The 43236-nt window shown below is 42.6% G+C and carries 35 protein-coding genes (1 of these 35 running past the window's edge); 22 read left to right on the forward strand and 13 right to left on the reverse strand.

What is annotated here, in order from left to right:
- The 3 genes in view from guaA to GSY63_RS16315 are tightly spaced (each overlapping or abutting the next) and all read left to right on the forward strand, a layout consistent with a single transcriptional unit that may run on beyond the window.
- On the forward strand, positions 1 to 1377 hold the 3' portion of the coding sequence (guaA, locus tag GSY63_RS16305) for a glutamine-hydrolyzing GMP synthase (RefSeq protein WP_166586865.1). 153 nt of this gene lie to the left of the window's left edge; the window shows 1377 of its 1530 coding nt (coding positions 154–1530); the start codon falls outside the window, past its left edge; it ends in the stop codon at positions 1375 to 1377.
- Positions 1364 to 2614, forward strand: coding sequence for an ABC transporter substrate-binding protein (locus tag GSY63_RS16310; protein ID WP_208094562.1), 1251 nt, complete (start codon positions 1364 to 1366; stop codon positions 2612 to 2614). Before guaA ends, GSY63_RS16310 begins: the two co-directional genes overlap by 14 nt.
- Complete coding sequence (locus GSY63_RS16315) at positions 2611 to 3831, forward strand: RsmB/NOP family class I SAM-dependent RNA methyltransferase (protein ID WP_166586867.1); 1221 nt, start codon at positions 2611 to 2613, stop codon at positions 3829 to 3831. The genes GSY63_RS16310 and GSY63_RS16315 overlap by 4 nt, the downstream gene beginning before the upstream one ends.
- A 3-nt stretch (positions 3832 to 3834) precedes the next feature.
- Here GSY63_RS16315 and GSY63_RS16320 read toward each other — a convergent pair whose 3' ends face one another.
- The 3 genes from GSY63_RS16320 to GSY63_RS16330 all read right to left on the reverse strand — a co-directional run bounded on the left by GSY63_RS16320 (position 3835) and on the right by GSY63_RS16330 (position 6031).
- Complete coding sequence (locus tag GSY63_RS16320) at positions 3835 to 4845, reverse strand: WD40/YVTN/BNR-like repeat-containing protein (protein ID WP_166586868.1); 1011 nt, start codon at positions 4843 to 4845, stop codon at positions 3835 to 3837.
- A gap of 69 nt (positions 4846 to 4914) precedes the next feature.
- Entirely contained in the window at positions 4915 to 5712 is a 798-nt protein-coding gene (locus GSY63_RS16325) for a TIGR00266 family protein (RefSeq protein ID WP_166586869.1), read from the reverse strand.
- Between the two features lie 100 nt (positions 5713 to 5812).
- Positions 5813 to 6031, reverse strand: a complete 219-nt coding sequence (locus GSY63_RS16330; protein WP_166586870.1) for a hypothetical protein — start codon at positions 6029 to 6031, stop codon at positions 5813 to 5815.
- A gap of 126 nt (positions 6032 to 6157) precedes the next feature.
- Here GSY63_RS16330 and GSY63_RS16335 point away from each other — a divergent pair, with 126 nt between their 5' ends.
- The 3 genes from GSY63_RS16335 (at position 6158) to GSY63_RS16345 (ending at position 8430) form a co-directional block, all read left to right on the forward strand.
- The gene (locus GSY63_RS16335) at positions 6158 to 6556 is read left to right on the forward strand and encodes a hypothetical protein (protein WP_166586871.1); all 399 of its coding nucleotides are present in this window, start codon (positions 6158 to 6160) and stop codon (positions 6554 to 6556) included.
- 153 nt (positions 6557 to 6709) lie between these two features.
- The gene (locus GSY63_RS16340) at positions 6710 to 8026 is read left to right on the forward strand and encodes a gluconate:H+ symporter (protein ID WP_166586872.1); all 1317 of its coding nucleotides are present in this window, start codon (positions 6710 to 6712) and stop codon (positions 8024 to 8026) included.
- Between the two features lie 35 nt (positions 8027 to 8061).
- Entirely contained in the window at positions 8062 to 8430 is a 369-nt protein-coding gene (locus GSY63_RS16345) for a hypothetical protein (protein ID WP_166586873.1), read from the forward strand.
- Positions 8431 to 8767: 337 nt separating this feature from the next.
- Here the strand turns inward: GSY63_RS16345 and GSY63_RS16350 are convergent, their stop codons facing one another.
- Both GSY63_RS16350 and GSY63_RS16355 read right to left on the reverse strand, forming a co-directional pair.
- Positions 8768 to 10528, reverse strand: a complete 1761-nt coding sequence (locus tag GSY63_RS16350; protein ID WP_166586874.1) for an ABC transporter ATP-binding protein — start codon at positions 10526 to 10528, stop codon at positions 8768 to 8770.
- Positions 10529 to 10546: 18 nt separating this feature from the next.
- On the reverse strand, positions 10547 to 12298 hold the full coding sequence (locus tag GSY63_RS16355) for an ABC transporter ATP-binding protein (protein WP_166586875.1): 1752 nt from the start codon (positions 12296 to 12298) through the stop codon (positions 10547 to 10549).
- Positions 12299 to 12589: 291 nt separating this feature from the next.
- Here GSY63_RS16355 and GSY63_RS16360 point away from each other — a divergent pair, with 291 nt between their 5' ends.
- Complete coding sequence (locus GSY63_RS16360; RefSeq protein WP_166586876.1) at positions 12590 to 13840, forward strand: DUF2130 domain-containing protein; 1251 nt, start codon at positions 12590 to 12592, stop codon at positions 13838 to 13840.
- Between the two features lie 203 nt (positions 13841 to 14043).
- On the opposite strand, the gene GSY63_RS16365 is transcribed toward GSY63_RS16360, so the two are convergent.
- The 5 genes from GSY63_RS16365 to GSY63_RS16385 form a co-directional block, all read right to left on the reverse strand.
- Complete coding sequence (locus GSY63_RS16365) at positions 14044 to 15471, reverse strand: SusD/RagB family nutrient-binding outer membrane lipoprotein (protein WP_166586877.1); 1428 nt, start codon at positions 15469 to 15471, stop codon at positions 14044 to 14046.
- Between the two features lie 13 nt (positions 15472 to 15484).
- The gene (locus GSY63_RS16370; protein WP_166586878.1) at positions 15485 to 18745 is read right to left on the reverse strand and encodes a SusC/RagA family TonB-linked outer membrane protein; all 3261 of its coding nucleotides are present in this window, start codon (positions 18743 to 18745) and stop codon (positions 15485 to 15487) included.
- A gap of 742 nt (positions 18746 to 19487) precedes the next feature.
- Positions 19488 to 20507, reverse strand: a complete 1020-nt coding sequence (locus GSY63_RS16375) for an MlaD family protein (RefSeq protein WP_166586879.1) — start codon at positions 20505 to 20507, stop codon at positions 19488 to 19490.
- Positions 20508 to 21281, reverse strand: coding sequence for an ABC transporter ATP-binding protein (locus GSY63_RS16380; RefSeq protein WP_166586880.1), 774 nt, complete (start codon positions 21279 to 21281; stop codon positions 20508 to 20510). It lies immediately after the preceding gene.
- 1 nt (position 21282) lies between these two features.
- Complete coding sequence (locus GSY63_RS16385; protein WP_166586881.1) at positions 21283 to 22095, reverse strand: MlaE family ABC transporter permease; 813 nt, start codon at positions 22093 to 22095, stop codon at positions 21283 to 21285.
- Positions 22096 to 22315: 220 nt separating this feature from the next.
- Here GSY63_RS16385 and GSY63_RS16390 point away from each other — a divergent pair, with 220 nt between their 5' ends.
- From GSY63_RS16390 to GSY63_RS16415, 6 genes are all read left to right on the forward strand, one after another.
- Positions 22316 to 23191, forward strand: coding sequence for an AraC family transcriptional regulator (locus GSY63_RS16390; protein WP_166586882.1), 876 nt, complete (start codon positions 22316 to 22318; stop codon positions 23189 to 23191).
- A 162-nt stretch (positions 23192 to 23353) separates the two neighbouring features.
- Positions 23354 to 25186, forward strand: a complete 1833-nt coding sequence (locus GSY63_RS16395) for a sodium:solute symporter family protein (protein ID WP_166586883.1) — start codon at positions 23354 to 23356, stop codon at positions 25184 to 25186.
- Between the two features lie 7 nt (positions 25187 to 25193).
- A complete protein-coding gene (locus GSY63_RS16400; RefSeq protein ID WP_166586937.1) occupies positions 25194 to 26366 on the forward strand; it encodes a glycoside hydrolase family 130 protein in 1173 nt (390 codons plus the stop codon).
- Positions 26367 to 26384: 18 nt separating this feature from the next.
- A complete protein-coding gene (locus tag GSY63_RS16405; protein WP_166586884.1) occupies positions 26385 to 27599 on the forward strand; it encodes an AGE family epimerase/isomerase in 1215 nt (404 codons plus the stop codon).
- 19 nt (positions 27600 to 27618) lie between these two features.
- Positions 27619 to 28884 carry a glycoside hydrolase family 27 protein gene (locus GSY63_RS16410; RefSeq protein ID WP_166586885.1) on the forward strand — a complete coding sequence of 422 codons (1266 nt, stop codon included), beginning with the start codon at positions 27619 to 27621 and terminating at the stop codon, positions 28882 to 28884.
- A 90-nt stretch (positions 28885 to 28974) separates the two neighbouring features.
- On the forward strand, positions 28975 to 30090 hold the full coding sequence (locus tag GSY63_RS16415) for a glycoside hydrolase family 26 protein (RefSeq protein ID WP_166586886.1): 1116 nt from the start codon (positions 28975 to 28977) through the stop codon (positions 30088 to 30090).
- 35 nt (positions 30091 to 30125) lie between these two features.
- Here GSY63_RS16415 and GSY63_RS16420 read toward each other — a convergent pair whose 3' ends face one another.
- From GSY63_RS16420 to GSY63_RS16430, 3 genes are read right to left on the reverse strand one after another with little or no spacing between them, the layout of a single operon-like run.
- Positions 30126 to 31211, reverse strand: coding sequence for a DegT/DnrJ/EryC1/StrS family aminotransferase (locus GSY63_RS16420; protein WP_166586887.1), 1086 nt, complete (start codon positions 31209 to 31211; stop codon positions 30126 to 30128).
- Entirely contained in the window at positions 31211 to 31582 is a 372-nt protein-coding gene (locus GSY63_RS16425) for a sugar 3,4-ketoisomerase (protein WP_166586888.1), read from the reverse strand. Before GSY63_RS16425 ends, GSY63_RS16420 begins: the two co-directional genes overlap by 1 nt.
- 15 nt (positions 31583 to 31597) lie before the next feature.
- On the reverse strand, positions 31598 to 32434 hold the full coding sequence (locus GSY63_RS16430; protein WP_166586889.1) for a beta-1,6-N-acetylglucosaminyltransferase: 837 nt from the start codon (positions 32432 to 32434) through the stop codon (positions 31598 to 31600).
- Between the two features lie 274 nt (positions 32435 to 32708).
- Between GSY63_RS16430 and GSY63_RS16435 the strand changes: the two genes are divergently transcribed.
- From GSY63_RS16435 to GSY63_RS16475, 9 genes are all read left to right on the forward strand, one after another.
- A complete protein-coding gene (locus GSY63_RS16435) occupies positions 32709 to 33284 on the forward strand; it encodes a carboxymuconolactone decarboxylase family protein (RefSeq protein WP_166586890.1) in 576 nt (191 codons plus the stop codon).
- 13 nt (positions 33285 to 33297) lie between these two features.
- Positions 33298 to 34527, forward strand: coding sequence for a DUF3179 domain-containing (seleno)protein (locus GSY63_RS16440; protein WP_166586891.1), 1230 nt, complete (start codon positions 33298 to 33300; stop codon positions 34525 to 34527).
- Positions 34528 to 34603: 76 nt separating this feature from the next.
- Positions 34604 to 36172, forward strand: a complete 1569-nt coding sequence (locus GSY63_RS16445) for a glycoside hydrolase family 28 protein (RefSeq protein ID WP_166586892.1) — start codon at positions 34604 to 34606, stop codon at positions 36170 to 36172.
- Positions 36173 to 36238: 66 nt separating this feature from the next.
- Complete coding sequence (locus GSY63_RS16450; RefSeq protein WP_166586893.1) at positions 36239 to 36514, forward strand: hypothetical protein; 276 nt, start codon at positions 36239 to 36241, stop codon at positions 36512 to 36514.
- Positions 36515 to 36642: 128 nt separating this feature from the next.
- Complete coding sequence (locus tag GSY63_RS16455; RefSeq protein WP_166586894.1) at positions 36643 to 37656, forward strand: acyltransferase family protein; 1014 nt, start codon at positions 36643 to 36645, stop codon at positions 37654 to 37656.
- 346 nt (positions 37657 to 38002) lie between these two features.
- Entirely contained in the window at positions 38003 to 41170 is a 3168-nt protein-coding gene (locus GSY63_RS16460; RefSeq protein ID WP_166586895.1) for an NHL repeat-containing protein, read from the forward strand.
- Between the two features lie 66 nt (positions 41171 to 41236).
- On the forward strand, positions 41237 to 41764 hold the full coding sequence (locus tag GSY63_RS16465) for an adenine phosphoribosyltransferase (protein WP_166586896.1): 528 nt from the start codon (positions 41237 to 41239) through the stop codon (positions 41762 to 41764).
- 429 nt (positions 41765 to 42193) lie between these two features.
- Positions 42194 to 42367 (forward strand): hypothetical protein, encoded by a 174-nt coding sequence (locus GSY63_RS16470; protein ID WP_166586897.1) that lies wholly within the window; start codon positions 42194 to 42196, stop codon positions 42365 to 42367.
- Positions 42368 to 42413: 46 nt separating this feature from the next.
- Positions 42414 to 42992, forward strand: coding sequence for a cupin domain-containing protein (locus tag GSY63_RS16475; RefSeq protein ID WP_166586898.1), 579 nt, complete (start codon positions 42414 to 42416; stop codon positions 42990 to 42992).
- Positions 42993 to 43236 lie beyond the last annotated feature (244 nt).

Raw genomic sequence — 43236 nt, forward strand, 5'->3', positions numbered from 1 at the left:
AGTCCATATTCAGTTCGTCAGGAAGATGCTCCGCATTTCGAATTCGCCAAGCACCACACCAATCTGCCTATTTTAGGCGTTTGTTACGGTGCGCAATACGTTGCCCATTTCAACGGTGGCGAAGTAATGGCATCAAACACCCGCGAGTACGGCCGCGCTAATTTGCATTACATCAACCAAAGTAATCCTTTGTTTAAAGATGTACCGGGTAATTCGCAGGTATGGATGTCGCATGCGGACACCATTAAACGCATTGCCGGTAACTTCGAGATCATTGCCAGTACAGATAATGTTGAGGTTGCTGCTTACCAGATCAAGGGTACGCAAACTTACGGTATTCAGTTCCACCCCGAGGTTACCCATAGTATTGATGGCAAGCAGCTGCTGCAAAACTTCCTGGTAGATATTTGCGGTTGCGCACAGGATTGGACACCGGATTCTTTCGTGGAAACCACCATTGCAGCTTTGAAAGAAAAGCTTGGTGATGATAAAGTAGTATTAGGATTATCGGGCGGGGTAGATTCGTCGGTTGCGGCTGTGTTGTTACACCACGCAATCGGTAAAAACCTGCACTGTATTTTTGTTGATAACGGCCTGCTGCGTAAAGACGAATTTGAGTCGGTACTCGAATCGTACAAACACATGGGCTTAAATATAAAAGGTGTTGACGCTAAGCAACGTTTCTACGATGCGCTGAACGGTTTATCAGATCCGGAGAAAAAACGTAAAGCCATTGGCCGTGTGTTTATCGAGGTATTTGATGATGAGGCACACCAGGTACAAGATGTAAAATGGTTAGGGCAGGGTACTATCTATCCCGACGTAATCGAGTCGGTATCTGTTAAAGGACCTTCAGCAACCATCAAATCGCACCATAACGTAGGCGGTTTGCCAGACTTCATGAAGCTGAAAGTGGTTGAGCCGCTAAACACTTTGTTTAAAGACGAAGTACGTAAAGTAGGTAAAGCTTTAGGCATCGATGATAATATTTTAGGGCGCCACCCTTTCCCGGGTCCGGGTTTGGCTATCAGGATTTTAGGTGAAATTACTCCAGAGAAGGTTGATATTTTACAACAAGCCGATGCAATTTATATCAACAATTTACGCTCGGCCGGTGTTTATGACAAAGTTTGGCAGGCAGGCGCAATTTACTTGCCTGTGCAGTCGGTAGGGGTAATGGGCGATGAGCGTACTTATGAAAACGTAGTATGCCTGCGCGCAGTAGAATCATTAGACGGTATGACAGCCGACTGGTGCCACTTACCTTACGACCTGCTTGCGAAAATTTCAAACGAAATCATCAATAACGTAAAAGGCATCAACCGGGTAGTATATGACATTAGTTCGAAACCACCGGCTACCATTGAGTGGGAATAAATATAAGTTACTGATATTATCGGTTGTGTTTTGGGCGGCGGCATGTTCGCCTAAAACGCAGCCAATAGTAAATAAGCCACAGCCCTCAGTAACGCCGCCAGCGGCAAAACCTGCCGAAAAACCGGTTGCCACAACACCAGTAAAAGCTGCTAAACCAGCCCCTCAAAAGGTTTCTGGCATCGCTATGCTGTTACCGTTCAATTTGGATAATCTTAATCAGGGCGGTAAGTACAGCAAGGCAGATTTGCAAAAGGCCAACATGGCTGTTGAATACTATCAAGGCTTTAAGCTTGCGCTTGATTCATTAACGTCCAACGGATACAATTATCGTCTGCAGTTGCTTGATTCTAAGGATCAGCCTGCGGAAGCGCGTAACCTGTCACTCAATCCCAAACTGTATAATAACGATCTGATTGTTGGGCCTATTTTCCCGGATGGCATCAAAGCGTTCAATAGCACAAATACCGGCATCACTAAAAAGCCTGTACTATCGCCATTGTCGCCGGCATCACCAAGTGGTTTCCACAGTCCATTGCTGATTACCGCTATTCCACCATTGGATTATCATGCCAAACGTGCTGCGCAATATGTTTACGAGCGCTTAAAGGCAAAAAAGGTATTTGTGTTAAAATCGGGTTTTTCGGTTGACAATAACTACCTCACGCCGTTTAAACAGCAATTGGATAGTTTGAGCAAGCAACATGTGAAGCTAATTCCGCTAACTGTGGTTAGGGGTGATTTGAAGCCTTTGCTACCACAGCTTTCTAAAACAGAAGATAACGTTTTTGTGCTACCATCAACCAACCAGGCATTTCTACAAGTAACCTTGCGTGCATTAGATACGCTGGCTAAAGCTTACCCGGTAGTATTAATTGGCCACCCAAGCTGGGAGAAGCTAACCTTTTTACGGGCAGATGCGTTACAAAGGTTAAAAACGGTGATCACGTCGTCAGACCATGTGAATTACAAATCGGGCAGTATGATTGGGTTTATCAAGGCCTATCGTAAAGCTTATCATTTAGAGCCTAGCGAATTTTCGATCAAAGGATTTGATGAAGGATTCTACTTTGGCGAGCTTCTGGCGCAATCTGAAACCGGAACTTTAAAGCCCGAAACACTTGATTTTGAGGGTTTGCATAACAAGTTTCACTTTGTTAAAAAACCAACAACAGGCTGGGTAAACACCCATGTTTATATATTGAAATACACTAACTTTGAGTTAAAAGCGATAGAATGAAGGCACTGAATCAGCTCAAAACATTTCAACGAATTTTAGCTGAATATCCGGCTGATGTGCCATTAAGTAAGTTTCTACCCGGTTTTTTCAGGCAGAACAAACAGATGGGTTCTACTGATAGAAAAGTTGCCAGCAGGCTTATTTACAATTACTTTCGATTAGGGAGGGCGCTTGCAGATCAACTGCCGGAAGACCGTTTGATGGTTGCCGAGTTTTTATGTAATAACCAGCTTAACTCATTCATTCAGCACTTTAAACCCGACTGGGCTGCCTGCATTGGTTTTTCGCTCGACGAAAAACTGAACATTGTTAAAGCCACCTACCCGGATTTTAAATTGGAAGAAGTTTACCCCTGGACGGATAAGCTTTCGGCGGGTATAGACAAACAAGCCTTTCTTAAATCATTCTTCATTCAGCCCGATCTGTTTATCCGTATACGGAAAGGCTTTGAGCAGCAGGTAAAAACCGAACTAAAAAATGCTGAGGTAGCGTTTAAGGACGAAGGCAATGGCTGCCTGGCCTTACCTAATGGTACCCGGCTCGAAAATATATTCCCCAAGCAACATTTGTTTGAGGTGCAGGATAGATCGTCGCAACAAACGGCTCAATTCTTTCAGCCCGAGAAATGGGGGCATTGGTGGGATGCCTGTGCTGCATCGGGCGGAAAATCTTTATTGTTATACGAGATAGAACCTACTGTTAAACTGGTGGTTTCAGACATTCGCGAAACCATATTGGCCAACCTCGATGAGCGTTTTGAGCAGGCAGGTATCCGCAAGTATCAGAAAAAACTGGTAGACCTTACCGGTAACGTGGATCCCGAAATGCACGATTATGAGTTTGACGGGATCATCCTCGACGCACCTTGCAGTGGCTCGGGCACCTGGGGCCGAACGCCGGAGATGATCAGCCAGTTTGAAACCTACCGGATGGAATTTTTTCAGAAGCTACAGAAAAGCATTACGCCCAACGTAACCAAGTACCTTAAAGAAGGTAAGCCACTAATCTACATTACCTGCTCAGCTTTTAAAACCGAAAACGAGGAAGTAGTTGACTACCTGGTAAAAAACCTGAATTTAACGCTGGAAAAACAAGAGGTTATTAGAGGCTATACCCACAAGGCCGATACCATGTTTGCTGCCCGTTTAATTCAAAATCCACGCCCGGTAATCCAGGAAGAACCAATCCCCTGGGATCCGAACGTGGAACTGAGGTAGGGGTTATTTTATATTGAAGTGGATAACCTTATTGCCACTTATACCGTATCCGGAAGTGCCATTACCGAGGAAACTAACCGCCTGCACATTTCCGAAATCTTTAATATCAGAAGAGCCAGTCCAGGTATCGCCGCCATCTGAAGTTGCATACATAGCAGCATAAGAATAACCAAAATCTCCTCCCGAATAATTACCCACGCCCAACGCCAGGCCCTTTTTAGCATTTACAAAATATATGGAGAACATGTTGGTGGGTGCATTATTAAGCATAGTCCAGGTTGTTCCATTATCGGTAGATTTGATGATCTTCCTCTGCCCCGCTACATAAATACTGCCATTTGTAGGTACTACCGCATAATAACCCTGATCAAACTGCGTACTGATCACTTGCCAGGTATTACCACCATCAGTTGTTTGGGCTATCTTATCAAACAGGGCAACGGCAAAACCATTTTTAGCATCGGCAAAGCGTACCTGCGTCAGTAAACCGCCAATATCGCCTAAATCATACTCGCTCCAGCTATCGCCGCCGTTGGTTGTTTTTAAAATTCGTGTACCGTTTGTACAGTAACCGGTAGATGGGTTTACAAACCATACAGAGGTAACCTCCAAAGGCTTAGATGGAGTGTAAACTTTAGTCCAGCTTTTGCCGCCATTAGTAGTGCGCAATATGAATCCGCCCGGAGGCACACAACCCGTACCCGAGCACGAGTTTTGTCCACCAACCGCAAAGCCGGTGCTGCTGCTGGTAAAAAACAGTCCAGAGATGGAGTAATTAACATTGGAGGTTAAGTTATCCCAGCTCTGACCGCCGTTAGTAGTTTTGTAGATTCCGCCGCCAATGCCGCCAACAAAGCCCGTTTCATTATCGATAAAGTACACTGATCTTAAGTTTTCGGGGAGCGTAGCCGGCAGCACGGTATAAGCGTCTGTGAGATTAATAACGGCATCTTTGCCACATGACGAAAATGTGCAGATAGCCAAAAGAGTTAATAATTTTAGATATGGTTTCATGGTTTAATTGCCTGGTTATTAGGTAATACGAAGCAATTAAACCATGTGATACATCTATATCTAAAAAAATTAATACCCGTCGCCGTCGAGCAGATTGCCGAGGCCGCCTAATATGCTGCCTTCTTCGCGGCGAGGGCCGGTGGCGTAACCTAATATCCGACTAGCCAATCTGCTAACCGGAAGTGTTTGGATCCATACTTTACCCGGGCCACGTAGCGTAGCAAAGAAAAAGCCTTCGCCGCCAAACAGTTTGTTGCGGATGCCACCTATAAATTGGATGTCGAAATCGACACCTAAAGTGTACCCTACCAAACAGCCGGTATCAATCTTAATAATCTCGCCCGGTTGCAAGGTGCGTTCAAAAACGTGACCGCCAGCGTGCATAAACGCCATACCATCACCCTCTAAGCGTTCCATAATAAAGCCTTCGCCACCAAATAAACCGGTTCCGAGCTTACGTTGAAATTCGATGTTGATGGATACGCCTTTAGCCGCGGCTAAAAAAGCATCTTTCTGGCAGACTACGGCGTTGCCCAATTGCGCCAGATCTAACGGAATGATTTTACCCGGGTAAGGCGAAGCAAAGCTTACACGCTTTTTACCTGCACCAACGTTGGTAAAGGCCGTCATAAACAGACTTTCGCCCACTAAAAGGCGTTTGCCAGCGCTAAATAGCTTACCCATTAAACCACCGCCGCCTTGTTGTGCGCTGCCATCGCCAAAAATAGTTTGCATCTGTATACCTTCGTCCATCATCATAAAAGCGCCAGATTCTGCTACGGCAGTTTCATTTGGGTCGAGCTCTATTTCTACATATTGCATTTCTTCGCCAAAAATGCGATAGTCTATTTCGTGGTTCCTTAACATAAAAACGTTTTTATATTTTAACTCACAATGTTGGCTGAAGTTACAAAAAGCGGTAAAAATTTATTGGGCGAGCTCCGCAGCAGATTTAGGAGTTATCCGGCTATTTCTTTAGCTCCTGAACCAGCCTTTTGAGTTCGTGATTGAGAATCTTTTCAATCTCCAGCTGTTTTTGGGACAGTTCTGCCTGGAGTTTTCTCAGTGTTTCTAAAACGGGCAGGTGGCTATCTTCCGCGGCTTTGCGGCGTAATGCGGCTTCCTGACTTCTTATTTTAGCGACCAGCCGCGCTTCTTGCATTCGACAATGGAACAGAGACTGCATAATAAATCGTTTTTTGACCGGCAAACAATAGTATTAAAACGTAAGGTTGTTGAATTATGTTTTTTTCTTCAAAAGAAATTTTGAGATCGGATATTCGCGCCGACGCTATTTTATTATTTTCACCCCATGAAAAAGCCACTGCTTATTATTACCGCCACCATTATATTATTTGCAACAGCATGTTTAAATGGCCTTAAAACGGAGCAAATACTAGGCCGTTGGAAGTATATTAAAGTAGGTGTGCCAAACAGTAGCCCGCCAGATACGGTAACTACCGCCGAGTTGGAAGAGAACAAGCCTTTCATCGATTTTAAATCAGATGGCAATTTCAGTATTACCTGGGGTGGCAAGATATTATCGCACGGAACCTACAAGCTATCAGGCAAAAATATCAATGTGCACGAGGTTCTTCCCGAAGGCCAAAGCCGCGACTTCCCTTTCTTTGTTTCTGAGATAACAGACAAGCAAATCACTTTCGAAACCACAGTACAAGGGGGCTCGAGGGTAACAGCGGTGAGAGAATAGCTCGCAAATAAGGTTAATATCCAGTATTTATTGGTTAACAAACCATACATAACTGTTACGATCGGCGGTTAAGTAATTAGCGGGATTTTACTACTTTAGCCACAGCGCTGTACCAATAACCGCGCGTATACCATTTAACCTGTAATTTAATCAATGGCTTTACTGACCATCCTGCTGTGCATTATCCTGCTTGTGCTTTTAGTGAGCTGGGCTAAAGTTACCCCTTTTTTGGCTTTATTAATTGTATCGGTTATTACAGGCTTGCTGCTGGGCATCCCACTGGATAAAGTGAGTGCTTCGGTGCAAAAGGGTATGGGCGATACCATGGGGTCGCTATTGATTATTATTTGCCTCGGCGCTATGCTTGGTAAGTTAATCGCCAGTAGTGGGGCCGCACAGAAGATTGCCACTGTATTAGTGAAGACTGGTGGCGAGAAGAACATTCAGTGGGCATTAGTGCTGGCGGGTTTTGTGGTGGGCATTCCGCTGTTTTATGGCATTGGCTTTGTTTTGGTAGTGCCGCTTATATTTTCTATCGCTTATAAATATAAGATCAACGCAGTTTATATTGGCTTACCTATGCTGGCGGCTTTGTCGGTTACACATGGCTTTTTGCCGCCGCATCCTTCGCCAACGGCGCTGGTAAAACAGTTTCATGCCGATATGGGGATGACGCTTATTTACGGACTTATTATCGGTATCCCTACTATTATCCTGGCCGGTCCGCTGTATGCAAGAACTTTAAAGGGCATTAAGTCTGAGCCATTGGAAACCTTCCGTGCGCCAGAAATGGATGCTGCTGATATGCCTAATACCTTCAACAGTTTTTTTACAGCACTGTTGCCCGTTATTATGTTGATGCTGGCTGCGCTTTACCCTCGTCTTAATGTTCAGGATGCATCAGTGAATAGAGCAGTGGCTTTTGTAAGCGATCCGGCAATTGTAATGCTTATAGCATTAATATTCGGCACGTTTACGCTTGGAATCGGTCAGGGTAAAAAAATGACTGCTTTAAGTAATATTTATGTAGATGCGCTAAAAGATATTGCGGTTATTCTGCTGATCATTGCGGCCTCGGGTGCTTTTAAACAAGTGTTGATAGACAGCGGCGTGAGCACACAAATTGCCGACCAGATCCAAACACTTAATATTCCGCCCTTGGTGATGGGATGGCTTATTGCAGCTATTATCCGCATCAGCTTAGGCTCGAGTACGGTCGCGGGGCTAACAGCCGCCGCCATTGTAGCACCTATGATTGGCCAATACCACGTAAACCCCAACCTCATGGTATTGTCCATAGGAGCAGGCAGTCTGGTGCTTTCTCACGTAAACGACTCAGGCTTCTGGCTTTTTAAAGAATACTTCAACCTCAGTATCAAAGACACCCTACGCTCGTGGACTATGATGGAAACGTTGGTGGCTGTGATTGGGTTAGTTGGGGTGATGGTGTTAAATGTGGTTGTGAAGTAGGTGATTTTGAATCTCGGATGTTAGATATAAATAACATGAATAAGGCGCTAACGTTAACCTTTTTATTTCTCTTTTCTTTCGTCCAAGCTCAGAACTATTACTATTCGTCAACTCCTGAACGAAACCGGGTTATACGTCTGATTACTTCTTTGCCTGAAATTGTTGATGAAAAGAAAAGTTTCGAACAGCATCATATTCGTATGGCGGCTTATATTGATCATGTACCGACTAAGAATCAAAAATATTACTATGTTACAATTGCCGAAGATCAACACGATCGATTAATGCCTCATCAAACTTTTTTGGTGAATCCGAAAACTAATGAGATTAATTACTGGGATATATTAAATGACAAAATTGTCCCTTTGAAAATATGGCGTAAGCATCATTATAAAGATCAATGAATGTCTTATTTGTTAGCGCACAGTATTGTGTCGCATGTTTAGCTTAGTGTAATTTGCAACAGCCTAAATAATTATTTATCAAGCTCGTCTTATTTTGCCCGAAACTATTACTCTGGACGCTTCCTGTATCGTAAATGTGTTCCCAACTATTAAAACGTCTTCAAAGTAAGATGGTTCAATAAAGCTGACGCTAATTATAAATTTTCCTCGTTGATTGCCCCAATCAAAAGAGTCTATTCTTCCCGACATACATTTACCGCTTATACAAAAAAGAATAACCCTGCCCAGCCAGTCCTCATCGTCATTTAAAAATATTTCGCCTATCATATTCAGCCTACTAACTTGCCCTCTTCCCCTGCAACAACATGTCCATCGCATGATCCAACGACCCTGCAGGTATCACTTCGCCTGAGTTGACAAAGAAGATCTCGTCAGCATTTTCGATAGTATTTAAACGGTGTGCTATAATTACACGTGTGGTGGTAGCCGGTAGGTTATTTAATATGTCGCTTAGTAGCTTTTCTGTAATGGTGTCAATGTTTGCTGTAGCTTCATCAAGAATCAACAGTTGAGGGTTGCGCAATACGGCGCGCATAAAGGCAATCAACTGCTTTTGGCCCAGGCTGATGCTATCGCCTCCGGAAGATACTGGTGTTTCCAGACCGTTTTCAAAAATGGCCAATAAACTGCCCAGGTTGGCATCGAGGATTACTTTTTCCAATTGATCGTTGGTGTAATCTTTATACTGCTCGTTACCGTAAAGGATATTGTCTTTCACAGTACCAGTAAACAGAAAAGGCTCTTGTAAAATAAAGCCGATCTTTTGGCTGCGCTCTTCGGGCGTATAAGTGCGGATGTCTTTGCCATCTAACAATACAATCCCTTTCGATGGGTCATATAACCTTGCAATCAACGACGCCGTAGTCGTTTTGCCGCCACCGGTTGGGCCAACCAATGCATACGTTTTACCTTGCTCCAGTTTAAAGCTAATGTTGTGCAGTATCTCGCGGCTCTCGTCATACCCGAAGTGTACATTTCTGAATTCTAACAGCGCGGCCGATGGTTCAGTGATGCCGGTTGCCAGCAAAGGCAAATCTGTTTCGAGGGAAAGAATCTGCGAGATTCTATCCCAGCCTGCCATAGCGGTCTGGAAATTGGTCCACAAGGCGGCTAGTTGTCTCAGTGGGTTATAAAAGTTGTTGGCATAAGACAAGTAACTCACCAATAAACCGATAGAGAATTGGCCTATGCTGATCAGATAGATACCAAAGGTCAACACAATCAGTTGTGCAATGCTTGCAAACAGGCCGTAAATAGGCACAAAAACGTTGTTGGCTAAACCTGCGCTAATGGCGGTTTTGTAATTCTGGGTATTCGCTATATCAAAACGCTTCCGGAAATAATCGCGACGGTTAAAGGCTATGATCACCTTAAAATTGTTAAGGCTTTCCTGTATCTCGGCACTCATGCCACCAACGCTTTTAAGGTTGAGGGCGTTGGTTCTTTTTATCCAGGGGGATAATACCAAGGTCAGAAATAAGATCACAATAGCCGGCACCAACGTTGCCGCACCGAGCTCGAGTTTAATTACCATTAAAAATACACCCGCGCCAATCATAATAGAGATGTTGCCGATAAACTGCATTAATGATTGTGAGAAAAATTGGTTGAGCTTATCAGTATCGTTATTCACGCGCGATATCAGGTCGCCGGCTTTGTTTTGGTTAAAGAAGCCGACCGGCAATTGCTGCAGTTTATTAAAGATCGAGTTTCGTAGGGTAAACAACATACGCTGCCCAACGCCACCCATTAGTTTGGTTTGCGAAAAGCTGGTTCCCAACGCCACCAGGTACATACAAAACAGGATGATGGCGTTATGGATAACCCCGCTGTAATCTTTCTTGGTTACATACTCATCAATAGTATGGCCAATAACCAAGGGCCCCAATAAGTTTAGGGTTGAGTTAATTAGTATGGCGAACACCGCGATAATCAGCGTCCGTTTTTCGTGAGCTATGAGTTGAAGCAGTTTTTTGAGCCCGGCAAAAGTTGATGTTTTTTGCTGCTCTTTGCTTATTTTGTTAAGATCGTAATTCATGATTGTAAGAGCAGTAAATTAGTGGGTAATACCTTGTTCGTAATTGCTGGTACTTTGCTGCGAGTTAAAGATCTGCACATAATCGGGACTTGTTTTCATCAGGTCGTCGTGCAAACCGCTGGCTACGATTTCACCCTGCATCAACAGAATAATTTGATTGTAATGTTCAACAGAGGCTATTTTCTGAGTAACTGATATCAGCGTTAAACCCGGGTAGTTTTTCTGAATATTAGTGAGGATTTTTTTCTCGGTGTTGTTATCAACACGGGCCGTAAAATCGTCTAATAACAAAATCTTTGGGTTAACCGCCAAAGCCCTTGCCAGCATAATACGTTGCTTTTGCCCACCCGAAAGACTCGATCCGCGTTCAGAAACAACGGTATTCAGACCATCAGGAAGGCCATTTATAAAATCCTTTAGTTCAGCTGTCTCAATTGCTTTCTCTAATGATTCGTCGGTTACGGTGTCACTAAAGGCGATGTTTTCCCTGATACTCATATTAAAGATGATGCTATCCTGAAACACAAACCCAACCTGGCTATGGAAAGATTCGCTATCGTAAGCCGCAATCGGCTTGCCATCAAATAAAATGGTGCCCTCCGTTGGATTAAGTAATCCTGTGAGCAAATAGAGCAACTGTGTTTTACCTGCAGCAGTTGGGCCGATGATGGCAATTTTTGAACCCGCGGTCACAGAAAATGAAACATCTTTTAGGGCAGGCTTTTGTCCGTAGGTTACAGATACATGGCTAACCGCGACATCGCCGCGTAACGTTTCTTTAAGGTCCCCGGTTGCCGCCAAATCTGCTGCGGTCAAAACAACATTGATCCGTTGAAATGACGCCGTAGCCTGGGCTATCAGGTTGCTCATAAAGCCTATAACAAAAATAGGGAAGATGATGAGCGACAAGTAACTGTTAAACGCTGCGAAACTACCCAAGGTCATGTTGCCGGTAATCACAAAATGCCCGCCCATTACCAAAATAGTTAGGGCCGCCATGTTGGCTGTAAAGGTTACAATAGGTATTAGCCCTGCAAAGAAGCCTAAGATTCTTAGCCCGTAATCTTTGGCCTGGGTATTGGCCTCGATAAATTTGCTGTACTCCAGTTGCTGCGAGTTAACTACGCGAATGAGCGCCGAACCCAGAATGCTTTCGTTAATTACCTTATTCAGCTGGTCGATAACGCCACGGCTTTTTATAAACAACGCACGCACATTTTTCAGCACATAAAAAAACGTGCCGCCAATAATGGGGATAATGGCAATTACTGCAAGGCCGAGTTTCCAGTTGATGGTTAACAGTAATATGCTACCACCTATAATAATAAAGAGTGATGATACGATCGAAACTAATGCCTGCGAAACAAACAGCTTAATAGAATCTACATCGGCGGTTAAATTGGTAAGCAGTTTGGAGGGGTTAGCCTGCTCAATAAATGCATGGCTTTGGCGCGATATCTTGTCAGAAAGCCGCCTGCGCAGATCGCGCGCTACGCGTTCTGAGGCATAGGTTTGTATAATGGTTTGCAGGTAGCCGAAAATGAAGATAAGCAACACTGCTATCCCGAACTTTTTAATGATGTCGGCAAATACAAAATGTTGTTTACCATAATCGTCAATACCACTGGCTATTATCTTGGGCAACCAAAGGTTGATGCCGTTGCTTAACAAGGCAAATAGCAAAAGCATAGCTACCAGCCCCATATAGGGTTTCAGCAGACTGAACACACCGGGTGGTTTGCTTTTGGGTTTAGGGGTATTGGTTTGCATTGTGCTTAGTTTAATTACCTATTTGATGTATTAAAGTAGACGATTAGGCTGGTAAAAGATTTTACGCTTTTCAAAAATAAGATATGAAGCGGTATCGGTAGTAATTATTTTATTGAAAATGAGGATATACTTATTCACTATTCACAAAGTGGAGATACGGCAGGCGGCTAAACCCAGGCAATCCTTTACGTTCACAAAGGTGTCATCAATTGTAACTTTGCTAAAAATATTAACAAAACAACTATCTTTAACCTGTTATATCAGTCTCCCCAAAGTTTATAGTTTTTAATCATGGCAACAGAAGTTAAGTGTCCGAGTTGTGGTCATCCCTTCCCGATTGAGGAAGTGATAGCCGAGGAATATAAGAAAGACCTTCAAGTAAAAATGAAGGAATATACGAGACAAAAGGAAGAAGATTACCGTAAAAAAGAGTTGGAGTTTAACCAACGCCAACAGGAGCAGCAACTGAAATTCGATCAGCGTTTAACCGAAGAAAAGAAACAGTTGCAATTGATGTTGGAAGAAAATCTGCGCCGCACTATTGCTGCCGACTTCGAAAACCAACTGCAATTGTTGCAGACCAACGCAAAGGATACCGAAGAGAAGCTAAAAGCAAGCCGCCAAAAAGAACTTGAGTTTTTGCAGAAAGAGCAAGCCTTAAAACATAAGGAAGAAGAAATGCAATTGGAACTACAGCGCAAGTTGCAGGAACAACGTGAAGGCCTTGCCGAGCAGATCCGTAAACAGGAAGCGGATAAACATGCCCTTAAAGATACCGAGGCTCAGTTGCGTATGAAGGAGTTGGAGATGCAATTAGAAGCTCAAAAGAAGCTGGCCGAAGAAATGAAACGCAAAGCCGAACAAGGCTCAATGCAACTACAGGGCGAGGCACAGGAGTTGGTATTGGAGGAGCTTTTACGCAGTCATTTTCCATTCGATATGATAGGGGAGGTGGGCAAAGGTGTTCGGGGAGCCGACTGTATCCAAACCGTGCGCAACCAATTTGGGCAAGAGTGCGGCCGCATTATATACGAAAGCAAGCGCACTAAAGAATTTGGCGGCGACTGGATAGAAAAACTTAAAAAAGATATGCGCAACACCGGCGCAGATGTAGCCGTAATTGTAACCCAGTGTTATCCAAAAGATATGGACTGTTTTGGCGAAAAAGACGGTGTATGGATCTGCTCTTTCGACGAAGTGAAACCGGTAGCCTATATTCTGCGCGATGGTGTTATCAAAGCATCAGCACTAATGAAGTCGCAGGAGAACAAAGGTGATAAGATGCATCTGCTTTACGATTTCCTTACCAGTAATGAGTTTTCGGAACAATGGAAAGCGATTCGCGAGGGCTTTATGAGCATGCGTATGTCTATCCTCAAAGAACGCGAAGCCATGGAAAAATTGTGGAAGAGCCGTGAAAAACAGTTAGAAAAAGTACTATTAAGTGCGGCCCACATCAAAGGTTCTATAGAAGGCATTGCCGGGAGCGACAATATCCAACTCAGCCTTACAGATGATGAGGATGTGATGATGATAGATTGATAACGGTTTTACGAAGCAGGCTTTACATAGTACGTTTTTGATATTTATAAACAAAGCCCCTTGCATTTAAATGCAAGGGGCTTTGTTTATGGGGAATTAAAAATATGATGGAATTCGGCATCAACAAAAAATGGGCTGCCCGAACCGGGCAACCCATTACTGTTAACTATTAACTGATATAAAGAACGAAATGATTTGGTCGGTTAAAACTTATCAAAGAAAAGTTTGGTCGAAACCAAGTTTCCTCCGATTGCTGTACCCGCCGCCTTCACATTAGGGCCGTTAACATTTCCTTCCTGTACCGCGTAAGTAATACGTACCGGGAAAACAGATAATGCTGTGCTCGGTGCAACCAAAGCAGGGTAATCTAATCTGCGTTGTTCAATCCAGGCATCCCATCCACGGTTGTATAATGCAATCCATTTTTGTGTGCCGATTTTTTGTTTGTAAGTACCTGCTGCGGTAGCATAGGCAATGGCTGGTTGCGCCAGGTAAGTTGCAGCCTGGGCAGCTGTACCACCCCATTTTTCTACTGATGCTGTAACACCATTATTGTAGTGACCAGCTGCAGTACCGCCAACATTATAACCTCTTTCTACAGCTTCAGCTAAAGTAAACTCGGTTTCAGCATAATCAAGTAACACACCTGGGAAATCAGGCGCTGTGATAGCCACAGCTGGTTTTGAGAATGTAGCGTAGTTAGAGCTTGCGCCTGGAGCACCACCACTATAACCGCCTGCAGCATCTGTAGTGAAGTACAGAGATATACGTGGATCTGCGTTAGCTTTTAAATTGTTGATCAAAGTTGTACAAGCCACAAAGTCTTTACGACCGCTTTGTACCAGGTCAACCCAAATTGGGTTGGTATTTGGCGGCGCGCTCAAGTAACCAAATGTTGCGTTGTCATCGTTTGATGTGAATACACCTGTTGCAACTGCAGATTCAACAGCAGCTTTAGCAGTAGTATTGTCAGCATCAGATAGGGTAATACCCATTTTAAGTTTAAGCGTAGCCGCGAACTTTTTCCATGAAGCAGCATCGCCACCGTAGATGATATCAGCAGCACCTAAGCTACCGCTACCAGAACCTAAAGCAGTGATATCTGCATCAAGGCGGGTTAACAAGCTTTTGTAGGTTGTAAGTGCGTCATCATAAACTGGGAACAAGTTATCAGGGTTTAAGGCCTGAGTATATGGTACGTTACCAAAGGTGGTTAATAAATAGTAGTATGAGTATACTTCTAATATATCAATCTGTGCATTGTTAACTTTTAAAGTTGTTGCATCAGTACCTTCTTTAGCACCTAATGTTTTAGCTTGCTCAAGGTTTTCCAATACGTCACGGTAAAACGCGTTCCACATACCGTCAGGGATAGTTCTTGACGAAATGTTGTAGTTAGACTCATCAGTATAAGTCGTTTCCTGCCATTGTTGCTCAACTAACCTGAAGATATTCAAGTTAACGTTAGACGAGGTCACGGTGTTAACAAGCACTCTTTCCGCGTTAGTGTACTCTGCCGCGGCTGGTACCGTGGTAGGGTTCTTAGGGTTTGTGTTAATGCTCGTAAGGTCTTTTGTGCACGCCGACGTTAGTAAGATAGCTGGCAGTGCTGCATATATAAATTTTTTCATACCTCTAATTTTCTTAGAATTTAACTCTTAAATTAAGTAAAAATGTTCTGGCCGTAGGGATAGAACCACTTTGGTAGCCTTGCAAGTTACCTGCTGATAAAGTTTCTTCAGGATCTGCATAAGGCAGGTTTTTGTGGATGATCCACAGGTTGTGGCCGTTTAATGAAACGTCTACGCCTTTAACAGGGCCCCATTTGCTGATCCAGCTTTGTGGGAATGAATAAGCTAAAGATGCTTCTCTTAATTTAACATAGCTTGCATCATAAACAAACGCTGCGTTAGGGTTGTAAACGTAACCGTAAGAACCATAGTTTACGTTGCTTACACGGGTAGTGTTAGTGCTGCCATCAGCTTTAACACCTGGCATAATAATACCACCACCGGTAGCAATTGAGTTTCTTGATGGGTTGCCCAAGTCGTTTAAGCCAGCAGTTTCAGGATATAAACCTGTTGCTAAACCGTAGTACATATCCAGTGAGAATACGTCACCACCTTTTCTAACATCAACTAAGAAGCTTAAGCTTAAGTTTTTGTATTTGAATGTGTTGCCGATACCACCAATCCAATCTGGGTTGTAGTTACCAATAATGTTGTTAGGGCCGGTCATTAAATAACGTCCGTTAGCGCCAACAGTTTTTTGGCCGTTAGTGTAAACGAAGTCAGATCCTCTGATAGTTCCAAGTGGCTCGCCTAAAGCAGCGTTAAGTGAAACACCACCTTGGTATGTAGCTAAAACTAAGTTTTGAGCAGGCGTACCAGTTGCATCGTTGTAAGTTTCAGTCAGTTTGTTTCTGTTACGGGTGTAGTTAACATTCATAGTCCAAGAGAAATCTTGTGTTTTGATTGGTACACCTGTTAATGCTACCTCGATACCTTTGTTTTGTACTGTACCAGCATTTCTGTAAGCATACTGGAAACCGGTTGCTGTTGATGTAGGTACAGCAATTAACTGGTCAACAGTTTTGGTTACATAATAAGTACCATCAAAACCTAAACGGTTGTTAAAGAATTGTAACTCTAAACCACCTTCAATACTGCGTGTACGCTCTGGTTTAAGAATAGGAGTGTTTTTAGTAGTTGATACTGTTGTTTGAGGAACAGAACCGAATGGTGTACCTAAGTTATAAGTATCTTGCAAGCTATATGCTGATGCATCGTTACCTACTTCTGCATAGTTGGCACGTAATTTACCGTAAGTTAACCAGCTATATTGTTTCAATAAATTAGAGAAAATGAAACCACCGGCAACTGAAGGGTAGTAATAAGCATTGCTGCCATTAGGCAAAGTTGATGATACGTCGCGACGTAATGTTCCGTCTAAGTTGATCAGGTTTTTCCAGGTAAAGGTAGCCTCACCGTAAATACCGTCAACTTCTCTGCGTTGGTCAACCTCGCTTGGTGCAAGTGGAGTGTTTGCAGAGTTAGATAATGCGTAGATACCTGGTACAACTAAACCACCGTTAGTAGCAGCAGAGATAGTTTGGTAACGTTGTTTACGAACGTTGGTACCTAAAACCGCTTTAAAGTTTAAATCCTGTGTAATGTTTTTATCTACGTTTGCAATGAAATCGAAGTTAGTTTCATTCCAACCAAGGTTTCTTCTGGTATAGCCAGAAACACCGATTGTGCCAACAGCACGTCTTTCTTCTTGGATTTGGTTCCAGTTATCAACTGTTACGCGGCCTGTGAAGTTTAACCAGCTTGTAGCTTTGTAGTTGGCAAATACGTTACCAAAATAACGGTTACGAGTATCGCTCTCGTAGTTTTGGTAGCGGATAAAGTAAGGGTTATCCCAGTAAATTGGGGTTAAATCTGTTGGATCTGCAAAGTTCCAGGTAGCATTTTTCTTGCCTGAAGCAAAATACTGATCTTTTAACTCCAAAATGTCGTTGTTAACCTGGTACCACTGACGGAATGAGTTTAAAATATCGTCAGACTGGTAACCAGTACCGTAACGACCTAAACCTACAGTGTTGATGTAGCTAATGCTCGCACCGGTAGTTAACTTATTGTTGATGTTGTAAGTGCCTGAGAAATCTACGTTTTGTTTCAACACATTACTGTTTGGCATAATACCGGTTTGGTTATCGCGGGTGTAGCCTAATTTAAATGTACCAGCGTCAGTAGCATTGGTAATGAAGATGCTTTGGTTATTCTGTACCGGATGAGTAAAGAATTTAGAAGGATCATTAGCCGCTGCTACCCATGGAGTTGCTTTATTGTAGTTTGGAGAAGATGGAGTGAAAGCATCCCATTGGTAAACTTTTAAGTTTGGATCGAATTTAGCACCGTATGAAGCATCCTCACTTAATGGATCAACTAAAACACCACCTGGTGTGCTAGCATCTAAAGGAGCAAAAGTTGTTGGGTCACGATACAGGAAGCGGCCGGTTGCATCTTCATAGTAAGCGCCATAACCACCACCATATTCTTTTTGATATTTGGCGAAAGTTGATTTGTCGATTGCACCTGTACCAAAACCAGTGTTGATAGTAATACCAAAGCCTTTTTTAGCTTTTTTAGTGGTGATCAAAATTACACCGTTAGCACCTTGCGAACCGTAAAGAGCAGTTGCAGCAGCACCCTTTAACACAGTTACAGACTCAACGTCATCAGGGTTGATGTCGTTTGCAGGGCTACCAAAGTCGTAACCACCTCCACCACTGCGTTGTCCGCTTTGGTTAATTGAGGCACTGTTCATACCACCGTTGCTAAACGGAACACCATCAATAACGTATAACGCTTGGTTATTACCGTTAATTGATTTTGCACCACGGATAACTACGTTTGTAGAACCGCCTAAGCTGCTTGATTGACGAATTTCGAGACCTGCAACCTTACCAGACAACTCAGATGAGATGTTTGCGCTACGTGTAGCAGACAGGGCGTCGCCTGTTACTACCTGAGCAGCGTAAGATTGTTGGTTACGAGTTCTGGTTAAACCTAATGCACCGGTTACAACAACCTCTCCAAGTTGTTTTGACGATACCTCAAGTTTTGCGTTTGCTACGTTACCCGCTGGAGTTAACTCTAATGGAGCATAACCGATAAACGAGAAAACGAGCGTTGCATTTGCCGGAACGTTAAGTGAATACTTACCGTCTGGGCTGGTTTGGGTTCCGATGTTTGAACCTTTTACTTTAACGGTAACTCCGGGGATTGGGAGACCGTCTTCTTTAGCCGTTACCGTACCTGTCACGGTTCGGTTTTGTGCAGAAACATGTGTTACAAAGCACACAAGAAGGCACAATAAAAAGAGTAAATGTCTTTTCATGTTGTTTCTATAAAGTCAGTTAGTTAGTTAATAAAAAGCTGAATTTATGACCCATAAACGATAAAAGCAACCCCATTCTTCATTATGTGGAAAATGCATTTTGTGTTAACCTAGGTTTAAACATATGTTATTTGAATTATATTTATTTGATAGTCAGCGATTTGAAACGATTATTTGAAATTATTTTTTTGAGAAATAAATATGTCGAATATTTTCAAAATATGACGAATAAGTCAGAATATTGAATGTTCAAATTTCAAACAAAGTCTTGTTATTTTGCAAATTTTATAACAAAGTGCCCCTTATAATGGTGTAAAATCGTGATGTTCTGCCTGGATTTTAAAAAACTTTCGATTTTTTTAACGGGTTTTCATCAGAAAGCTGAGTTTTTGACTCTTAATATGATAAAATATTAAGGCTGAACTTAATTTTCAATTTACGGGAAGCTTCAAATGTGGCGATAGCTTGGTTAACTCTTATTATGCAGTAATCGGTGGTGGGCAATCGATATTTTTAATCCCAATAAAACTAATTTAAAAAAGAAAGCCTCCCTGTTTGGGGGAGGCTTCTTTAATCACAACTCGATCAATAGTTTAATTTAGATAGGGATAAATAATTCTTTTATTAATGGCTGAGTTGCTGTAATAGTTTAGTTAGTTAATGGCAACAATGATACTCATTTTTTATTAACAATGCAATAATAGATAGTTAAAAGTGCTATATTTTATACTAAAAGTGCCAATTATTTGATTTTATTGCTGTTTTCTATCGAATCTTGCCTTTGTTTCTCTATTTTTTCCTGCTCTTTTTGTTTTTTCTTGAAAAATCCTTTCAAAAAGAAGTTGTGTTGGGCAGCTTCGAGGTCATCGTTGAGTTTTACGGAGCTTTGTTGCAATTGTTCGATGGTGTTTTGAACTTTTACTGCCGCTTTGGGATCGTTTAGTAAAACTCCAATGGCATTATCGGTGGTATTTAGCTTATTACTTGCCTTGTTAAGATTGTCGGCAAAATCACTGGCTGTTTTGGTGGTTTGCTGTAATTGATTAACCGCACGTTGAAATTGCTTGAAAACGGTAGTGTCGGTAGCAAACTTAGTAGCCAACCCATCTTTGCTGTTCAACTTAATGCCATACTGATTTAATTGATCGGCCATGCGGGCGGTGCTTGCGGTGGTGCGGTTCAGGTTTTCTACTACAGATTTAAAGCGTAGTGATAATACAGAGTCTGTTAGTAATTGGCCAACCAAACCTTTGCCTGCCACCAAATTACGGCTTAACGCTTTGAAGTCGGTAGTAATAGCCAGTAGGTTGGTGTTGTTTTGCTGTAAAGTCTTCATAATGTCGTCTGTCGACATTTGTGCTTCGGCCTTTAGCCTGTCGCCATCTTCAACAACGGGGGCATTGGGGCTGCCACCATCAATCACTATAATCTTATTGCCGATAAATCCTTCCGAGCTTACCCTTACACCAGCGTTACGGTGAATGTACTGCTGGGCATTTTTATCAATGTTCATGGTTACATATACCTGCGATATGCCCGTAAATGTGATGGATTTGATAGTACCAACCCGCACACCCGAAAACCAGATGTTGTTACCCTTCATCAGTCCATTCACATCGTTAAAAACAGCACTGATGTGTATGCCATCGCTGAAACTCTTGCGCGAGTTGCCGAAAGTAAACACGCCAATAATAAATATAACAAGGCCTACGGCTATAAATATGCCCACCCAAACGGCCTTTCTGTTGTCTGCGTTATCCATTTATTGTGTAAAGTTATAATCGTAAAATGCTTTTACCCGTTCATCATTTGTATCAAATACCTCTTCAAAACTACCCTGGCGCTCAAACTTGCCGTCGAGCAACATTACAATACGGTCGCCGGTTGTTTTGGCGCAGGTAAGATCATGCGTTATTATAATAGCCGAAGCATGATAAAGCTGCTGCACTTCGTTTATCAGTTCGTTAATTTCTATACATGTTATAGGGTCGAGGCCGGCAGTCGGCTCATCATATAATACAATATCGGGTTTTAATATTAAGGTACGTGCAATACCTATACGTTTGCGCTGTCCCCCTGATAGTTCCGATGGCATCTGGTTAATGGTTTGCAACAGGCCAACATTATCCAATACCTCCGCTACCTGTTTGTCAATTTCGCCACGGGTAAGTTTTGGACTATTACGTACCAACGGAAACTCAATGTTCTTACGCACAGTCATACTGTCATAAAGGGCGCTGTTCTGAAATGAAAAACCTACTTTAATACGTAGCTCGCGCAGGTCGTGCCTGTCGAGGTTGTTCATATTCTTCCCCAATACCATTACTTCGCCGCTATCTGCGGTAAGCAAACCTGATATAATTTTAATTAATACCGATTTACCCGTTCCCGAACGGCCAAGCACCACCAGGTTTTCGCCCTGGTAAAGATCAAGATCTACTCCACGAAGCACATGGTTGGTATCAAACGACTTTTTAAGGTCTCTGATGCTGATAACCGTTTGCTGGTAGTCGATATTTGTATTTGGTTTTGCCATATTATCTAAACCACCCCACAATTTGTACAATAACAATTTCTTCTATAAACACCAAAAACATGGCCGTTACCACTGCCGAGTTTGCTGCCTTACCCACACCTTCGGTACCGCGCGATGAGTTATATCCTTTATAACTACCAACTATACCTATGGTAAAGCCAAAGACGATGGATTTAATAAGCGACGCTTCGAAATCCAAAAAGGTCAACGGTTCAAAAACTTGCGTAATAAAGGTGCTGTAACTCGTTCCTTCATTTTGATGTACGTTTAAAAAGCCACCCATAATAGCTACAAAGGCAGCGTAAGTGGATAAGATTGGTACTGTAATGGTTGTAGCTAACACACGAATACATACCAGGTATTTAAAAGGGTTAGTGCCCGATACCTCCATAGCGTCTATCTGCTCGGTTACCCGCATAGATCCCAGTTCGGCGCCAATACTCGATCCAACCCGGCCTGCTGTAATAAGTGCTGTTACTAAAGGAGCAAGCGCGCGCATGATAGCTATAGATACCAATGATGGCAGCCATGATGTTGCCCCAAACTCCGAAAGCGACGGCCTTGACTGTTTGGTAAATATTAAACCCACAATAAAGCCGGTTAGTGTAATCAGCGCAAGCGAGCGCACGCCAACTTCGTAACATTGCCTTAAAAGTTCTTTGCCCTCATAAGGTGGGATAAACGCTTCTTTAAAAAAACGCAAAATAAAGCGAACTACATTATATAAGTCCACAAATGCCTGGCTTAGGCTTTTTAATAATTTGTGCCTTTCTTTAACCGGTACTTCTTCTGCTGTACTATCTGGTATATCCATTAATTATATAGTGCTTTTCGGTTGATGTTAACCATGTGTACTTACAAACACTAAGCGATTGTTGTTTGATGGTTAAGTGTAAATTAAGCAGTTTTTACATTAATATCGACAAACCTAATACTATTAATACTAAGTTTTAATTACCAATTTGTAAAATAATGCCAAATGTTGTAGTCTTATGGTTAAATTTGTATCAACCAATTTTAACTAACAAGAATTTATGACAGGCAATGTGATGCGCGAAATTACGCCGCTTACACCCAGTGATTGTTTTACCATTTTTTCGCGCAAAAAGCAGAAATTTGATTTTCCGCTGCATTACCACGAGGAGTACGAGCTTAATCTGATCATTAATGCCAAGGGGGCCAAACGCGTTGTGGGTGGCCATATCGATGTGATAGATGAGGTTGAATTAGTACTGATAGGACCAAATTTATACCATGCCTGGTTTACTCATCAATGCCAAACGCAGGATATCACCGAGGTAACCATCCAGTTTCATAAGGACCTTTTCGACGATCGCTTTCTGCGCCGTAATCAAATGAACTTTGTGCGTAATATGTTCGAACATTCGCTGCGCGGCATCCTGTTCTCGCCCGAAACGGTGGCCTTGCTTAAAGATCGCATTATCTCGCTCGATAAAAAAAGCGGGTTTCATTCGGTTTTGGAGCTGCTTTCGATACTGCACGACCTTTCTGTTTCGCGTAACTTTAAAACATTGTCGGATCTTAGCTTCTCTAACGACCGTTTTCAATACAACAGCCGCAGGATAGAACGTGTATTTGAATACATGAACAATAACTACAACAAGCAAGTCACCCTGGCCGAAGTTTCTAAACTGGCCAACATGCCTGAGGCTTCGTTTAGCCGTTTTATTAAAAAACGTACCGGAAAAACTTTTATCGATACGCTGAACGAGATCAGGTTAGGTCATGCCTCGCGGATGCTGATAGATACCACCAATACTATAGCCGAAATTGCTTATAAATGCGGCTTTAATAACATCTCTAACTTTAACCGCATATTTAAGCGTAAAAAATTCTGCATCCCTAAAGAGTTTAGGGAAACTTATGCCGGTAACCGGGTATTTATTTAGGTTGAAGATATAATTAACCAATCGATTAAGAATTGTGTACCCGGTTTGGTTAAAAAAGTATTAGTCTGCCTTGGGTTTAATCTATAGTTTTACTTCTGCCAATTAATAGCGGAGTGAGCAGATTTTTATAAATTATCTGCAAACTGTTAAGCCTAATTATCAATGAAACTATCTGCGCTGGATGCTTCTATTATAATCTTATACCTGATATCTACCATATTTATTGGTTTATGGTATCGTAAAAGAGCACTCCAAAACAAAGAAAGCTATATGCTGGGTGGTAAATCGCTGCCCTGGTATAAGCTGGGTCTCAGCGATGCTTCTGATATGTTTGATATCAGCGGTACCATGTGGATGGTGAGCCTCTGCTTCACCTACGGTATGAAGAGTATCTGGATACCCTGGCTGTGGCCGGTATTTAACCAGATATTTTTGATGATGTACCTTTCGCGCTGGTTGCGCCGCTCAAACGCAACTACCGGGGCCGAATGGTTGGAGACCCGCTTTGGCAAAACCGGACCAGGAGTAGGCAACTCACACAAGGTAGTTATCGCATTTGCTTTGCTGGCCTGCCTGGGCTATTTAGCCTACGGTTTTATCGGCCTTGGCAAATTCATCGAAATATTTTTACCCTGGGATTCTGTTAAGGCATATGTACCCTTTACTGTCGCACCGCAGTATGTGGCCCATTTCTACGGTATCATTTTTACGCTGTTTGCTATGTTTTATTCCATTTTGGGTGGCATGCATAGTATTGTGCTGGGCGACGTGATCAAATACTGTATTATGATTGTGGCTTGCGTTTGGGTAGCCATTATTGCGGTTACCCGTTTACACGGGCATACGCTTAACGTGCCCGACGGCTGGTATAGCCCTTTCTTCGGTTGGAAACTCGGCCTTAACTGGACTGGTATCATCAGCGATGTAAACCAGAAGATCAAAGGCGACGGTTATTCGCTGTTTGGTGTGTTTTTTATGATGATCACCTTTAAAGGGATCTTTGCTGCCCTCGCGGGGCCGGCGCCGAACTATGATATGCAAAAGATCCTCTCCACTCGCTCGCCCGAAGAGGCGAGTAAGATGAGCGGCTTCGTAAATGTTATTCTGCTGCCTATCCGTTATTCGTTGGTTATTGGGTTAACTGTGCTGGCCCTGCTTTATTATAACCAAATGAACCTTAAAGATGCCAACGGATCAATGGATTTTGAACGCATTTTGCCTGCGGTTATCAATAACTTTTTACCGGTTGGTTTAGTGGGCTTGTTGCTCACCGGATTGCTGGGTGCTTTTATGGGTACTTTTAGTGGTACGCTTAATGCCGCGCAGGCTTATATCGTAAACGACATCTACCTTAAATATATAAACCCCGCGGCTTCTACTAAAAAGGTGATCTATATGAATTACCTGGTAGGTATTGTAGTGGTGATCATTGGCGTTTCCCTGGGTTTCTTCGCTAAAGATGTAAGCAGCGTTTTGCAATGGATCGTATCTGCACTTTATGGTGGTTATGTAGCATCTAATGTGCTCAAATGGCATTGGTGGCGCTTTAATGCCAACGGATTTTTTTGGGGGATGCTGGCAGGTATTTTAACTGCGCTAGCTTTCTCGTATTTTATAGATGATGCGCATTTGCTGTACTGGTTTCCGCTGCTGTTTGCATTGTCGCTCGCTGGCTCAATTATTGGTACTTACGCCGCGCCGCCTACAGATATGGCGGTTCTGAAATCTTTCTATTCAAACGTGCGGCCCTGGGGTTTCTGGGGGCCGGTTCATGATGCCGTTTTAGCCGATGATCCCAACTTTCAACGTAACAAAAACTTTAAGCTCAATATGTTTAACGTGGTTTTAGGAACCATAGCGCAACTATGCTTTACCATTTTGCCGATGTATCTGGTGCTGATGCAAAAGCTATCCCTGGCCGTTACCGTGGCTATACTGGCGGTGATATGTACTATCCTTAAAAAAACATGGTGGGACAAACTGAGCGATTATTAATTTTATGATGACAGAACAATTTAACCTTCGTTTATCGCAATTAACAAAAGACTGGCAGCAACTGGTTGAAAAGCCTAACGAAAAAGTTGAGCCCGGTAACGGCATCTATCATCGTTATGTTAACCCTGTCATTACAGCAGCACATGCGCCCGTTTTTTGGCGTTACGATATCGATCCCGAAACTAACCCATACTTGATGGAGCGTTTCGGGATTAATGCGGCCTTTAACGCCGGCGCCATGAAATGGAAAGGCAAATACATACTGGCGGTGCGTACCGAAGGCTTGGACCGTAAATCGTTTTTTGCCATTGCAGAAAGCCCGAATGGGGTGGATAATTTCAAATTCTGGAATTACCCGATTAGTTTGCCCGAAAGGGAAGACCCGGATACCAACGTTTATGATATGCGCCTTACTCAGCACGAAGACGGCTGGATCTATGGCCTGTTCTGTACCGAGCGCCGCGACCCAAGCGCTCCCCTGCACGACCAGTCGATGGCTATTGCTGCCTGCGGCATTGCCCGTACACTTGATCTGATCAAATGGGAGCGTTTGCCCGACTTGAAAACATCGTCGCCGCAACAACGCAACGTGGTATTACACCCGGAGTTTGTTGATGGTAAATATGCACTGTACACCCGCCCACAGGATAGCTTTATTAATGCAGGTACCGGGGGCGGCATCGGTTTTGGGCTTACAGACAGTATGGAAAACGCTGTTATAGATGAAGAACGGATCATCGATACCAAACAATATCATACCGTATATGAGGCCAAAAACGGACAAGGCCCTGCGCCCATTAAAACGCCCGAAGGCTGGCTGCACCTTGCTCATGGAGTGCGCAACACAGCTGCCGGATTGCGATATGTTCTCTATATGTTTATGACCGACTTGCACGATCTGACCAAAGTGATTTACAAACCTGCTGGTTATTTTATTGCCCCAGAGGGCGAAGAGCGGGTAGGTGATGTATCTAACGTAATCTTTGCCAACGGTTGGATTTTGGATAGCGATGGTAAGGTGTTTATTTATTATGCTTCATCAGATACTCGCATGCATGTAGCTACCAGTACCATAGCGCAGTTGTTAGATTATGTAAAAAATACCGTGGCAGATGGCCTGCGTTCGGCCACATCTGTAGAAACGCTTTGTGGTATCATCAATAAAAATCTAAATAAATAGCATAGTAATTATTAACCAATGGATGCCAAACAGTCGACCGCGCAATTAGAAATCTATAAAGATGAGTTGAATGCTGAACTAATCCGTATTATGGATTACTGGTCGAGGTATACGGTTGACGACACCTACGGCGGTTTTTATGGAAAAATAGATCAGCATAACCAAGTCGATTTAAAAGCCCCTAAGGGTTCGGTACTCAACGCCCGGATCCTTTGGTCATTTTCGGCAGCCTACAATCAGGATCAAACACCTTATTACCTTGATTTGGCGCAACGTGCTTATGATTACATCTCCAAGTATTTTATAGACCACGAGCACCGTGGCGTTTACTGGACAGTGGATTTTGAAGGCAATCCCCTCGACACCAAAAAGCAGGTGTATGCCACCGCCTTTACCATTTATGGCTTAAGCGAATATTACATAGCCTCGAAAGACGAAAGCGCTAAGCAATTGGCCATGGATCTCTATAAATTATTGGTCGACAAAAGCTTTGACACCGAACAAACAGGCTATTTCGAAGCCTTCACCCGCGATTGGCAGCCTATTGAAGATCTGCGATTGAGCGAGAAGGATGCTAACGAGAAGAAGACCATGAACACCCATTTGCACGTGCTGGAAGCTTATGCCAACTTGTACCGCATATGGCCCGATGGTGGTTTGCTCGAGCAGATTCTCGGGTTACTTTACAATTTTATTGATCATTTTATAGGTCCGTCCAAACATAGCCTCCACCTGTTTTTTGACGAGAACTGGAAACTGCGGTCGGATTTGGTATCCTATGGTCACGATATTGAAGCCGCCTGGCTGGTATTGCGTGCTGCCGAAATTATAGATGATGAACTACTGATAGCCCAACTGAGACCCATTGCGGTTGATATTGCACACGCCACCCTAAATGGATTAGATAAAGACGGCGGTATGTGGTATGAATATGAACCAGCCTCCAAACGCCTTATCAGCGAAAAGCATTGGTGGGTACAGGCCGAAGCCATGATCGGCTATTTTAATGCCTGGCAAATATCGGGCGATGATAATTTTAAGACGCTTTCGCTCAAAAACTGGGATTTTGTAAAAAACAAGATTTTAGACCAACACAACGGTGAGTGGCATTGGGGAGTTAACCAGCACGGGCAAATAATGCCAAACGAAGATAAAGCCGGCCTTTGGAAATGCCCATATCATAATACCCGCGCCTGTATCGAAATTATTAATCGTATTAATAGCTTATCTTAGTGATATAGAAAAACCAATTATGAACCAGCTTAAAAAAATTTTATCCTCGATAATAACTGTCGTTATTACAGGTTCGGTTTATGCACAGGATGCTGCGGCACCGGTCGCGGTAGCTAAGCAGCAAGTAGCGGATAATAGTAATCTGGCATTAACACCGCCCATGGGTTTTAATACCTGGAATACCTTCCAGACCAATATTGATGAACAGATGCTTTGCGAAATGGTAGATACTTATGTGTCATCGGGCATGCGCGATGCCGGTTACAAGTATTTTGTTTTGGATGATGGCTGGATGAGCATGGATCGGGATTCCACTGGTAATCTGGTGGCCGATCCGAAGAAATTTCCAAGCGGCATGAAAGCGTTTGCCGATTATGTACATAGCAAAGGCATGAAGTTCGGCATTTATAATTGCGCAGGCACTAAAACCTGTGCAGGTTATCCGGGCACTAGGGGTAACGAATATCAGGATGCACGGTTATACGCATCATGGGGTGTTGATTATTTTAAGTATGACTGGTGTAATACCGATAGCCTGAATGCCAGAGAAGCTTATATAACGATGAGTAACGCTTTGAAAGCAACCGGCAGGCCGATTGTTTTTAGTTTGTGCGAGTGGGGTAACCATCAACCCTGGTTATGGGGTAAAGGAGTAGGCCAACTTTGGCGCACTACCGGCGACATTTGCAATCAATTTGATAAAGACAAAGTTATAGGCACCTGGACAGCACAAAGCGTGCTTACGATATTGGATAAACAAGACAAGATCCGCCAGTATAGCGGCCCCGGCCATTGGAATGATCCGGATATGCTGGAGGTTGGCAACGGCATGAGCGTTGCGGAAGACCGGGCGCATTTTACGATGTGGTGCATGCTGGCCGCGCCGCTAATGGCAGGTAACGATCTGCGTAAAATGTCAGCGCAAACGCACGATATTTTAACCAATAAAGAAGTTATTGCACTTGATCAGGATTCGATGGGGATTCAAGGTTTCAAGCAGTTGACAATGGATGGGGTAGAAGTTTGGGTGAAACCCTTAAGCGGAGGTGATGTAGCTGTGGCTTTCTTAAACCGCAGCGGCCAAACACAAGCCATTACCTACGTATGGGCCGAGCACAATATTAAAGATGCAATTTCGAAAGTTGATGTTGATTTTACCAAAACCCAATATAAGGTTCGTGATTTGTGGCTTAAAAAGGATGTTGGTACCACTAAGGGGATGTATAAACAAAGTATTCCTTCGCATGATGTACTTGTTGTAAGGCTTCACGCTTTAAACCAGTAGCTATCTGTAAACCGGCAAGTGGTAACTAATTTTGCTGGTTTATAAATAAAACTTATCAATTTTACGTTTCATAATTGAGGCTATTGAATAATGAAAAACGTACTAATTGGCTTTGTGACGGCTATGCTTTCTTTCTGCGCTTTAAACTCCAGGGCACAAGTGGTTGAACCAAGCGATCATAAAGCGACTAAAGAAACCCGTAACCTTTACAATAATATGCAGCAACTGGTTAGTTCGGGTGTGATGTTCGGTCATCACGATGATACCGCTTACGGAGTTAACTGGCGTTTACAGCCTGATAGTTCGGATGTTAAAGCCGTTACCGGATCATATCCGGCCGTTTATGGTTGGGACCTGGCCAAGTTAGAACACGATAGCACCACCGATATTAACGGTATCCCATTCGAAGCACAACGTAAATTAGTGATTGAAGCCTATCAGCGGGGAGGCATCAATACCTTTTGCTGGCACATGGATAACCCGGTTAACGATAAAACAGCTTGGGATACTACCAGCAATAGCGTAAAACAGCTGTTGCCCGGCGGCGAGTTTCACGATAAATATGAGGACTATTTAAAGAAAATGGCCGCTTATATTAAAACCTTAAAGGGAGAAGACGGTAAGGATATTCCCATATTATTTAGACCCTTCCATGAACTTACAGGTGGTTGGTTTTGGTGGGGGAATAAAACTACCGACCCACAAGATTTTGTAGCGCTCTGGCAATTCACCATTGATTTTTTGAGGAAGAAGCAAAAGCTGCATAATTTATTGGTGGTTTACTCTACAGCCGATTTTATCTCTACGCGAGAATTTATGGATCGCTATCCCGGAGATGACTATGTTGATTTTGTGGGCTTCGATATTTATTGTAACGGTAACGCATGGTACGTACAACAATTGGATGAACAATTATCCATGTTGCAGCAGGTAGCAGCTGAACACCACAAAGTAGCCTGCATTCCCGAAACCGGCTATGAAGGTATCCCCGATGCCAACTGGTGGACGAATATCCTTTTACCTCAACTTGCTAAGTACAAATTGTCTTATGTAATGGCCTGGCGTAATGCAACCAATAAACATTTTTTTGCGCCCTATCCTGGTCAGAAAAGCGCCGCAGACTTCGTGAAGTTTTATAGCAGTCCGAATGTTATATTTCAGAATAATCTGACACCATTAAATATCTATGGTAAAGGTTCGAAATAATTTTAGATTGCTGTGATTAGCGAGAGATTTTGCGATTAAAAAGCGTTGAGTTTGTCAATCACATACTGCACATTTTCCTCCGTATGGCAATAGGAGCAAGGCAGGCTTAGAGTAGTTTGATGTATCTTTTCAGAAATAGGATGATGTTGCCCCTCCAATAAATGCGATAATGCTTTTTGTTGATGTGGCGGCACGGGGTAATGGATTTCTGATGCTATTCCATGTTGTAATAAATAAGACTTCAATTCATCGCGACGTGGGTGGCGAATGTTAAAGATGTGATATACATCCGTATAGTCAGCATCAACAACCGGGAGTATAAAATCGCTTTTAAGCTGATTTAAATACATAGTGGCCAGTTTTTGTTTATGCGCATTGATGGCATCTAAGGCCTCCAGTTTAATTTGCAGAAAGGCGGCCTGCAATTCGTCCAGGCGGGAGTTTACACCCATGTATTCGTTATAATATTTCTTTTCGGAGCCGTAATTACGCAGTTTTTTGATTTTATCGGCATAGGCTTCCTCATTAGTGGTTATTGCTCCCGCATCGCCCAAAGCCCCAAGGTTTTTGGTTGGGTAAAAGCTAAAAGTTCCAAACTCACCAAATGTGCCCGACTTTCTGCCCCTGTACATAGCGCCGTGTGATTGCGCACAATCTTCTATCAAAATAAGGTTGTGCTTTTCTTTAATAGCCATTATCGCATCCATATCGCAGCACTTGCCATATAGATGTACAATCATTATCGCCTTGGTTTTAGAGGTGATGGCTTGTTCTATTTTGGCAGGGTCTATATTATAGGTATGGATATCGGGTTCAATCAATATCGGTACCAGGTTATTATTAGTAATTGATAATATAGTAGCGATGTAGGTATTCGCCGGAACAATAACCTCGCTGCCCGGCTCAAAGTCGAAGGTCTTTATAGATAATGTCAGTGCATCCAGCCCGTTGGCAACACCTACACAGTAGGTAGAGTGGTTCCATGCTGCAAATTGGGTTTCGAAGTCGGCCGTGTATTTACCCAGTATGTACCATCCGTTGTTTAAAAAATCGTTAAAGCGTTGTTTAAACACTTCGTTGAACGGTTTATTAAGCTCGAACAGGTTTTCGTAGGGTATCATTAGCTATTTGGATATGGGTCGAAAATATAATCAGTAGCGTCAAATGATGTTGAGGCCAATACCAGTAATATCGCGTCCGGGCTAAAATTCTTCATCACATGCCAGTCCTGGGTTTCCAGTATCAGGCATTTGTGCGGACAATCCATTTCAAAAGATTCCGTTTTTGTTCCGTCGTTATTAACAATTGTACAGCTACCTTTAATACAGATAGCGGCCTGTACTGTTTTATGGTGCCTGTGCCCGCCACGAGCCGAGCTATCTACACCGTAAATGTAAAATAAGCGTTTTATGTCAAATGGTATTACCTCGTCTAAAACGGTGAGGTTACCACGGTCATCACTAAAAGTAGGAATGTTAATTAAATGAGCCATGTATTGTAGTAGATGTTACAGTTGATCTAGCATATCGAGCAGTTTGCTGTTGGCATCCTGGCTGAATTTTCGCGCAAAGAGGTCATCTGTGTTTTTTAGTGCAGTAAAATCCTGAATATTTAAAGTTTTAGGGTGTGTGCCACCCGACGACCAGTCGATGTACCGGTAATCATTGTTAACTAACCGGTCGGCGTATTCAGAATTCATCAGTATAGTTTGAAAAACAAATTCGTCGCTTCCCCAGGTAAATAGGAAAAATCGCTCGAGATGGGGATGACTTTCCACAAAATGCACCACATATTTTGCACACTCCGGGGTCAACATCCAAAACATCGACTTGCCATATGGCTTTAGACCTTCAGGTATTTTTCGTTTAGGTGCGAAAAAATTAACTAGTTTTTCAGTCCGGTATTTTCCTCTAAAGGTGAAATTTACAAAGTGATAACGAGTTATTCGCGGTAAGGCTTCAATCCATTTATCCTCGATACTTTCAAACTCTATAAACTCCTTTCCTTTATTTTTTTCAAAGAAATTGAGCATGTATTCTGCAGACTTTATGGGATAATCCTGCCCGCTTATAAAGTTAATATAGTCGTATTTGATCTCTGTAGCAGCGATTTCCTTAATACATTTAAAGGTAGCCTTAATAGTATTATATCCTGCCCAACGCACGTCTTCGCGGTTATGCACCAAAAAAACATTGGGGTATTGCTGTAGATATAAGTAGGGCTTAATGCTGAATTTTTTGTCGACGTGAATGTAAAAATCAAACGAGGGGTGCGATAATCGTTTGATGAGTCGCTCAGTTAACTTGGGATTGGTATACGTTAGTATTAGATGGGCAACTTTCATTATAGTTATTAGCTACGACAAACTTTATATAATGGTTTTCGCCGCAGAGGGTTTGTTAAGTAACAATATCATGCCAAAGTTAGCTGCTGGGGCATCCTGTAAACACTGAAGTGGTAAACTGAATAAACTGAACAGAACTTTTACATTAAACTTAAAAACGCTACAAAAGTTGTATAACGGTTGCTTAACATTAGGCATATTTTGTACATTTAGGTATTATAAACCAAATTCGCTTTCTGTTAACCATCAGAGAGCGGCCTAATTATTAAACGAAATGCCTTACATTCATTTGGATGAGAAGCTGCCGGGCATAACCGGTTTACTCAATTATCGGTTGGATACCGCCTTGCCAATTCGTCAGCTTACCCACACGTTATTACGTGGCGAATCTACGCTTACCGAAGGCGAACGCGAGTTAATTGCCACAGTAGTATCGCACGGTAACGATTGTTATTTTTGTACTGCTGCGCATACTGCCGCCGCTGATGCGCTGCTGGGTGAAAGTGAAACTTCTGAACAAGTAAAAAACGACCCTGACTATGCCCCTGTGAGTGTTAAGATGAAATTTTTGCTGGAAATTGCCCGCAAGGTGCAGGTAAGCGGTAAACAGGTTAAACCCGAACTTGTAGCCCTGGCTAAAGAAGCAGGCGCAACCGATATGGAAATACATGACACGGTATTGATAGCAGCCTTGTTTAGTCTATATAATCGTTATGTAGATGGCCTTAATTCGGTTACACCAAGTATAGAATCTGGCTTTTATGATCGCCTTGGAGGTATCCTGAAAACAAGTGGCTATCTGCCATCAGAAAACAGGTACGCCGCTTTAGAAATCGAAACAGTTAAATAGAAATCTTTATGATATGACGTTTAAAAATAAAGGCCGCCTTTTTTGGTTTGGGATATGCTTATTGTTGGTACCCGGATTGGTGCATGCTTATCTGTTGATGCCATTTCCGGGTAGTCAGGATTTAAATGCCATCACCGTTTCTTATTATCTCGAAAAGATAGTGATGCCTTTACGGATATTGGGCTTTATACTAGTGCTCTGGTATTTTGCCCGTTTCTTTAATACCGATAGCAAAAGGCAGAAATTATGGAAGTTTGCAGCTTTGGTAATTTGCGCTGCCGTATATTACTTTACCGATGTGCAATACAAAGCTTCGAAAATGTTTGAAGAGCCACATACGGTTGCCTTTGCCAATGCTTTAAAAAATAAAGTACCACAAGGATATGTGGTGTTAGGTGTTGAACACGATGGGGTGGCAAAAGCATATCCGTTAATTTATTTGGGCTACCACCATAAAGTGCAGGATAACGTGGGCAACGAGCCTGTATTGGTAACCTATTGTACCATGTGCCGCACAGGCAGAGTTTATAGCCCGATGATTGATGGTAAGCGTGAAAAATTCAGGTTGGTGGGCGCGAGGCATTACAACGCTGTTGTTGAGGACGAAAGCACAGGCACCTGGTGGTACCAGGCTACCGGTAAAGCAGCGGTAGGGAAATTGAAAGGCTCGTCGCTAAAAGAACTCGGTTACGAGCAAACTACGTTGGAATCATGGCTGAAAAGACATCCCAACTCGCTGATTATGCAACCAGATAACTATTTCGCGACAGATTATGCCGACCTGAAGAATTATGATCGCCGCCAGCCTGTTGACAAGGATAGTTTATTAAAAAACAAAGATTCGCTGATTAGAAAAAGTTGGGTTGTTGGTGTAATTTTAGATGGGAAAGCGAAAGCATACGAGTGGCGCCAGCTGTTTAAGCAAAACCTATTGAATGATAAACTTGGTAATACCGACGTATTGATAGGTATTGAAGAAGATAGTGTTACTTACCACGCCTGGAACCGAACGGTTGATAACAAACAGCTAAATTTTAGTTTAAATGCTTCGGGCGATTTAACAGATATGGAAACCTCCTCTACATGGGATTGGAGTGGACTTTGCACCAACGGTAAGTTAAAAGGTAAACAACTTGCGCCCATACAATCTTATCAGGAGTATTGGCATTCGTGGCATCATTTCCACCCGGAATCACAACTATGGCATGGAAAGGATATAACGCCCAAAATGGCAAAATTATAATCAGTAAAAGTCAGAATATCATTAGCTTCTATAGATAACAAGCCTCATTTTTGTAATAACCAATTATGTTACGACAATGAGGCTTGCTTTGCTTTTTGCGGTTCTGATATTTTTTAGTCAGCGACTTTTTGCGCAAACTTTTAATATTAAAGACTACGGCGCCATAGCCGATGGTAAAACGGTAAACACACTTGCATTGCAGAAGGCTGTGGATGCTTGCAGCGCAAACGGCGGCGGTATGGTTTACGTGCCCGCAGGTACTTTTGTAACCGGTACCTTTCATCTCAAAAGCAATATCAATCTCCATTTAGAAAGTGGCGCCGTATTAAAAGGCAGCGCCGACCTGAAAGATTACGACTCTTTTACCCAGCCCGTTTATGGCCTTACGTATTACGGGATGCTATATACAACCGATGCGGAAAATGTTTCGATAACCGGCCTGGGTACTATTGATGGAAATAATCCCGCTTTTCACGATTTTACAAAAGCCAAAAAGATAGACGCCGAGAGCAGCAAACTTACCCGGCAAAAAGCAAACTATCGCCATGTTGAAACTGGAATAGGAGACGGTCCTGTGGTGCCCAACAAAGACCGCCCACACCAGATGGTGATTTTCTCTAATTGTAAAAACGTACACATCCGCGATGTTTCTTTAATTAATTCGCCATTCTGGACTTTGCATATAGCCGATTGCGATGCAGTGAATATCTCAGACATACGTTTGTGGAGTGGTATTTTGGTGCCTAATGCCGATGGGATTGATGTAACCAGCTCAAGTAATGTAGTGATCAAAGGCTGCGATATTCGTGCCGGCGACGATGCCATCATTGTAGCGGGATATGATCATCATTTCGAAATCCCCGGTTTTAAAGGTATTAAGCACGTATCCGAAAATGTGGTGATATCAGATTGCAATCTGCAATCGTACTCGAGCGCTATTCGTATTGGGTTCCTCGATCAAAACACGGTTAGGAATGTGCATGTGAGCCATGTTAATATTACTAATTCAACCCGCGGTATCGGGATATTTTTGCGTGATGAGGGCTCCCTGGAGAATATTACCTTCTCTGATATACATATCGAAACCCATTTGCATACCGGCGATTGGTGGGGCAATGGCGAGCCAATCCATATTTCGGCCGTACGGGGCAAAGAGAATGTAAAAATGGGGGTAATCAAAAATATAGAGTTTAATAATATCGATTGCACCGGCGAGAACGGTATGCTCATTTACGGTTCGGCCGAGAGTGTAATACAGGATGTCCGCTTTAACAACATATCGTTTCAATTGCAAAATAGTAAATTGAATGATGTTGCCGGCGGTAATATCGATATGCGCGGCGCCCTGTACCCCAAAGACCAATTGTTTGCCAGCGATATTCCTGGTTTATTAGCCCATTATGTTGACGGATTGTCGATCAATAATTTCAGACTGGGTTGGGATAAAACGATTACCCAACCTTATTTTACCAGTGGGATAGCAGCAGATTACTTTAAAGATCTGCACATCTCCGACTTTAAAGGTTCCGCTGCACCACACAACAGCAAAGCTGCCGCAGTTGCTTTAAGCAATGGCAGTAAAGTAGAAACAGATGTCAAAAATGTAAGTCAAACTAATGTTACCAATTTTAGGCTATTGAAATAATAACCCACTAATTAAAACCATTTGCAGCACCCAAAGCTTTAATAGTTTTAACCAAAAGAGTTTTTTATGAATGCCTATCAACAGAAATGGATCGAAATATTGCAACATGCCCGCGTGCCTAACTGGACTATTAGCGCCGCCGGAGATAATGTGCTGATCCACGTACCAGATAATCACAGCATTAAAGAGTTAGCTAACAACATCGAGACCGTGCTGGCCGAAATATCTCTCGATATAAATCTGCCTAAAGAACGATTAAAGTTCATTATAAAAAATTCGCGAGAGGAAATAGATTACGTTTTGAATCCAGGCGTGGATGATTTAATTACCAGAAAAACATAATTAGCTATTGGTTATAGGGTCTGGCACTCACGGTCGCTTTTATAAATTATTAAATTAAGAACAAACTGAGCTATTTCTCTAAAAGATAATTTCGTTTTGCTACTTTCGTTAACAAAATTAAAAGCTTAATGGAGATCAAGCAAAAAGTTAATAGTCTGGGATTTTTAAGGGGCTTAGCTGTTACGATGGTTTGTTTTTGTCATTTTGGCAATGCACTATCTCATGGTAATGTTTTGGCCAAAATGTTTGACATTTTTCATGTCTACGGAAAAATTGGTGTACAAGTATTTTTTGTGATCTCCGGCTTTATCATACCCTTAAGTATGGATAAAGCTAAATATCATATTAAGTTTTATTTTAAGTTTTTAGCAAAGCGTGCCGTTAGGCTACACCCTCCATATTTGGTTGCATTAGTGTTGACGTTTGTTATTATAGCAGTGGTGAATCATGTTAAGCATATTCCATTTCCCGAGACACCAATTTCTGTAATTAAGAGCTGTTTTTACTTGTATGTGCCCGCTAATAACCCGGTTTTCTGGACTTTGCAAATAGAGGCCGAGTATTACATATTTATGGGGCTTTATTTTGCGTTATTAAAACGTTACACTAATCTAACGCTTTGTTTATCAATTCCATTGTTTATGATATTAAGCCAAACGGGGGTTGTTAGTCATATTGGCTTGTTAAATTATTTAATATTCTTTTTGATGGGTACCGTTGGCTACCTGATCTATAATAGAAACCGAGCTAAAAACTACCTCAAGTACATTTTTCTGGCGGCTTTAATCGTATTTTCTTTCGCGTATTATGAATTGGCTGCTACAATTGCAGCTTTGTTTACCATTACTTTTATTTTGTTTTATCGTAAACCCGTAAATAAGGTTTTTGACTTTGCCGGTGAAATATCTTATTCTATTTATCTGATACATTTTCCGATAGGGGTAAAACTAATTAACCTCGCCGTAAGCCATGTAAATCCTAATTATTACCTTATACTTTTTTTAGTTACTAATGTTATCGTGTTCGGCCTCGGTATACTTTTTTGGAAATTTGTTGAAAAACCATTCGGCAATCTTTCTAATAAAATTAGATATGGTGCCACCCAAACGGTACCTAAACCGCTGCCTTTGATCACCGCTTAAGAATTGGCGTAAATTATTGGAAATAGCATTTTAGAAATTTAAGGCAAAAGACCTTTTATGATTTTAAACAGGATGAATTTGGTAGGTAATCAATTTTTGTTGAACAGGCGGCACAGAATATATTTACGATATGATACAGTTTGGATTTAAAAATAAATTTCAAAAAGATATATACTTAGCAGAGCGAATGTTATTGTTTCTCTGCTTTTTTATTTTTAGTACTGCTTTATTTGCTACCTCTAGAAAATGCGTCACCAATAATAGATCCAATGAAACAGATACGCTTGTCAGAGTCGATGGAAAATCGTTAATCCCTATCCGGTTTCATCTAGCACAAGCTGGCTATTTGACGCTCGTTATTGACGATACCGCTGATGTTCGTGTGCGTAATCTTGTCTCGGAAACATGGTACCCCGCCGGGGATAATGTAGTACGGTGGGATGGTTTGAATGATCTTGGGCGCGATGCGGATGCAGCCAATCATGGGATTTATTCCGTTTCGGGGAATTTTATCAATCCGGGAAAGTATCGGGTAAGAGGAATTATCAGAAATGAGATCTCGGCTCACTATGAGTTTTCCTTTAACTACGCTGGCTCGCCACCCTGGGGCACAGATGATCATACTGGTGGATGGCTGGCTAACCACAGTCCCCCTCAAGCCGCATTATATCTTCCCGGGAAGTTATCTCCCAATAGTAGTCCAATTATACTACTGGGATGTTATGTATCCGAAGGCGTTGATGGTTTTGCCTGGGTTGATTTGAAAGGCAAGAAGTTGGGTGGTAAAAAATGGATAGGTGGGGCGTGGACCTCAGCGCCATTTATAGCGGCGGATAACTTTAATAGCGCGTCTTCAGGTAATTCCGCCTATGTAGCCTCAATATGGGAAGCGACTAAGCTTTCAGGGAAATTTGAGTTAAGGCTAAATGCGCTCAGTATTTACAAGAACGATTTTAAGGTTATTGAGATCGGGAAATATCCTATCGGAGCATTTTCGCGAAGTGACCTCACCAAAGTACTAAGCGGGCTGGGCGTTTATGATAATATAGCTGTAGTCAGCCTGATCAAAAAAAATCAACTGATTTTTATCGATACAAAACAAGGTCACATCATCGACTCCTTGCATATTGAAAGCCCCAAAGGTGTAATGATAGATTCTACGGGGCGATTAATGCTTCTCTCAGGGAATAAATTAATCGGCTTTAAATCGATCGCAGACGCATTAAAGGGTGCTAAGCCGCAAGTAATTATCGGAACAGGCCTCGATGATCCATTTGCGGTTATTGAAGATTATCGGGGTAATTTTTACATTACAAACAGGGAGACCAATACCGTAAAGGTATTTAATGCAAAAGGGGGATTTTTAAATGAGGTAGGAACGCCAGGCCCATCTAAAGCCGGGAAATATAATCCATTGCATATGAATAACCCCGCCGGACTTTGTATTGATGAGAAGCAGCAATTATGGGTAACGGAGGAGGACTATCTGCCCAAACGGGTTAGCGTGTGGACGCTTGACGGCAAACTGATCAAAGCTTTTTACGGTCCTTCAAAATATGGTGGCGGGGGCACACTAGATCCTTCAAATAAAAATAAGGCCTATTATAGTGAATCAGAGAAGGGGACAATGGAGTTTACGCTCGATTGGCAGGGAGGTAAGTGGGAAGTTGCAAACATTAATTACCGGCCAACACCAGACGATCTGAAACTCCCGTTAAGAAACGCTGCGCCAGAAACACCAATTTATTTTAACGGCCGGCAATATTTTACCAATTGCTATACATCGAACCCTACAAATGGGCATAACACCGCAGTTTTATTTATTGATCGCGATGGTGTTTTAGTTCCCGTGGCGGCTATGGGAAAAGCAGCGGACTGGGATATATTAAAGCAAGATCAGTTTAAAAGTAGGTTGCCGGAAGGCGTCGATCTGAAAGTTGATAACAAAAACAACGCTGCATTTTTTATCTGGCAGGACTCCAATGCAAACGGCCATGTTGAGCCGGAAGAGGTGGCTTGCCTAAAAGGACCAACCTTGGGTATAACCATAATGCCCGATCTTTCATTCTGTATTGCAAGCCTCAATGGTAGTGCAGTAAAGTTTTCGCCGCTTACATTTACCGATAAAGGCATACCGCAATATAATTTGTCTAAACTTCAAATATTGTCGGCAGGAGTATTGCCGCCGGCATCATCCGGCGGGGCACAGGTTTTATCGGCGACCGACGGCTGGAATATCCTCACGTTAGGCGTTAAACCCTATTCGCCCCTATCAATAAGCGGAATAAAAGACGGTAGCGTAAAATGGACCTACCCCGATCTTTGGCCTGGTTTACATGCATCTCATCGTGCCCCGGTTGCCGACCAGCCGGGAATGCTGATCGGTACCACACGTTTATTAGGAGAAGTCCTAAATTTCAAAAACCCGCAGATGCCCTCGCTGTGGGCAATTAATGGGAATCATGGCAACGTATATATATTTACAGATGACGGTTTGTTTGTGACTACCGTTTTTAGAGATAAAAGTATAGCACCCAATTGGAGAATGAAAACCTCGCAAAGAAATATGAGGGTAGACACCTTGACGCTTGGCGAAGAAAATTTTTTTCCAACCATCACCAAAACCGCCGATGAAAAAGTTTATATGGTTGACGGTGCCAGAAGCAGCATTGTAAGGCTGGATGGCTTGGAAACGATCAGAAGGCTATCCGATAGCTTTGTGGAAGTTTTGCCCATAGATATTCAAAAAATTAAGGCTGGTACCTTAACAAAAGCGACAAATCAAAACCAGCTGAAAGCTAAGATGCTGGATGTAACAATATTTAAATCGAAGCCAGTTATCGACGGCGTTTTGGCAGATTGGAATAACGCACCCTGGGTACAAATCGATAACAGAGGGTTTACAATGAAGCGTACCAGTTTGCCGGTTTACGACGTATCTGCCTCACTTGGTGTTTATGGAGACCGTATCTATGGCATGTATTGCACGGGTGAACCATCTTTATTGCAAAATTCGGGTGAGATGCCGGTGGCTCCATTCAAAACCGGAGGGGCGCTTGATTTGATGATAGGTACTTCTTCCAAAGCCAACCCTAATCGTGGTGCTCCCGTTGCGGGCGATTGCCGTTTGATTATCACCGTGGTAAATAATAAACCCATGGCGTTATTATACCGGGCCGTTGTGCCGGGCACGCCGGCAGATAAGCGGGTGCCTTTCTCGTCGCCATCCAATACAGTTACTTTTGATAGAGTAGACGATGTAACCTCCCAGCTGGAATTTGCGGCAAAAAACGGGAATTACGAATTTTCGATACCATTAAGTGTAATTGGTATTAAGCCTTACAATGGGCTGCAAATTAAAGGCGACATCGGTATTTTGAGGGGGAAAGACGGGCAAACCGTTTCAAGAATTTATTGGAGTAATAAGGCCACGGGGCTTACATCCGATGTGCCGTCGGAAGCGATGTTGACACCTAATTTATGGGGTACATTCATATTTAAAGATCAGAAATAGAGAATCCTTAAATTATTGTCTATCGGCTTTTTTGCTTAATTTCGGCCAGTTTTAAGCACCCACTTCATGATCGATCAGCAGATTAAAGCAGTTATCAGAGATATCGCCGATTTTCCCAAACCGGGTATCGTTTTTAAAGACATTACCCCAATCTTAAAAGATCCTGCGCTTTGCAATGGCATTGTTGATGCTTTTATAGATCAGTTGAAAGGTACCCGTGTCGACGTGGTTGCTGGGGTAGAAAGCCGTGGTTTCCTATTCGGGTTAACATTGGCTAATAAACTAGGGGTGCCCTTTGTGCCTGTGCGCAAAGCAGGCAAGTTGCCTTTTAGCATTAAACAAAAGGTTTACGAGTTAGAGTATGGCACCGCCACCATCGAATTACATACCGACGCCTTCGAACCTGGCCAACATGTGTTGATCCATGACGATTTGTTGGCTACCGGTGGCACAGTTACCGCCGCCAGCGAACTCATAGAAGAAATGGGTGGGGTAGTGGCTGGCTTTACGTTTGTGGTAGGTCTAAACTTCCTAAATGGTAAAGAACGGATTGCGCCCCTGTGCGATAAAATTGTAGTACTGGCCGAGTACTAATTTTACGCTGCCGGTGGTGCAGTGGTGCAAAATTCCACATGCACCACTGTGTTCCTACTTAAAAGTCATTTTTGGGCTGAAAATATATTTATATATTTGATTTTCAACTGTATAAGTCAATGGCTTTTAAGTGGGTATTTCTTAGGCATGCACCACTTTCACAAACTTTTAAGTCATTTTCGCAAAAAAAAGCTGTCAGCGTTTTATTGCGAAAATATTCGTAAGCGGATGTGTATGAGGATACCCGCCCGGGTATTGAGTGTTTGTCGACCATGTTGGTAACATCAGCCACTCATTAAATAGTATGGATCATTATTTCTCAAATAGTGTACGTTCGGAATTTCAGGGGCGTGGTTTCATGGTTGCTTAGTAAATTTGATGATAGCCATTACTTGGCTTTTTAATTTTTTCGAACCTAACATCTATCAAATGAAAACAAACCTTACACTCTTAATTTTTATTGCAGCAACGCTGTTCAGTTGCAAAAAAGACACCGCTGTAGACAATGTTAAACCTGCATTAGAGGCCAGCAACTCATCCACTACTATTATGGCTGCGTCTGGCGTTCCGTTAAATTCGGTATTAAAAATTGTTTTAAGATAACGCGACCAGCAACGGCATCTGAAACACATTGCTTAATTCATTTTTTATGAAAAGAAATTCATTTCTCAGATCGTGTTTTGCCTTAGGGGCAATTGTGGTAGCCCCCATTAGTGGAATTGCAGAAATTGTAAAGCGATTTAGGGTGAATAACGGGTTTAGCGTAGATGCAGGCAAAAGCCGTACCGACAAAACGATCACCCTTTTTGAAGGAGATACATTTTTTCCGAAAGTAGCAACTAAGGACACTGATGGCGATATCTATGTTTTCGAATCATCGAGAGTTAAGGAGGGGGGGCCTGCGCATCACTATCATTTCACGCAGGATGAATGGTGGTACGTATTACAAGGAGAGTTTTTAATCCGCATTGGTGATACAACTTATCATGCCAAGGCTGGAGACAGTGTTTTTGGCCCCCGGATGATACCGCATAGCTTTGCAAAGATTGGGGATGGTGAAGGCAAGCTGTTACAATTCTTCCAGCCTGCCGGTAAAATGGAAGAGTTTTTCAGTAAAGTAAGTGAGGGGGCACTTAAAGACCTGACCTTGGAGCAACAAGATAAATTTAGAGAAGAATACGGATTTAAAAGGGTAGGGCCGGCAATAAAGTATGAAAAGAAGCTGTAGTGGTTAAGTGTGATTGATTGAGTTAAATAGTCACCCGCGTTAGCGATTGCAGTGGAAAGCCCGGAATGTAGCGCAGCGGAATGAGGACTTGCAACGGAAAGCGCGGGCCACAGGCAACGCCATGAAAAGAGAATCAAGAATCGAGAGACAAGAATCAAGACAACAGAACTTCAAGCTAATTACCATTTTTCAGCATATGGTTGGTGTTGTCGCCGACCATTCCGCTTTCGCAGGGTCTCTCACG

The sequence above is a fragment of the Mucilaginibacter agri genome (assembly GCF_009928685.1).
Classification (GTDB): Bacteria; Bacteroidota; Bacteroidia; order Sphingobacteriales; family Sphingobacteriaceae; genus Mucilaginibacter; species Mucilaginibacter agri.

Coding starts and splice junctions, on each gene's coding strand:
- GSY63_RS16405 (WP_166586884.1), top strand. CDS start 26,385: ATGGATGCCAAACAGTCGACCGCGCAATTAGAAATCTATAAAGATGAG.
- GSY63_RS16420 (WP_166586887.1), bottom strand. CDS start 31,211: ATGATACCCTACGAAAACCTGTTCGAGCTTAATAAACCGTTCAACGAA.
- GSY63_RS16345 (WP_166586873.1), top strand. CDS start 8,062: ATGAATAAGGCGCTAACGTTAACCTTTTTATTTCTCTTTTCTTTCGTC.
- GSY63_RS16390 (WP_166586882.1), top strand. CDS start 22,316: ATGACAGGCAATGTGATGCGCGAAATTACGCCGCTTACACCCAGTGAT.
- GSY63_RS16325 (WP_166586869.1), bottom strand. CDS start 5,712: ATGTTAAGGAACCACGAAATAGACTATCGCATTTTTGGCGAAGAAATG.
- GSY63_RS16435 (WP_166586890.1), top strand. CDS start 32,709: ATGCCTTACATTCATTTGGATGAGAAGCTGCCGGGCATAACCGGTTTA.
- GSY63_RS16450 (WP_166586893.1), top strand. CDS start 36,239: ATGAATGCCTATCAACAGAAATGGATCGAAATATTGCAACATGCCCGC.
- GSY63_RS16455 (WP_166586894.1), top strand. CDS start 36,643: ATGGAGATCAAGCAAAAAGTTAATAGTCTGGGATTTTTAAGGGGCTTA.
- GSY63_RS16340 (WP_166586872.1), top strand. CDS start 6,710: ATGGCTTTACTGACCATCCTGCTGTGCATTATCCTGCTTGTGCTTTTA.
- GSY63_RS16415 (WP_166586886.1), top strand. CDS start 28,975: ATGAAAAACGTACTAATTGGCTTTGTGACGGCTATGCTTTCTTTCTGC.
- GSY63_RS16445 (WP_166586892.1), top strand. CDS start 34,604: ATGAGGCTTGCTTTGCTTTTTGCGGTTCTGATATTTTTTAGTCAGCGA.
- GSY63_RS16410 (WP_166586885.1), top strand. CDS start 27,619: ATGAACCAGCTTAAAAAAATTTTATCCTCGATAATAACTGTCGTTATT.
- GSY63_RS16470 (WP_166586897.1), top strand. CDS start 42,194: ATGAAAACAAACCTTACACTCTTAATTTTTATTGCAGCAACGCTGTTC.
- GSY63_RS16385 (WP_166586881.1), bottom strand. CDS start 22,095: ATGGATATACCAGATAGTACAGCAGAAGAAGTACCGGTTAAAGAAAGG.
- GSY63_RS16465 (WP_166586896.1), top strand. CDS start 41,237: ATGATCGATCAGCAGATTAAAGCAGTTATCAGAGATATCGCCGATTTT.
- GSY63_RS16355 (WP_166586875.1), bottom strand. CDS start 12,298: ATGCAAACCAATACCCCTAAACCCAAAAGCAAACCACCCGGTGTGTTC.
- GSY63_RS16315 (WP_166586867.1), top strand. CDS start 2,611: ATGAAGGCACTGAATCAGCTCAAAACATTTCAACGAATTTTAGCTGAA.
- GSY63_RS16335 (WP_166586871.1), top strand. CDS start 6,158: ATGAAAAAGCCACTGCTTATTATTACCGCCACCATTATATTATTTGCA.
- GSY63_RS16425 (WP_166586888.1), bottom strand. CDS start 31,582: ATGGCTCATTTAATTAACATTCCTACTTTTAGTGATGACCGTGGTAAC.
- GSY63_RS16330 (WP_166586870.1), bottom strand. CDS start 6,031: ATGCAGTCTCTGTTCCATTGTCGAATGCAAGAAGCGCGGCTGGTCGCT.
- GSY63_RS16320 (WP_166586868.1), bottom strand. CDS start 4,845: ATGAAACCATATCTAAAATTATTAACTCTTTTGGCTATCTGCACATTT.
- GSY63_RS16350 (WP_166586874.1), bottom strand. CDS start 10,528: ATGAATTACGATCTTAACAAAATAAGCAAAGAGCAGCAAAAAACATCA.
- GSY63_RS16380 (WP_166586880.1), bottom strand. CDS start 21,281: ATGGCAAAACCAAATACAAATATCGACTACCAGCAAACGGTTATCAGC.
- GSY63_RS16370 (WP_166586878.1), bottom strand. CDS start 18,745: ATGAAAAGACATTTACTCTTTTTATTGTGCCTTCTTGTGTGCTTTGTA.
- GSY63_RS16440 (WP_166586891.1), top strand. CDS start 33,298: ATGACGTTTAAAAATAAAGGCCGCCTTTTTTGGTTTGGGATATGCTTA.
- GSY63_RS16365 (WP_166586877.1), bottom strand. CDS start 15,471: ATGAAAAAATTTATATATGCAGCACTGCCAGCTATCTTACTAACGTCG.
- GSY63_RS16360 (WP_166586876.1), top strand. CDS start 12,590: ATGGCAACAGAAGTTAAGTGTCCGAGTTGTGGTCATCCCTTCCCGATT.
- GSY63_RS16430 (WP_166586889.1), bottom strand. CDS start 32,434: ATGAAAGTTGCCCATCTAATACTAACGTATACCAATCCCAAGTTAACT.
- GSY63_RS16395 (WP_166586883.1), top strand. CDS start 23,354: ATGAAACTATCTGCGCTGGATGCTTCTATTATAATCTTATACCTGATA.
- GSY63_RS16475 (WP_166586898.1), top strand. CDS start 42,414: ATGAAAAGAAATTCATTTCTCAGATCGTGTTTTGCCTTAGGGGCAATT.
- GSY63_RS16375 (WP_166586879.1), bottom strand. CDS start 20,507: ATGGATAACGCAGACAACAGAAAGGCCGTTTGGGTGGGCATATTTATA.
- GSY63_RS16400 (WP_166586937.1), top strand. CDS start 25,194: ATGACAGAACAATTTAACCTTCGTTTATCGCAATTAACAAAAGACTGG.